We start from the raw sequence: 57,671 nt of genomic DNA, 5'->3' as shown, positions 1-57,671 counted from the left end.
GCGTAGGTGGGCAGCGGCACCCGGCGGGCGCCGGAGAGGACCGGCAGCCAGTCGACCGCGACGCCCCGCACGTGGACCTCGGCCAGTGAGGTGAGGAAGCGCTCCTGCCCGCCCTGGTCGCGGCGCAGCGTGCCGGCCACCACGACGGGCCGGTCGGTCAGCGTCTCCTGGATGCCCGCCGTCAGCACGGGATGCGGGCTGACCTCGATGAACACGCCGTGATCCTGGTCGGCGAGGCCGCGCACGGCCTCCTCGAACCGGACCCGTTCCCGCAGGTTCGCGTACCAGTAGTCGGCGTCCGGCGGGGTGTCGCCGAGCCAGTCACCGGTGACCGTCGAGAACAGCGGCACCCGGCCCCGCCGCGGCCTCGCCGGCGCGAGGGCGTCGCGGACGGCGGACTCGACGCGCTCGATGTGGTGCGAGTGCGAGGCGTAGTCCACGGGGATCCGCCGGGCCCGCCCGCCCTCGGCCTTGACGGCCTCGACCAGCGCCGCCACGGCCTCGGGGTCGCCCGACACGACGACCTGCGCGGGGCTGTTGACGGCCGCGATCGAGACCCCCGGGCCGAGCCGGGGTTCGACCTGGTCCGGCGGGAGCGCGATGGAGGCCATCGCCCCGGTGCCGGCCAGCGCGGCGATCGCCCGGCTGCGCAGCGCCACCACGCGGGCGGCGTCGTCGAGACTGAGCAGGCCCGCCACGGCCGCCGCCGCGATCTCCCCCTGGCTGTGCCCGGCCACGGCGTCCGGCCGCACGCCGTGGTGCTCCCACACGGCGGCCAGCGACACCATGACGGCCCAGAGCAGGGGCTGGACGACGTCCACCCGGTCGAGGTCGCGCTTGAGCGCCTCCTCGGGATTCCAGTCGATGTACGGGGCCAGCGCCCGCCCGCACTCCGCGAACCTGGCGGCGAATACAGGCGACCGTTCGAGCAGCTCGACCCCCATGCCGGCCCACTGCGACCCCTGCCCGGGGAAGACGAACACGACCTTGCCCTCGGCGTCGGCGGTGCCGCGGACGACCCGCCTGGACGAGGCCCCGGCGGCCAGCGCGCGAGCGCCTTCGGCGAACCCCGCCGGGTCGCCGGCCACGATGACGGCGCGCTGCTCGAACGCGGCCCGGGTGGTGACCAGCGAGAACCCTACGTCGGCCGGATCCGCGGCGACCTCGGCGAGCCGGGCGGCCTGGCCCGCCAGCGCCTCGGACGTCCGGGCGGAGATCGGCCAGACCGAAGGCAGGTCCGGTTGCGGTGCGGATTCCACCGCCGGGGTGGCGGGGGGCTGTTCGATGATGACGTGGGCGTTGGTGCCGCTGACGCCGAACGAGGAGATCCCCGCCCGGCGGGGCCGTCCCGGCGTCCACTCGCGGGGTTCGGTGAGCAGCCGGACCGTGCCCTGCGACCAGTCGACGTGCGGGGTCGGCTCGTCGACGTGCAGAGTCCTGGGCAGCACGCCGTGCCGGATCGCCTCGATCATCTTGATGACCCCGGCCGCGCCGGCGGCGGCCTGGGTGTGGCCGATGTTCGATTTCAGCGAGCCGAGCCAGAGCGGGTCGCCGGGCCGGTCCTGCCCGTAGACGGCCAGCAGGGCCTGGGCCTCGATCGGGTCGCCGAGCGTGGTCCCGGTGCCGTGGCCCTCCACCACGTCCACCTCGCCGGGGGTGAGCCCGGCGTTGGCCAGGGCCTGCCGGATCACCCGCTGCTGGGACGGCCCGTTGGGGGCGGTCAGCCCGTTGGACGCGCCGTCCTGGTTGACGGCGGTGCCGCGGACCACGGCGAGCACGGGATGTCCCAGCCGTCGGGCGTCGGACAGCCGCTCGACCAGCAGCAGGGACGCCCCTTCGGCCCAGCCGGTGCCGTCGGCCGCCGCCGCGTAGGCCTTGCAGCGGCCGTCGGCGGCCAGGCCGCGCTGCCGGGAGAACTCGACGAACACCGACGGCGTCGCCATCACCGCGACTCCCCCCGCCAGCGCAAGGTCGGACTCGCCGGTCCGCAGCGACTGCGCGGCCAGGTGCAGCGCCACCAGCGACGACGAGCAGGCCGTGTCGACGGTGACGGCGGGCCCTTCGAACCCGAAGGAGTAGGCGATCCGTCCGGACGCGACGCTGCCCGCGTTGCCGTTGGCCAGGTAGCCTTCCAGGCTGGCCGGGGCGGACCCGGCGGGTGGCGCGTAGTCGTGGTACATGACCCCGGCGAACACCCCGGTACGGCTGCCGCGCAGCGTCCCCGGGTCGATCCCGGCCTGCTCGAAGGCCTCCCACGCCGTCTCCAGCAGCAGGCGTTGCTGGGGGTCGGCGGCCAGCGCCTCCCGGGGCGAGATGCCGAAGAACGCCGCGTCGAAGTCGGCGGCGTCGTGCAGGAACCCGCCGTGCCGGGTGTAGGAGGTGCCGGGACGGTCGGGGTCGGGGTCGTACAGGGCCTCAAGGTCCCAGCCCCGGTTGTCCGGGAACCCGGAGATCGCGTCACCGCCCGACTCGACGAGCCGCCACAGGTCGCCGGGGCCGTTCACGCCGCCGGGCAGGCGGCAGGCCATGCCGACGATGACGATCGGGTCGTCGTCCGTCCGGACGCGCCGAGGCGTGGCGGCGGGGGCCGCGGGGGCGGCGGGATCGAGCTGGGTCCCGATGAAGGTCGCGACGGCGGTGGGCGTGGGGTGGTCGAAGGTCAGTGTGGCGGGCAGCCGCAGGCCGGTGGCGGCGGTGAGGCGGTTGCGCAGTTCGACCGACATCAGCGAGTCGAGCCCGAGGTCGCCGAAGGCCCGCCTGCCGCCGACCGTGTCCGTGCCGAGGACCGCTCCGGTCTCCGCGCGGACCAGCGCCAGCACGGCCTCGCTCCTGGCGTCCCCGGCCAGCCCGGCGAGCCTGCGGGCGAGCGGGACGTCCTCGGGGGCGGGCCTGCGTGCCTGCCGGGAGGCGCCGCGTAGCAGCGGCGCGGCGCCGGGGTCGAGCGCGGCCGGGATCACGACGGGTGCGTCCAGACCGAGCGCGGCGTCGAACAGTTCCAGTCCGGTGGCGGTCGCCAGCGGCCGGACCCCGCTCCTGGCGGCCCTGGCCAGGTCGGCCTCGCTCAGGTGGGCGCTGATCCCCGTGCTCTGCGCCCACAGGCCCCAGGCCAGCGACACGGCGGGCAGGCCGAGCGCGCGGCGGTGCGCGGCGAGGCCGTCGAGGTAGGCGTTGGCGGCGGCGTAGGAGGCCTGACCGGCGCTGCCGAGCGTGGCCGCGATCGACGAGTACAGCACGAACCAGGCCGGCGGCCGGTCTCTCGTCAGCTCGTGGAGGTGCCGCGCGGCGTCGGCCTTCGGCCGCAGCACCGCCGACACCCGCTCGGGGGTGAGCGAGCCGAGCACCCCGTCGTCGACGACGCCGGCCGCGTGCACCACAGCGGTCAACGGGTGCTTCTCCGGTACGGAGGCCAGCACCCCCTCCAGGAAGTCCCGGTCGGCCACGTCACCCGCGAGGATGTCGGCGCGTGCGCCGAGCGCGGCCAGTTCGTCCCGCAACCCGATCGCCCCGGGTGCCCGCGCGCCCCGGCGGCTGGTCAGGACGAGCCGCCGGACGCCGTGCCGGGTGACGAGATGCCGGGCCAGCATCGCGCCGAGGCCACCGGTGCCGCCGGTGACCAGCACGGTCCCCTCGGGGTCGAGCGGCGGGGCCTCGCCTCCCGTGGTCCTGGTGAGGCGGGGCACGAGGATCCGGCCGTCCCGCACCGCGAGCTGCGGCTCGCCGGCGGGGATCGCGGACGGAACGTTCCCGTCGATCAGGACGACGCGGCCGGGGTGCTCGGTCTGGGCCGACCGCACCAGCCCCCACACGGCGGCGGCCGCGGGGTCGACGGGCTCGCCCGGCAGGGCGGCCACCGCGCCGGACGTGCGGACCACGATGGTGCCGGGCCCGTCGAGCCGGTCGCGCAACTCGGCGAGCGTGCCGTTCACCAGGTCGTGGAGACCGGGGCCGTCCGGTGCCACGCGGCCGGCCGGGTCAGGCGTGGCCACGTCGATCGTGGTGGCGGGTTCCAGCAGTGGCCCGGCCGGGGCCTCGATCCATTCGACCACGTGGAGCGCGGCCGGCCGGAGGGCGCCGGGGTCGATCGGGCGGGAGCGAAGGCCCTCGACCGACAGGATCGGGGAGCCCTCGGCGTCGGCCAGGTCCACCGTCCATTCGTCGTCGCCCGCCGGGGTGAGCCGGACGCGGGCGCTCGTGGCTCCGGGGCCGTGGACGCGGACTCCCCGCCAGGCGAACGGGACCAGGAGACGGCCCGGGTCGGCGGCCAGGTGGAGGGCCGCGTCGAGGAGGGCCGGGTGCACGGCGAACCGGGCGGCGTCGCCGGCGTCCTGGAGGGACACCTCGCCGTAGATCGTCTCACCGTCGCGCCAGGCCGTGGTCACGCCCTGGAAGGCGGGGCCGTAGTCGAGCCCGGCCAGCGCGAGCAGTTCGTAGAGGCCGGCGATGGCGAGCGGCTCGGCGTGCTCGGGTGGCCACACGTCCGCGCCGGGGTCCCGGTCGCCGGTCGCGAGGCGGCCGGTGGCGTTCCTGACCCAGTCGCCCTCGCCCGATCGGGAGTGGACGACGAGGTCGCCGCCGTCCAGGGCGAGCTGGATGTCCGTGGCGCCGTCGTCGGGGATCACCACCGGGCTCTCGATGACCAGTTCGTCCAGGACGGGCAGCCCCGCCTCGGTGCCCGCGCGCAGCGCGAGGTCGACGAGGGCGGTGCCGGGGAGGACCGTGGTGCCGGCGACGGCGTGGTCGGCGAGCCACGGGTGGGTGCGCGCGGAGAGCCGGCCGGCGAGCAGCACGCCTCCGCCGGCTAGGTGGACGACGGCGTTCAGCAGTGGGTGGTCGTGTCCTCCTCCGGCGGCCTCGCCGGGCAGGTCGAGCCAGTAGCGGGAGCGCTGGAACGGGTACGTGGGCAGGTCGGCCCTGCCCGCGCCGGGAAGCAGGGTGTCCCAGTCGATCCGGCCGCCGTGGATGTGGGCGTGCCCGAGGGCGAGGAGCGCGGTGACGTCCTCGGGCCGGTTCCCGCGCAGCACCGAGGTGACCACACGATCGGCGGGCAGCGATTCGCGGGCCATCCCGGACAGGACCGCGTCCGGGCCCAGTTCGAGGAACGTCGTGACCCCTGCCGCGTCGAGGGCCGTGATCGCGTCGGCGAACCTGACGGGTTCCCGTACCTGCCGGACCCAGTAGTCCGGCGTGGTGACATCGCCCACCTGGCCGGTGAGCGTGGACACCAGCGGGATCCGCGGCTCGTGGAAGGTCACCGATTCGAGGACCTGCCGGAACCCGGCCAGCATCGGATCGAGCCGCGCGGAGTGGAAGGCGTGGCTGACCGTGAGCCGCCGCACGCGCCGGCCACGCGCGGCGAACTCCGCCACCACCGCCTCGACCGCGTCCCCGTCGCCGGTCACCACGACGGAGGACGGCCCGTTGATCGCGGCGATCTCCACGGTGCCCGGGATCTCCCGCTCGGCGGCTTCGACGGCCGCCATCGCGCCACCGGCGGGCAGCGCCTGCATCAGGCCGCCGCGCGCCGCGACCACCCGCGCCGCGTCCCGCAGCGACCACACCCCCGCGACATGCGCCGCCGCGAGTTCCCCGATCGAATGCCCGGCCACGTAGTCCGGCCGCACACCCCACGACTCCAGCAACCGGAACGCCCCGACCTGCAACGCGAACAGACCGGTCTGCGTGTAGACGGTCTGGTGCAACAGCCCCTCGGTGCCGAACACCGCGTCCCCGACCGGGACCCCGCCGAGGTGACGGTCCAGCTCGGTGACGGCGGCGTCGAACGCCTCCGCGAAGACGGGAAAACGTTCATGCAGCTCGCGCCCCATGCCCTCCCGCTGACTGCCCTGCCCGGTGAACAGGTAGGCGAGTTCGCCACCCTCGGCACCCTTCACGACCTGCGGTGACGGATCGTCCGCCGCCAGGGCGCGCAGCCCTGCCACCAGTTCGGCATGGCTCGACCCGACCACGACCGCGCGTTCGCCGAGCCGGGCCCTGCGGGCGAGAGACCGGGCGACGCCGGCCAGGTCGGATCGCTCCGCCAGGTGCGCGGCCAGCGCGGCGGCCTGGGCCCGGAGCGCCTCGGGCGTCCGCGCCGACAGCACCCACGGCACCGGCCCCTCGGTTCTCCCCGCCGTCACCGCCGGGGGCCGCGCGGGGGCCTGTTCGACGATGACATGGGCGTTGGTGCCGCTCACGCCGAACGCCGACACGCCCGCCCTGCGGAGACCGTCCGCGGGCCACTCCACGGCCTCGGTGAGGAGGCGTAGCGTCCCCGCCGTCCAGTCCACGTGCGGTGTGGGCTCGTCCACGTGCAGGGTCCTCGGCAGCACGCCGCGGCGGATCGACTCGACGACCTTGATCACTCCGGCCACGCCGGCCGCCGCCTGGGTGTGCCCGATGTTCGACTTCACCGAGCCCAGCCAGAGCGGCCGCCCGGGGTCGCGGTTCCTCCCGTACGTCGCCAGCAGCGCCCCCGCCTCGATGGGGTCGCCGAGGGTCGTCCCCGTCCCGTGGGCCTCCAGCAGGCCGACCTCGCCGGCGGACAGCCCGGCCGACTCCAGGGCGCTCTGGATGACCCGCTGCTGCGACGGGCCGTTGGGCGCGGTCAGGCCGTTGGAGGCGCCGTCCTGGTTGATCGCCGAACCGGTCAGCACGGCCAGCACGTCGTGGCCGAGGCGGTGCGCGTCGGAGAGGCGTTCGAGGAGCAGGAACGCCGCTCCCTCCGCCCAGCCGGTCCCGTCGGCGGAGGCCGCGAACGCCTTCACGCGGCCGTCGGGGGCCAGGCCACGCTGGCGGGAGAACTCCACGAACCCGACGGGTGACGTCATCACGGTCACGCCCCCGGCCAGCGCCACCTCGGACTCGCCGGACCGCAGCGACTGGGCCGCCAGGTGCAGCGCGACCAGTGACGACGAGCACGCGGTGTCCACGGTCACCGCCGGGCCCTCGAAGCCGAAGGTGTACGCCACCCGTCCCGACGCCACGCTCATGGCCGTGCCGATCGACAGGTAGCCGTCCACGGCCGCCGGGACGGAGGGCAGCCTCGCCGCGTAGTCCTGGCCGTTCATCCCCGCGAACACCCCCGTCCGGCCGCCGCGCCACGCGGTGACGTCGAGACCGGCACGTTCGAACGCCTCCCAGGCCAGCTCCAGCAGCAGCCGATGCTGCGGGTCGGTGGCCAGCGCCTCCCTCGGCGCGATGCCGAAGAACTCCGCGTCGAAGTCGGCCACACCGTCCAGGAAGCCGCCATGGCGGGTGTAGGTGGTGCCGGGACGGTCGGGGTCCTGGTCGTACAGGGAATCGAGATCCCAGCCCCGGTCGGCGGGGAACCCGGTGACGGCGTCGGTGCCGTCCTCGATCAGCCGCCACAGGTCCTCGGGTGACCGGACGCCGCCGGGGAACCTGCAGGCCATGCCGATGACGGCGATCGGTTCGGTGCGCTCCTCCTTGACCTGCCGGAGCTGCCGCCGGGTCTCGTGCAGTTCGGTGGAGACCCGCTTGAGCAGGTGCCTGATCTGGTCGTCGCTCATGTGTCGTCCGTCCGGAGGTCAGGAGATGCCGAGGGTTCGGGTGATGAAGTCGACCAGTTCGTCGTCGCCCGCCGCCTCCAGGTCGGGCCGGCCGTCCCAGGCGGCGGCGAGGGACCGCAGCCGGGCGGCGGCGGCGGCCCGCTCCCGCGGGGTCGCCTCGGCCGTGGCCAGCTCCTCGACGCGGTCCAGGAGACCGGGTGCGGCGGGTGCGGCGGGTGCGAGTCCGGTCAGCAGGTAGGCGGTGAGCGCCTCGGGGGTCGGGTGGTCGTACACGATGGACGGCGGCAGCGGCAGGCCCGTCGCGGCGCCGAGCCGGTTGCGCAGTTCGACCGAGGTGAGCGAGTCGAAGCCCTGGTCGCGGAAGTTGGCCCGGGGATCGACGGCGTCGGCCGAGGGACGCCCCTGCACGGCGGCGACCTCGGCGCGGACCAGCCGCAGCACCGTCCGGTGCCGGTCGGCGCCGCCGAGCCCGGCCAGCCGGGTGGCCAGGTCCTCCTCCGCGACGGCCTGCGGGGTGTTCGGGTGGGCACCCGGGAGTTCGCTGACGAGGGCACGGGGGCGGGTGGCGAAGAGGGTGGCCCAGTCGACGTCGGCGACGACCACGTTGACGTCGCCGCGGTCCAGCGCCCGGCCGACAGCGGTGATCGCGGTCTCCGGACTCATGCCGCGCAGGCCGTGCCGGGCGAGCGCACGGGTGGCGTCCGAGCCGGCGATGCCCGCGCCGGCCCAGTGGCCCCAGGCGATGGACGTGGCGGGCCGGCCCTCGGCGTGGCGGCGGGCGGCCAGCGCGTCCAGATAGGCGTTGCCGGGCGCGTAGTTGGCCTGCCCCGGCACGCCGCACACGCCGGCCAGCGAGGAGAACAGGACGAACGCGGTCAGGCCGAGGTCGCGGGTCAGCTCGTCCAGGTGGCGGGCGCCGCCCGCCTTGACCCGCAGCACCCGCTCGGCCCGGCCGGGGGTGAGTTCGGTGATCACGCCGTCGTCGAGGACGGCGGCGGCATGGAAGACGGCGGTCAGCGGCCGGTCCGCCGGGATCTCGGCCAGCACCCGCCGGAGCGCGGCCCGGTCGCCGACGTCGGCGGCGGCGAAGGTGACCTCGGTGCCCAGTGCCGCGAGACGGTCCCGCAGCTCCGCCGCGCCGGGAGCGTCCGCGCCGCGCCTGCCGACCAGCAGGAGGTGCCGCACGCCCCGTCCGGCCAGCGACCGCGCGAGGTGCTTGCCGAGCGCGCCGGTGCCGCCGGTGACCAGGACGGTCCCGGTCGTCGTCCACGGCGTGCCCCCCGGCGGCTCGGAAGGCGGGGTGGTCCGGGCCAGGCGGCGGGCGTACCGGCCGGAGGCGCGGACCGCGATCTCGCGCTCGGTGCCGCCGAGGGCGTCGGCGAGGCGGTCCCAGTGGGCCTCCCCGGCGTCGGCGGGCAGGTCGGCGAGGCCGCCCCAGTTCTCCGGGCTCTCGGGAGCGGCGATCGCGCCGAGACCCCACAGCAGCGCCTGCGCGGGCTCGGGCGGTGCGTCGCCGGGACCGGTCGAGACGGCGTTCCTGGTCACGTACCAGACGGGTGCGGCGAGGCCGGCGTCGTGCGCGGCCTGAAGAAGAGCCAGGTTCGTCTTGTACGCCCACGGCAGGTCCGCGCGCGAGTCCACGTCCGATTCGGCGAGCAGTGACAGGACCCCGGCGACCGGCCCGGCCGCGGCCAGGCCGGCGGCCAGCTCCTCCCGGCCTTCGGACGTGACGGTCAGCCGGGTGGTCTCGGCCCCCCGGCGCTTGAGCGCCCGTTCGGCCGCCTCGCCGGCTCCTTCCGGTGCGACCACCAGCCACCTGCCCGGTGCGGTGGCGGCGGGGGCGTCGGGCAGGGGCCGCCACACGACCTGGAAGCGCCAGGCGTCGGCGCCCTGGGGTTCGGCGCCGCCGGGTCTGCTGGCGTCGAGCCAGAAACGTTCGCGCTGGAAGGCGTACAAGGGGAGGTCGGCCCGTCCGGCGCCGGGGAAGACGGCCTCCCAGTCGATCCGCCGGCCGTGGGTGTGGGCGTGGCCGAGTGCCAGGAGCGCGGTGACGTCCTCGGGCCGGTCCTCGCGCAGGACGGGGACGACGACCCGCTCGGCGGGCAGCGATTCGCGGGCCATGCCGGACAGGACCGCGCCGGGTCCCAGTTCAAGGAAGGTCGTGACGTTCGCGGCGTCCAGAGTGATGACCGCGTCGGCGAACCTGACGGGTTCCCGGACCTGACGGACCCAGTACTCCGGCGTGGTGACGTCGCTGATCTGGCCGGTGAGCGTGGACACCAGCGGGATCCGCGGCTCGTGGAAGGCCACCGATTCGAGGACCTGCCGGAACTCGTCCAAAATCGGGTCCAGCCTCCTGGAGTGGAAGGCGTGGCTGACCGTCAGCCGCCGCGCGCGCCGGCCCCGCTCGGTGAACTCGGCGACGACCTCGCCGATCATCTCCTCGTCGCCGGTGATCACGACCGATGACGGGCCGTTGATCGCGGCGATCTCCACGTCGTACGGGATCTCGTCCTCGGCCGCCTCGACGGCGGCCATCGCGCCCCCCGCCGGGAGCGCCTGCATCAGCCCGCCCCGCGCGAAGACCACCCGGGCCGCGTCGGCCAGTGACCACACACCCGCGACGTGGGCCGCCGCGAGCTCGCCGATCGAGTGCCCGGCGACGTAGTCGGGCCGCACCCCCCACGACTCCAGCAGCCGGAACAGGCCGACCTGCAGCGCGAACAGGCCGGTCTGGGTGTAGAAGGTCTCGTGCAGCAGGCCCTCGGAGCCGAACACCACGTTCTTGATCGGCTCACCGAGTTCGGCGACGACGGCGTCGAAGGCCTCCGCGAAGACCGGGAACCGGTCGTACAGTTCCCGGCCCATGCCCTCCCGCTGGCTGCCCTGCCCGGTGAACAGGTACGCCAGGCCCCGGCCCGCCCGGCCGGTGATCACCGACGCCGACGGCTCGCCCGCCGCCAGCGCCCGCAGCCCCGCCACCAGTTCGTCGTGCCCTCCGACGACCACCGCGCGTTCGTCCAGCGACGCGCGGCGGCGGGCCAGGGAGTGGCCGGTGTCCACGAGGTCCAGATCGGGCGTCACGAACTCCGCCAGCCGACCGGCCTGCGCCCTCAGCCCGTCGATGGTCCGGCCTGAGATCACCCACGGGACGGCCCCGGCAAGCCTTCGCGCCGGCGGGCCGGGTACCGGTTCCGGGGCGGGTCCGGTGATCACGTGGGCATCGGTGCCGCCCACACCCGCGCTCGGCACGGCCGGATCCGGCGGGGGTGTGACGGTCCCGGCGGGCGGGGCCTGTTCGATGATCACGTGCGCGTTGGTGCCGCTCACGCCGAAGCTCGACACGGCCGCCCGGCGGATCACGTCCTCCGGCCAGGCGCGGGCCTCGGTCAGCAGTTCCACGTCGCCCGCCGACCAGTCGACGTGCGGAGACGGCTCGTCCACATGCAGGGTGCGCGGGAGCAGCCCGTACCGGATCGACTGCACGGACTTGATCACGCCCCCCACGCCGGCTGCGGCCTGGGAGTGGCCGATGTTGGACTTCAGCGAGCCGAGCCACAGCGGACGGCCCGGTTCACGGCCCTGGCCGTAGGTGGCGAGCAGGGCGCCGGCCTCGATCGGGTCGCCGAGGGTGGTGCCGGTGCCGTGCGCCTCCATCAGGTCGACCTCGTGCGGGGCCAGCTCCGCCGAGTCCAGGGCGCGGCGGATGACCCGCTGCTGCGCGGGGCCGTTGGGGGCGGTGAGCTGGCTGCTGCGGCCGTCCTGGTTGACGGCGCTGCCGCGCAGCAGGGCCAGCACACGGTGGCCGTGCCGCCGGGCGTCGGAGAGGCGTTCGAGCGCCAGCAGCCCGGCGCCCTCGGCCCAGGCGGTGCCGTCGGCGGCCCCGGCGAAGGCCTTGACCCGGCCGTCGGCGGCCAGGCCGCGCTGGCGGGAGAACTCGATGAACATCCCGGGTGCCGCCAGCACGGTCGCGCCGCCGGCCAGGGCGAAGGAGCACTCCCCCAGCCGCAGCGACTGCGCGGCCAGGTGCAGCGCGACCAGCGACGACGAGCACGCCGTGTCGACGGTCACCGCCGGGCCCTCGAAACCGAAGGTGTACGCCAGCCGCCCCGACGCCACGCTCGTGGTGTTGCCGGTCAGCACGTAGCCGTCGGTGCCCCGGGCGGGCGGATGGTGCAGGCTGGGGCCGTACTCCTGGGAGATGACCCCGGCGAACACGCCGACGTCGCCGCCGCGCAACCCCGCCGGGTCGATCCCCGCGTCCTCCAGTGCCTCCCACGCCGTCTCGAGCAGCAGCCGCTGCTGCGGGTCGATCGCCAGCGCCTCCCGGGGCGGGATGCCGAAGAACTCCGCGTCGAAGTCACCGGCGTCGTACAGGAAACCGCCGTCCCGCACGTAGGAGGTGCCTCGATGCGCGGGGTCGGGGTGATAGAGGCCGTCGAGGTCCCAGCCCCGGTCGGTGGGGAAAGGCCCGATCGCGTCCCGCTCCTCGGCCACCACCCGCCACAGGTCGCCGGGCGAGGCGACCCCGCCGGGGAACCGGCACGCCATGCCGACGATGGCGATCGGCTCCCTGGCGGCCGACTCGACGGCCTCCAGCTTCTGCCGGGTCTGGCGCAGCTGGTGCGTCACCCGGTTGAGGTAGGTACGGAGTTTCTCTTCTTCGGACATGTGCGGGGTGCCCTTCACGAAAGACGCAGTTCTTTCTCGATGAGCTCGAAGAGCTCGTCGTTCGTCGCCCCGTCGATCTCACCGTCGGACTCGGGGCCGATCTCCGGCTCGATGTCCGGACCGGAGTCCGCCGGTTCCGCGGGGACGAGCCGTTCCCGGAGGTAGGCCGCCACCGCGAGGGGGGTCGGGTGGTCGAACACGAGCGTCGACGGCAGCCGCAGCCCGGTCGCACGGTCCAGCCGGTTGCGCAGCTCGACGCTGCTGAGCGAGTCGAACTCGCCGTCCAGGAATCCCTTGTCCGGCGGCACGGCCTGGATGTCGGTGTGCCCGAGCACGGCCGCTCCCGTCGTCCTGACCAGGTCGAGCAGCCGGTCGAGCTGGTCGGGTTCCTGGCGGCCGAGCAGCTCGGCCGTCAGCGCGTGGCGCGCCGTGTCCGCCGTGTCCGCTGTGTCCGCCGTCTCCGGCTCGGGGGCGAAGGTCCCGCTCGCGTGCCGGACCCACGGTTCGGTGGCGGACCCGCGGGCGTGCACGGTGACCGCGCGGTGCCCGTCGCCGTCGACGGCGCCCACCAGGACCTGAACCTGCACGTCCGCCCCGAGGGGCGTCTCCACGGTGAGCTCCTCGATCCGGAGCCCGCCCGCACGCCGCGCGGCGTGCGCGGCCAGGTCGGCGGCGGCGTCGTCACCGTGCCACGATCCGGGCAGCCGGCCCGCGTGGACGGTGGACCCGTCCGCCAGGTCGATCTCGGCGGTCAGCAGGGGGTGGCCGGTGGTGCTCGTCCCGGCGGCCGGGGCGGGGGTCAGCCAGAAGCGGCTGCGCTGGAAGGCGTACGTGGGCAGGCCGGGCGGCGGCGGGCCCGGCGTCGCCACATCGGCGCGCCAGTCGACGGTCACGCCGGCGGTGTGCAGCTCGGCGAGGGCCGTGCGGAAGGCCAGCGGTTCCGGCCGGCCGCCCCGGGACGCGGCGGTGACCACGAGGTTCCCGCCGGAGCTGAGGGTGTCGAGGGCGAGCGAGGTGAGCGCGCCGCCGGGACCCGCCTCCAGGTAGTCGGTGACGCCGAGCGACCGGAGCGCGGCCACGCCGTCGCGGAACCGGACCGCCCGCCGGATGTGCTCGGCCCAGTAGCCGGGGTCGCGGATCTCGTCCCCGGCCAGGCCGCCGGACACGTTGGAGACCAGCGGCAGGCGCGGCGCCGAGAAGGTGATCCGCTCGGCGACCTCCCGGAACCTGGCCAGGATCGGGTCCATGTGGGACGAGTGGAAGGCGTGGCCGACCTGGAGCATCGTGGCCTGGCGGCCCCGGTCGCGCCAGCGGGCCACGAGTCCGGTGACGGCGTCGCGGTCGCCGGACACCACGACGGAGTCCGGGCCGTTGACGGCGGCGAGGTCCACGGTGCCGCCGATCTCGTCCTCGGTGCCGCGCAGGGCGGCCATCGCGCCGCCGGCAGGTACCGACTGCATGAGCCGGCCCCGGGCGGTGACCAGCGCCGCGGCGTCGGCCAGCGAGAACACCCCGGCGAGGTGCGCGGCGGTCAGCTCGCCGATCGAGTGCCCGATCAGGTGGGTCGGCCGCAGCCCGAACGACTCGGCCAGCCGGAACAGCCCGACCTCGAAGGCGAACAGCGCGGGCTGCGTGTACTCGGTCGTGTCCAGCGCCCCCTGCCCGCCGGTGAACATGACCTCGCGGATCGGCAGGCCGAGGTGCGGGTCCAGGTGCCCGGCGACCTCGGCGAGCGCGTCGGCGAAGACGGGGAACGCGGCGGCCAGCTCACGGCCCATCCCGGCTCGCTGGCTGCCCTGACCGGTGAACATGACGGCCAGCCCGCCCCGGCGCGTGGCGGTCCCGCGCACCAGCCCAGGAAGGTCGGCGCCGTCGGCCAGCGCGGCCAGCCCGTCGTCACGCGAGCCGGTGACCAGCACCGCCCGGTGCTCGAAGAGGGCACGGCCGGTGACGAGAGCCCCGGCGAGCCCGGTGCCGTCCGGATTGTCCGCCAGCCACGCACGTAGCCGGGACGCCTGGCCGCGCAGTGCCTGCTCCGACTTCGCCGAGAGCACCAGCGGCGCGCCGGGGTCGGGAACGTCGCGATGTTCCGGTTCCGGTTCCGGGGCCTGTTCCAGGATCAGATGGGCGTTGGTGCCGCTGATGCCGAACGAGGAGACGGCGGCCCGGCGGGGGCGTCCGGTGCGCGGCCAGGGGGTCGGCTCGGTGACCAGGGCCACGTCCCCCGAGGTCCAGTCGACGTGTGGTGACGGCTGGTCGACGTGCAGGGTCGCCGGGAGGGTGGCGTGCCGGATGGCCTGGACCATCGCCACCAGGCCGGTGACTCCGGCCGCCGCCTGTGTGTGGCCGAGATGGGACTTGGTCGAGCCGAGCAGCAGGGTCCTGTCCCGGTCCTTCCCGTATGTCGCCAGGATCGCCCCCGCCTCGATCGGGTCACCCAGGGTGGTCCCCGTGCCGTGAGCCTCGACCGCGTCGACGTCGCCAGGGCCCAGCCCGGCCGAGGCGAGCGCGGCCCTGATCACCCGCTCCTGCGACGGGCCGCTCGGCGCGGTCAGGCCGTTGGAGGCGCCGTCCTGGTTGACCGCGCTGCCCCGGACCACCGCCAGCACGGGACGGCCCGCACGCCGCGCCACCGACAGGGGCTCCAGCAGGACCAGCCCGGCCGCCTCGGCCCACGCCGTGCCGTCGGCGGCGGCGGCGAACGGCTTGCACCGGCCGTCCGGGGCGAGCCCGCCCTGGCGGCTGAACTCGGTGAACATGCCCGGCGTGGACATGACCGCGGCGCCGCCGGCCACCGCCCGGTCGCACTCGCCGCGCCGCAGCGCCTGCACCGCCAGGTGGATGGCCACCAGCGACGACGAGCACGCGGTGTCGATCGTGATCGCCGGGCCCTCCAGCCCGAGGGTGTACGCGATGCGGCCCGACGCCACGCTGGTCAGGGTGCCGGTGAGGGCGTGGCCCTGGTAGTCGTCGGGGATCTCGTGCAGACGGGGGCCGTACTCCTGCGGGGTGACGCCGGCGAACACCCCGGTACGGCTGCCGCGCTGCGCCGACGGGTCGAGCCCGGCCCGCTCGTACAGCTCCCAGGCCGCCTCCAGCAGCAGCCGCTGCTGCGGGTCCATGACGGCGGCCTCCCGGGGGCTCAGCCCGAAGAAGGCGGCGTCGAACCGGTCGGCGTCGTGCAGGAACCCGCCCGAACCGGTGACCGAGCCGCCCTCACCGCCGAGCCGGGCCAGGTCCCACCCCCGGTTGACGGGGAACCCGCTGATGACGTCCTGGCCGGCGGACAGGACCCGCCACAGGTCCTCGGGCGTTCGCGCGCCACCGGGCCAGCGCCCGCTCATGGCGACGACGGCGATCGGCTCCTCGGTGGCCGTGGAGGCGGCCTCCTCGTGCCGCGTGCCGCCGGCGAGGTGGCCGGCGACGGCCCGGACCGTCGGGTGGTCGTAGACGAGCGAGGGGGACAGCCTCCGGCCGGTGGCCTCGGCGAGCCGCTGCCCGAACTCGACGGCCGCCGCCGAGTCGAACCCGAGGTCCTTGAAGGTCAGGTCGGGGTCGACCTCGTCGCCCGACGAGTAACCGAGGACGAGCGCCGCGCTGGCCGCCACCACCTCACGGAGGTCCACCGGCACGTCTCCGGCGGCGAGTTCGGCGGCTTCTTCGGCGGGGGTCTCGGCGGCTTCTTCGACAGGGACCGGGGCCGTTTCCCTCGCCACAGGAGCATGGGGGGTGAGCCACAGGCCGCGGCGCTGGAAGGGGTAGGTGGGCAGGTCGACGAGGCGGGCGTCCGGGCCTATCAGCCCCGCCCAGCCGACGGCCCCGCCCCCGGAGTGGAGGCGGCCCGCGGAGAGCAGGAACCGGCGCAGCCCGCCGTGGTCGCGGCGGAGGGTCCCGACGGCGAGCACGTTCCCGGCGGTCTCCCGTACCCCGTCCACGAGGAGGGGATGCGGGCTGCTCTCCACGAAGACGTCGTGTCCGCCGGCGACGGCGCTCCGCACGGCCCGGTCGAGCTCGACCGGCTCACGGAGGTTGCGGTACCAGTACTCGGCGGTGAGCCCCGCCGTGTCGAGGGGCTCACCCGTGACGGTGGAGTAGAACGCCACCTCGGCGGTACGCGGCGCGATCCCGGATAGCTCCTCCAGGAGCCGGTCCCGCAGGGGCTCGACGTGCGCCGAGTGCGACGCGTAGTCGACCGGCACGACCCGCGCCCGCACCCCCTCCGCCTGGTAGACGGCGACCAGCTCGGCGACCGCGTCGGCGTCTCCCGAGACGACGGTCGAGGCGGCGCCGTTGACGGCCGCCACGGCCAGCCGGCCCTCGTGACGCGCCAGCCGCTCCCGCACGGCGCTCACCGGGAGCAGCACCGACGCCATCCCGCCGCGCCCGGCGATCGCGGTGATGGCCCGGCCGCGCAGCGCCACCACGGTGGCGGCGTCCTCCAGCGACAGGGCCCCCGCGACGTGCGCCGCCGCGATCTCCCCCTGCGAGTGCCCGATGACCGCGTCGGGCCGCACCCCGGCGGCCTCCCAGAGCCGGGCCAGCGCCACCATGACCGCGAACAGCGCCGGCTGCACCACGTCCACCCGGTCGGCGGGAGGCGTGTCCGGACGGCCGGTCAGCAGGTCGGGGAGCCACCAGCCGGTGTGCGGGGCCAGCGCCTGCGCGGTCTGCTCGATCGACCGCGCGAAGACCGGCGACTCGCGCAGCAGCGCGACGGCCATCCCCGGCCACTGCGACCCCTGCCCGGGGAACACGAACACGGTCCGCCCGCGCGGCACGGCCACGTCCCGCACCAGAGCGGCCGCCTGCGCACCCCTCGCCAGTGCCCGCAGGCCGTCCCTGACCTCGTTTTCGTCCCCGGCCAGCACCGCCCGGTACCGGAACGCCGTCCGCGTCGCCGCGAGCGACAAGGCGACATCCGCGTCGGCCGGAGGGCCGGGCCGCTCCAGCAGCTTCACGACCCCGGCCGCCTGATCCCGCAGCGCCCCTTCACTCGCACCGGACAGCACCCACGGCAGCACCTCCGGCAGCACCCGGGAGGCCTCGGCACCGCGCTCCGGGGCGATCCCCCCGGGCGCCTCGGTGAGCACCACGTGGCAGTTGGTGCCGCCCATGCCGAACGAGCTCACCCCCGCCACGAGCGGGCGGTCCGGGCGGGGCCAGGCCCCACCCGACGTGCGGACCCGGAGGCGGAGCTCGTCGAAAGGGATGGCGGGGTTCGGAGTCTCGTGGTTGAGGCTCGGGGGCAGGTGCCGGTGGCTGACGCACAGGACGGCCTTGAGCAGGCCGACGACGCCCGCCGCGCCCTCCAGGTGGCCGACGTTGGTCTTGGCCGAGCCGACGTGCAGCGGCTCGGCCCTTCCGGTCCCGAGGGCGGCGCCGAGGGCGGCGGCCTCCACCGGGTCGCCGACCTTGGTGCCGGTGCCGTGCAGTTCGACGTACTGGACGTCGGAAGGATCGACACCCGCGCGCGTGACGGCCCGCCGGACGACCTCCGCCTGCGCCTGCGTGCCGGGCACCGTCAGGCCGGAGGTGTGGCCGTCGTGGTTGACCGCGGAGCCGGCGATCAGGGCGTACACGCGGTCGCCGTCCTCCCGGGCCAGGTCGAGCGTCTTGAGGACCAGCGCGACGCCGCCCTCGCCCCGCACGTACCCGTTCGCCCGGGCGTCGAAGGTGTGGCATCGCCCGTCCGGCGACAGCGCGCCGAACCGGCCGGCGGCCACGGCGCCGTCGGTGCCGATGTTGAGGTGGACGCCCGCCGCGATGGCCACCGCCGACTCTCCCGACCTCAGGGTCTCCGCGGCCAGGTGCACCGCCACCAGGGACGACGACTGCGCCGAGTCGACCGTCAGGCTCGGCCCGCGCAGCCCCAGCACGTGCGAGACCCGGTTGGCGATCAGCCCCCGGTTGAGCCCGGTCAGGGTGTGCCGGGTCACGGCGGCCGGGCCGCCGCGGGCGACGAGGGCGGCGTAGTCGGCCGCGATGGCCCCGACGTAGACACCGGCGGAGGTGGCGGCGAGGCGGGCCGGCGGGATCCTGGCGTCTTCCAGCGCCTCCCAGGCCAGTTCCAGGACGAGCCGCTGCTGCGGATCCATCTCCGCCGCCTCACGCGGGGAGATTCCGAAGAACTCGGGGTCGAACCCGTCGAGGTCGCCGAGGAAACCGCCGAACCGGGGCGCGTCCGGCGCCTCCTCCCACCGGCCGGGCGGGGGCGCCGTGATCGCGGAGCGCCCGTCCCGCAGCAGTTCCCAGAACGCCGCCGGATCGGGCGCCTGCGGTAACCGGCAGGCGACGCCGATGACGGCGACCGGCCCGAAATGGCCCACACTCATTTTCGCTCCACATTAGGAACCGGTGGCAAGCTGTTAATAGATTCGCCAACCGGCCCCTAATGCAGTACCCCTAAAAACCCCTAAGCGAAGTCAGTCCAAAAACACCGGAAGATCGGCCCGGCGGGACACACCGAGCTTTCGGTAAATGCGGGTGAGATGCTGTTCGACGGTGCTCACCGTAACGAAGAGTTCCCCGGAGATCTGCCGGTTGGTCTGCCCCCGCGCGGCCAGCGTGGCCACCCGCCGCTCGGCCTCGCTCAGGCCGGCCCCCGGCGCCGGGCCGGGACGCTCCTGCGGCGAGCCCCCGCAGGACCGCAGCAGTTGCCGCGACCGCCGCTCCGCCGCACGGGCCCTCGGCCCGTCCCCCAGCTCGGAGTACGCCGAGCCCGCGTCGGCCAGGGCGTGCGCCAGTTCGAGCGTGTCCTGGACGGACTGGAGCGTCTCCACCGCCTGCTCCAGCGCCTCGGGCCGTTCCGTCAGGGGCAGCGTGGCGGCCCGCAGCCGGAGGGCGATCCCCCGCGTACGGGTGTGCTCCGCCCTGGCCAGTTGCTCCTCGGCCAGTCGCCGCGCCTCACCCGTGCGGCCGAGCTGGAGCAGCGCGCGCACGGCGCCGAGCCGCCACGCGGCGACGCCCGGCAGGTCGATCCCCCAGCCGCGCATGAACTCGCCGCAGGCCAGGAAGTCGGCCAGGGCGGCGTCGGCGGCCCCCGCGGCCAGCCGGTAGGTGCCGCGCGCGTTCAGGTAGTGCAGCCCGACCGGAGTCTGGAACATGGCGTCCAGGACGGGCACGGCCAGGTAGCGCGCGGCGTCCTCGAGTTTGCCGAGGGCGGTCTTGGCGATCGTCATGGCCGCCAGCGGCGTGCCGAGCGCCACCCCCCAGGACCCCATCGGCAGGTGGGAGAAGGCGTTGCGCGCGCACCGCTCGGCGTCCTTGACCCGGCCCTGCCGGATCGCGGTCTCGGCCCTGATGGCGGCGAACGCCCCCTGCCAGTAGGGATCGCAGTGGCTGGTCGTCTGCTCCAGCAGCGGTTCGCACCAGCGGGCGGCGAGGTCGGCGCGGTCGGCGTACACGAGCGTGGCCAGCGCGGACACCAGCGACTCCAGCCCGGACTCCCCCATCGGGCACGCGCGCAGCACCTGATCGGCCCGCGCGACCGCCGCGGCCGAGTCGTGCCCGGCGAAGTAGGCCGCCAGCACGCTCAGCCCCTCCAGCCCGGTGCTGACCTCGAACGACGGAACCGCGGGCGGCGACGGCACGAGGCCGGACAGGCCCGGATACCAGCAGCGCACCCAGTCGGCCAGTTCCAGGAACGATCCGGCGTCGCGGGACTCCCGCAGATGGCGCGCGGCCTCGCGGGTGCGCCCGCGCAGCAGCATCAGCCGCACCGACGAGGGGGTGACGATTTCCGGACGCGACCGGCCGAGCCATTCGTCGACGATTGTCGCGACTTTCGCCGAGAACTGCTCGTCCGCGGACGCGTCCGCGAATAACTCGCGAATCAATTCGAGCGGTTCCGCCCGCCGATCTATTGCGAATCGATGGTCCACAAATTCCATTCAAGGCTCCGCTGGAAGATATAGCAGCGGTCAGCCGGCCACAAGGTCAACGCCCTTCTCCAGCCGCCGTCACCGTCGTCCGCGAGCCGAGATCGGCGCCGGCCGTCAACCCGCGCCAATAACCTATATTTCCTACTAAGTAACCATAAAATAAGCCCACCGTCAACCGCGTCTCGCCCGCCGAGGGCCGGTCCGCGCGTCGCCCGCTTGACCTTGACACTGTGACAAGGTCTTCACTGGTGTCAGGGAGGTGGTCCCGATGACCATGCCGAAAGAGGACACGAACACGGCGCGAGCCCTTCAAGGGCTGGAGGGCAGCTCGTCGGCGCGGCTGCGGGCGGCGCTGACGCTCGGCACGAGCCCGGACCCGCGGTTCGTCGACAAGCTCATCGAGCGATGCGCGATCGAGCCCGACTTCTACGTGCGCGACATGCTCACGTGGGCGCTCACCCGCCACCCGGCGTCGCTGACGGTCCCGAAGCTCGTCGACGAGCTCCGGTCGGAGCGCGCGCAGGCACGGAGCCAGGCGCTGCACACGCTGTCCAAGATCGGGGATCGGCGGGCGTGGCCGGCGATCACACATGCGCTTCTGACCGACGCCGACGACGAGGTGGCGCGGAGCGCCTGGCGGGCGGCGGTCGTCCTCGTGCCCGAGGGGGAAGAGTCCGAGCTGGCAGGAGTGCTGGCGACGCAGCTCGGGCGCGGCGGGCGTGAGACGCATCTGAGCCTCAGCCGGGCGCTGATCGCGCTCGGCGAGGTGATCACGCCGACACTGCGCGCCGCGACGGCGGATCCCGACCCTCGCGTGCGCCGGCACGCGATCGCCACGGAGCGGCTGTCGCGCGACCCGGACGCCGGATTCGAGTTCGCGGTCGAGGAGGCGAAGCGCGTCGTCGCCCTCGGCACGACCGGCCAGGAGGAGTGACAGGCGATGTTGATCGGTGACGTGGCACGACGGTCCGGGGTCAGCGCCCGCATGCTCAGGCACTACGACTCGCTCGGCCTGCTGCGGCCGACGGGCCGTACCGAGGCGGGCTACCGGGAGTACTCCGGCGAGGACATCCGGCGGATCTTCCACATCGAGAGCCTGCGGTCGCTGGGGCTGTCGCTGCGTGAGGTCGGGCGCGCGCTCGACGATCCCGGCTTCACGCCGTCGGAACTCGTCGACGACCTCGTCCGCCGGACGCGGGAACGCATCGCCGGCGAGACGGAGCTGCTCACCCGGCTGCTCCGGATCGGTGCCGCGGAACCCGCCGGCTGGGAGGACGTCCTCCAGATCGTCGCGCTCCTCCAGGGCCTGGGGTCGGAGAGCGCCGGGAAGCGCCAGCGCGCGGCCCTGTCCTCGGCCGAAGAGGTTCCGGTGCCGGTGGAGGCCCTGGTCGAGGCGGTGCTGAGCGAGACGGACCCGAACGTCGCCGGAGCCCTCCGCTGGGCTCTGGCGCGATCGGGCGAGGGCGGCCTGGCCCTGCTGGCGGAGGGCCTGGGCTCACCGGCGGCCGACGTGCGGCAACGTGCCGTCCAGTCCATCGCCGAGATCCCCGACGGCGAGGCGACCGCCCTTCTGCGAGGCGCCCTCACCAACCCCGACATCGTGGTCCGCAGAGGCGCGGCCCTGGCACTCGGCGCACGTGGAGTGCCCGACGCGATCCCGGCACTCATCGACATGATCGTCGAGGGTTCGAACGACGTCGACGCGGCCGACACCCTGAGCGCCCTGGCGAGCGATCCCGCACTGGAGGATCAGATCGCCACCGGCCTCGTCGACCGCCTCACCCACGGCCCCACCGAATCATCCACCCGCCGACGACTGGCACAGGCCCTAGCGGACATCCCAGGCTCCACGACATCACGCGCCCTCACGGCCCTGTCACACGACGAGGACCGCGCCGTCGCACTCACCGCGACATACGTCCTCGGACTGCGCGGCGAACACCCCTAGACCTGGTCGCTCCACGAGGACTCCCGGCCCTCCGGGTACCGGCGGCGGCGCCGGGTGACGGCCCGGTAGGAGAACAAGAAGTGATCAACCCCTTCCCGCACCGAGGCGATCACAGCGGAGCGCTATGAGCCCGGCAGGCCCGGGGGTGCGGGGGTGTCCCCCGCGCAGGAACAGCCCTTGCGGCCTCCGCGCGAAGCGCGCGCCCTCTGCAAGGACCATTTCCACCGGCGCCAACACACAAGTGAGCCGCCATACGACGAGCCGAATCCACCACCCGTCAGCGCCATCCATCCCGTTCGCCGGCCCTTGGACGGCGCCACCACGACGGATCACCGTACGGCGAGACCGGCGCCGCCGTGCGTCCGGCGTACGGCGAAGACGGCGAGTGCCGGGCGGGTAGGCGGCACCTCGCGTCCCGCCGGGCCGGTGTGAGTGGGGCGGCGGGACGGAGGTGGGAGGTTAGCCTTCGGTCCAGCCGTGGCTGTGGGCCAGGTCTGCCACTACCGTGCGGATGCGGAGGATCTGGTCGGCGGTGAGGGTGGGGACCGCGGTCAGGACGGCCTCGGTGACCTCCTGGGTGAGTTCCCTCACGGAGAGGACGTCGCAGAAGCCGGCGTCGCCGGCGGGGCGGTCCACGTCGCGCGGGACCATCGGGACGGACGGGACGCCCGAGACCGGCGGGACGTGCGGGAGAGGGGCGGGGCCGCCGGCGGGGCGGTCCAGGAGGCGGACTCTGGAGGCCTTGGGGCCCTTGCCGCCGTTCTCCAGCATGAATTCGACCCTCGAATCGACTGTGATGAGACGCTTGTCGCCGTTCAGATCATTGACGTGCATGAAGACGTCCTCGCCACCGGTATCGGGGGCGATGAAACCGTAACCGCGGAATTCGTCGAAGCTTATTACTCTACCAGTTACCATGACCACACCTAACGGAACCACGTTCCCTCTGTCGGGAACCCCAACCAGGAAGGACGCTCCGGCACCAGGCCGGTCGCGCCGCCTATTCCGGCGATTCTCTCGCCATTCGCACCACCGGGAACCACCACCGTCGGCAGCGCCTCCCTCGCCATCCGGCCATGACCGGCCGGAAACGATTTCACCCGGCTCATGGCGCGTTCTCACCGAATTTTTGAGATCAAATGTCCTACCGCGCTATTTCCGGCCTCCGTTCCCAGCACCTTGACTGCGGCGGCCCGCGACATCGCACCCCGCGGACCGCACGGGAGCGTGATCACGTGTCCCTCGACGCCGCCCCCTGCCCCGGCATCGCCCCGTCACACCCCCGGCACGAACACAAGGATACGCGCGTCGCCGCCGCGATGACCGCCCTCACCCCACATCGTCGCAGCCAGGCCGCCCGGGGTGGTGGACCGCCCGTGGCGGCGTGCCGGTGATCCTCAGGGCGTGTCGCGGAACAGGCGCAGGCGGGGCTCGCCGACGCGGTCGCGCATGGCCGGGTCGTCCACGCCGAGGCCCTCGCGGGGGGCCAGGCACAGGACGCCGACCTTGCCGACGTGTTCGTTGAGCTGGACGGCGCGGGCGGCCTTCGCGACGTCGGGGAGGGGGTGGACGGCGGAGAGCGTGGGGACGATCATGCCGAGGGAGAGCAGGCGGGTGGCCTCCCAGGTCTCCTGGTAGTTGGCGGCGTGGCTGCCGATGACCCGCTTCAGCGACATCCACAGGTAGCGGTTGTCGTACTCGTGCAGGTAGCCGCCGCTGGAGCCGCAGGTGACGACCACGCCGCCGCGGCGGGCCACGTAGACCGAGGCGGCGAAGGTGGGGCGGCCGATGTGCTCGAACACGATGTGCGGGTCCTCGCCGGCCAGGCGGCGGATCTCGCGGCCGAGGGCGCGCCAGCCCGCGACGGTGCCGGGGCCGTCGCCGTCCCCGAGGCCGAGCGCGGCCCGGTCGATCACGTGGTCGCAGCCCAGGCGGGAGACCAGCTCGGCCTTGCGCGCGGAGCCGACCACGGCGACGGGCACGCCGCCGCCGTTGCGCACCAGCTGCACTGCGTACCCGCCGAGGCCTCCGGCGGCACCCCAGATCAGGACCACGTCGCCCTGCTTCATGACGGCGCCGCGCGGGCCGGCCAGCATGCGGTACGCGGTGCCGAGGCACAGGGTGTTGCAGGCGGCCTCCTCCCAGGTCAGGTGGCGGGGCTTGGGCAGCAGCTGGGTGGCGCGGACGACCGCGAAGTGGGCCAGCCCGCCGAAGTTGGTCTCGAAGCCCCAGGCCCGCTGGTCGGCCGCCATCATGCCGTCGGCGTGCACGGCCGGGTCGTGCTCGTCGACGTGCACCGGGGAGACCACGACCCGGTCCCCCGGCGCCCAACGGCGCACCCCGGCGCCGGCGCGCACCACCACCCCGGAGGCGTCGGAGCCGATGACGTGGTACGGCAGGTCGTGCCGCGCCCCGGCGGGCCCGGTGCGGGCGAATGCCTCCAGGAAGCGGAACGTCGGCACCGGCTCGAACATGGCCGACCAGACGGTGTTGTAGTTGATCGCACCGGCCATGACCGCGATCAGCACCTCGCCGGGCAGCGGCTCGGGCAGCGCCACCTCGCCGACCCGGATGGAGCGGGTGACGTCCTTGTCGCGCGCGGCGGCGAACATCCCGGTGTCGGACCTGCGAAGGTACGCCGCGAGGGTGCGCTCCGGCGGCTCACACGCGAGCAGCTCCGCCCCGGACGCCCCGGCGAGCACTGCCTCCGCGAGCGCGCTCATCCGGCACGCCCCGTACCCGCGAACGCGCCGGTCCCCTGCGCCCCGTCCCTGGCGGGGCCGGTCACGCCGTGCCTCCCGCCGCCGCCTGCCCGGACGCGGCCGGTTCCGCCCAGTCGGCGCGGGTGACGGCGTACATGGCGAGGTCGCGGTACTCGCCGTCCCGGTACAGCGCGCCGCGCAGGATGCCCTCGTGGCGCATGCCGGCCTTCGCGACCGAGCGGCGGGAGGCCTCGTTGCCGCAGTCGGTGTAGCCGTCGACGCGGTTGGCGTCGGTGGTGGCGAACAGCCAGCCGATCAGCAGGCGCATCGCCTCGGTGCCGTAGCCCTGGCCGCGGGCGGCGGGCAGCAGTTCGCGGCCGACGCGCCAGGCCCGGGAGCGGGTGTCGTCCTTCTGGCCGTAGTAGACGGGTTTCCAGACGATGTCGCCGACGGGCCGCTCGTCGGCCAGCCGGACGATCAGCAGGATGCCGCCGTCGCCGGAGACCAGCGGGCCGCTCTCCAGCCGCTGGGCGACGGTGCGGGGCCGCCGCACGCCCGCGTTCCACCGGCTGCGCGCCTGCGGCATCGACCACTCGTCGATCACGGGCTGGTCGTCCACCCGGGGCAGCCGCAGCCGTACGAGATCACCGGCAGGCCAGTCCTCCATGCCTTGTCCTCCTCCTCAAGGGGTGTGCGTGTCAGCCGAGCGCCGCGAGGCTGCGCCAGGCCTCGTCCCACAGGGGGTCGCCGTGTTCGGCGCGCAGCCGGGCCGCCGCGGCGAGCCGGTCCAGCGCCGCCCCGGCGATCTCCAGGCGCAGCACGTCGTCGGCGCTGGACATCATCAGCGCCAGGTCCGACGACCGCACCGGGATGTCCAGGTGAGCGCGTTCCAGCACGGCCAGGCCGGGCGCGATCTTCTTGACGGAACCGGCGACCCGGCCGTACATGCTGAGCGTCGCGATGCCGACGCCCGAGGTCACGGCGTTCATCAGGGACAGGAACCCGAGGCGGTCCCCCGCCCCGGCCAGCATGCGGGCCCGCTTCAGGTGCCCGGCCGCCGAGATGTGGTAGAGCGCGAACACGGCGGTGGGCAGCCGGTCCAGCCGCAGCCCGGCGCGCAGCTCGGCGACGTAGTCGTGCCCGTCCACCGGGGTGCCGGTGTGGATGCGGTGCAGCAGGACGACCTCCAGGGGTTGCAGGGCGGGCGCTCGGGTGGCCGACAGCGGCGCCGCCAGCGGGGCGGCGGTGCGGCGCACGGCCTCGGCGGACACGGTGACGACGTTCACCTCCTCCTCGCCCGCCCAGCCGATCCAGCTCTCGCCGAAGGTGTTGGTCATGCTGACCGCGCCGGCGTGGCCGATGGCGCGCGGGACGTCGGCGTCGCGGTCGAACAGGCCGAGGAAGTCGGTGTCGGAGCCGGGGTAGTCGTCCTCGGTGCGCGAGCCGACGAGCAGCACGGCCCGCGCCCCGGCGAGCCCGAACTGCGCCCTCAGCTCGGCCAGCGGGATCACGTCGAAGTGCGTGGGGGACGCCACGGCGATCACGCGGCCTTCGGGGGGAAGTAGGCGGAGGTCAGCAGGACCAGCTCCTCCCAGTGGTCGCGGGGCAGGCCGAGCCCGGCGAGGGCGGTGAGGTAGCGCCGTTCCGGCAGGGTCGGCAGCCCCGGCCGCCAGTCGGCGTGCAGCAGGCCGTGCGCGGGGTGCGCCTCGCCGCCGCGGAGGCCGTCCGCGATCAGGGCGCCGAGGCCGGGCTCGGCCAGGGTGCCCCGGGCGGTCGCCTCGCGGGCGGTGGCGCGGCCCCGCTCGGACAGGTCGTGCCAGGCGGCGCCCGCCACCCGGGAGCGGTGGCCGGCGAGCACCTCGGGGAAGCCGCGGGTCTCGGCGGGGCCGGACGCCAGCAGGTCGCACACGGCGTGCGCGGCGGTCTCGTCGGTGCCGGCGGCGGCGTCGCCGCGCGGCGGGGCGTCCGCCGAGACGGGGGCGGTGAACAGCAGGCCGGCCTCCCGCACGGAGACCTCGGGCTGGTCGGCGGCGTGCATGAAAGCCAGCATCGAGTTGATGCCGCCGAGGTCGCGGCGGATGGTGCCGGGCGCCGCCTTGTTGGGGTCGGTGGCGCCCTTGAGGAGCTTGAGCCGCCGGTGGGCGTCCTCCTCGCCGCCGGTCACGTCCTCCATGACGAGGCCGATGACGGGGCCGGACAGGAACAGCTTGTCCAGCAGCCGGTAGAAGTAGGCGTCCCACACCGACTTGATCTGCTCGGCGTACACCTCGTCGAGCTGCTCGGGGGCCACGGTGAGCAGCTCGAAGTACGCGATCCGGTAGCCGGCGCCCTCGATGCGGCGCAGCACCTCGGTGTGCCGGTGGGTGGCGATCGCGTCCGGCATGACGAGCGTGAAGACGGACCTGTCCCAGGGGTGTGCCATCGTTGTTCCCTTCACGCCTGGTCCCGGCCGGGGGCAGGCTCCGGATCGCGGCGCCGGTCCGCCTCGGGGGCGGGTTCCGGTTCGTGCTGGAGGACGAGGGTGCGCACGCTGCGGGCCCGCATGACGACCAGGCAGAGCACGGCGACGGCGGCGCCGGTCCACAGCGCGGCGCCGCGCGGCCCGAGGGCGGCGGCCAGCGGGCCGAACACCAGCGTGCCGAGCGGCATCAGGCCGTGGAACGACAGGAAGACGACGCTGCCGACCCGGCCGAGCAGGTTGCCCGGCACCTGCTGCTGGAGCAGGCTCGGGTAGGTCGAGTTGAAGAAGTGCAGGCCGAGGCCGTACGCGACGGCCATGAGGTACGCCGCCGGGCTCTGGCCGATCACGCCGACCAGCGCCAGCGCCAGGGCCATCAGCACGAGCATGCTCATCATCGTCGGGCCCGCCCGGGTGATGGTGAGCCGGGTGAGGATCACCGCGCCGATCAGCGCGCCGGCGCCCTGGAGGCTGTAGTACAGGCCGAGGTACTGCGCCTGGCCGGTGCCCTCCGGCGCGAGGATCAGCGGCACGGCGACGTCCAGGTTGCCGGTGAACACCGCGTTGGCGACCGCGCCGGTCAGGCTGACGACCAGCAGCCAGCGCAGGCCGCTGACGTACTTGAACCCCTCGGCGGCTTCGGCGAGGACGTTCTTGCGGGGGGCGCCCTCGGTGTCCCGGGCGGGGCGGGCGTGCCTGATCATGGCGATGAGCACGGCGGACAGCAGGAACGTGGCGGCGTCGAACGCGAACGTGGGCTCGGGGCCGTACCAGCCGAGCAGGAAGCCGCCGAGGGTGGGGCCGAGGATGACGCCGACCTGGCGGCTGATCGAGGTGGCCGAGTTGGCCTGGACCAGCTTCTCCTTCTTCACGATCTCGGTGAGGAAGGCGAACGAGGTGGGGTTGAAGAAGCCGTCGCCGATGCCGATGAGCAGCGCCAGCAGGATGATCACTGTCACGCTCTGGGAGGTGGCGACGGCCACGGTGATGGTGGCCAGCGCGGCGAATCTGAACAGGTCGGCGGCGATGAGGACGTGCTTGCGTGAGCGCACCCGGTCGCCGGTGACCCCGCCGACCAGGTAGAAGACCAGAGGCGGCACCAGCAGCGCGGTGGTGGCGAGGGCCAGCGTGGCGGCCGAGCGGCTGACCGTGATGATGTAGGTGACGAACGCCACGCGGAAGGTGTAGTCGCCGACCAGCGACAGGGTGGTGGCGAACCAGTACAGCCGGAACTCCCGCTCGGCCAGCGGCCCGAACCGCGCGGCGAGCCCGGGGCCGCGGCGCGGCGGGGGCGCCTCGGCGGCGCTCACGCGGCCCCCCGTCCGGGCGCCTCGGCCAGGCGGGGTACGAACCTGCGGGTGTTGTCCCGCAGCGCGTCGCGCGGGCACAGCTCGCCGAACGCCTCCAGCCACTCGCCGGCGCGCACGGTGTCCCAGTGCGGGTAGTCCGAGCCGAACACCACGTTGCCGGTGCCGAGTTCCCGCACCGCCCAGGCCGCGTACCGCTCCCCCGGGTCCGGCGCCACCGCGACGTGCCCGGCGAACACGGCGCTCGGCACGGCGCGGCCGTGGTCGAGGCGGCGGACGTGGCCGTCCAGGCGCTCCAGGAACGGCGGGATCCAGCCGACGCCGGACTCCAGCATGACCACGCGCAGCCCCTCCGGCAGGCCGTCGGGGCGGGTCAGCAGGTCGGCGAGCGCGATCATCTGCTCGCCCATGTGGCCGAGGGCGTGGGTGAGGGTGTAGTCGGCGTAGGCGTCGGCGAGGGGGGACCACTGGTGGCAGCCGGTGCCGCCGTGCACGAACAGCGCGAGGCCGTGCGCGGCGAGGGCTTCGAGGACGGGGGTGAAGGCGGGGTCGCCGAGGCGGGCCTCGCGGGTGCGGGCGGTGGGGCGGATCGTCGCGCCGACCAGGTAGGGGTCGTCGCGGTGGCGGTGCACCTCGGCCAGGCTCCACGCCGGGTCCTCGGCGGACAGCAGGATCGTCCAGCGCAGGTCGAGCTCGGACTTGGCGCAGGCCTGGGCGGCGAGCTCGTCGTAGCGGGCGGCGAGGCCCACCCTGTCGTCCGGGCCGGGAACGGCCTGGAAGGACAGGCCGACGAAGCCGGGCTGGAGCACGGCGGTGGCGATGCCGTTGGCGGCCATGAACGGCGCCCGGTCGGCGTCGTGTCCCGGCCCGATGAGGTGGCCGAGGCCGCTGGGGTTGCCCTGGCCGGTGCCGGTGGGCTTGGGGAACAGCAGGTCGCCGATGCGCAGCAGCCGCCGGTCCTCGTGGGTGACGACCCGGGGGGCGCCGGGGGCGTCCCCGGCCCACAGGCCGGGCTCGTGGTCGCTGAAGTGCGTGTCGCAGTCGAGCAGATCCGGCGTCGTCATGGCGTGTCTCCCGTGGTGTCGGCGAGATGACCCGGGAACGGGCACCCGTCCTCGGGCAGGATCGTCTGGTCGTCGGGCAGGACGTACTGGCGCCACTTGTGGGTGGAGGAGCCGCCCGCGTCCCCGAGGTGCGGATGCGGCGGCACCGGGTCGTAGCCGCTAAGCCGGGCCCGGATGCGCCGCTTGGCGGCCCGGCCCGCCGGGGTGGCGCCGCTCAGGCCGGTGAACACGCGGCGGGTCTGGAACACCAGCGTCAGGCACGGGGCCCGGCGGCTGCCGCGGCGGGCGTAACCGGGGCTCAGCGCGAACACGAACCACGGCTCGCCGCCGTAGCACCACTGCCAGCGGGGGTCCGCCGGGTCGTCCGGGACCTCCTCCGGCCATTCGCGGTCGTCCAGCCGGGACAGGTCTCCCAGCAGGTGCCAGAAGCGGCGGCGGTCCTCGGCCAGGCGACGGTCGGGGGCGGCCAGGTGGGCCGGGGCGGGCGGGCCGTCGAAGACGATCAGGGACTGGCGGGGCGGGCCGGTGCGGGCGCGGACCTTGAAGTCGTCCAGGGCGGCGGCGAGGGCCCGCACGCCGTGCCGGGCGGGGTCGCGGCGGTCCAGGGCCGCGTAGGTGTTGTCGCCGGCCCGGTGGGCGCGCACGCCGAAGTCGCACGGGTAGGCGTCGTCGCCGAGCGTGCGCTCGAACGCCGCCCGCACCGCCGGGAGCCAGTCCGTCGCGGGTGTGTCACGTGTCATCGGCGCTCGCCTCGAACAGCAGGTGCCAGTGGTAGGAGCCGGGGGCGGCGTGTTCGCGGTCGGCCAGTTCGAGCAGGCGCATTCCGCGGTGGGTGCGCAGGATGTCGTGCTCGTCGCTGAACAGGTGGGGGTGGCGCTTGTCCTCGGGGCCGTCCTCCTGGACGTAGGTGTTGGGGCTGATCTCCACGCCCCTGCCGTACTGCGCGTTGCGCTTGGAGATCATGGTGGCCTGGTAGAGGCCCCCGGGGCGCAGCACGCGCCTGACCTCGGCCAGCACGCGGGCCAGTACGTCCTCGTCGCCGTGGTAGACGACGTTCCAGGCCAGGACGTGGTCGAACGACGCGGCGGCGAACGGCAGCCGGGTGAAGTCGCCGGTGTGGTAGGTGATCGGGAGTCCCTCGGCGGCGGCGCGGCGGCGCGCCTCGGCGACGGCGTGCTCGCTGCGGTCCAGCCCGGCGGTGGTCAGGCCCGCGCGGGCGAACGCCTCGGCGTGCCGTCCGGGGCCGCAGCCGAGGTCCAGCGCGGTGCGCGCGCCGCGCGTCCGCAGCCTTTCCGCCGTCTCGACCACCCAGGGTTCGGGCACCAGCCAGCCGGCCCGGCCCTGTTCGGTCCGCCACTGGGCGTCCCAGTGCCGGTACGCGGTCGCGGTCCCGTCCGCGTCGCCGTCCCGTGTCACGTCCCACCTCCTCGTCGATGCCGTCCGTTCGTGTGCGCCGTCAGGCTCATGGGCCACCGCCGGGGGCGGTGACCGGGATGCCGCGCAGCGCGGCCACCGAGGGGACGCCGAGGATGGCGAGCAGGTGGGCGAGGTCGGCGGTGAGCCCGGCGAGTACGCGCCGGACCTCCTCCTGGCCGCCGGTGGCCAGCGCCCACAGCACCGGGCGGCCGACCAGGACGGCGCGGGCGCCGAGTGCCAGGGCGGTGGCGATGTGCGAGGCCCGCCGGACGCCGGAGTCGAAGAACACCGGCGCCCCGGCCCGGTCGCACACGTCCACGACCGGGCCGAGCGCCTCGATCGCCGCCACCGACCGGTCGAACTGCCGTCCGCCGTGGTTGGACACCACCACCCCGGCCGCCCCGGCGTCCAGCGCCAGCTTCGCGTCCCCGGCGCACAGCACTCCCTTGACCAGCACCGGCAGCGAACTCCCCGCGACGAGCCGTGCGACGTCGTCCCAGGTGCTGCCGGGGTCGGGGAACAGCTCGTCGATGAGCCTCTCCGCCGACGCCCCCTCGCCTCGCGCGCCCAGCAGCTCCACGAACCGCGGGTCCTCGCACAGCGCCGGCGGCGCCACCCGGAACCGGTCGAACCGGTTGCCCATGTCCCGCGTCCGCCGCCCCACCACCGGCACGTCCACCGTCACCACGAGCGCCCGGTACCCCGCCTCGGTGGCACGCCGGACAACGCTCTCGGTGACCTCCCGGTCCCGCAGCAGATAGATCTGCTGCCACCGCACCCCCGTCCCCGCCCCCGCCGCCACCCGCTCCGGCGTCTCCGACGAGAACATCGACAGGCAGTGCCCCAGCCCCACCTCCGCCGCCGCGGCGGCCGTGGCCCGCTCGGCCTCCGGGTGACACAACCGCTGCAACCCCATGGGCGCCACCAGGATCGGCGCCACAAGCCTCCCCCCAGGCACCTCCACCCCGAGCGCGCCCTCCCCCGGCGTCCCCCCGAGCATCCGCGGCGTCAGCACCCGGGCATCCAACGCCGCCACGTTCCGCACCATGGCCGCCTCGTCCCCCGCCCCGCCCGCACAGTAGTCATACGCCCCGGGCCCCATCACCTCCCGCGCCTCCGCCGTCACAACCCCTCCCTCCCACCGACCCCGCCCGCAATCCCCACGGACCCGCCCGCTCTCCCCCCGGTCCCGCTCGCGCTCCCCACCGTCTCGCCCGCGCTCACGACCTCGCCCGCGCTCACCGTGGCCTCTCCACGGGCGGGTAAGTCAGGGCCGTTGAGTCCTTCGGAGGTCGTGGTGCGCCAGGCCGCCGCTATGGCGGAGGTCGCGTGGGTGGCGGCGGGGGTCAGGCCGAGCAGGAGGCATTCGAGAGGGATGAGGTGGCAGCCGCGGAGGAGTTTGCCCTCCTCGGCGCCGATGCCGTAGGAGACGCGGCGGACGCCCCGGGTGGGGGCGGTCTCGATGGGGGTGTAGAAGACGGACTCGAAGTACGCGGTGGAGCTGCGGGGGTCGTCGTAGTCGGTGCCGCTGCACACCTCGTGCCAGGTGTCGCCGTCCTGGACCTGGAGGGTGAAGGAGAGCGGGGGGTCGCCCACGGTGACGACGCTCACGCGGTCGCCCAGCGCGGTGAGGAGGAGGGAGAGACGGGCGTGCTCGGCGGCGAGGTCGGCGGGGAGGCCGTAGCGGGCGCGCTGGCGGACGCGCAACTCGACTATGCGGTCCAGGAGCGCGGCGTCGACGTGCTCCACCAGGCGGCCGTGGAGGCCCAAGGCGTGCAGGCGGCGCCGTTCGGCGGCCACGCGCCGGCGGCGGTGAGCGGGCAGGGCGGCCAGGTAGGCGGGGTAGCCGCCGGAGGGGACGTCCACGTAGGAGTCGCTGGTGAGGGGGACCGGCTCGAAACCGGCCACCGAGGCGCAGGTCGCGAGCACGCCGCCCGTCTCGGTGTACGGGAGCGCGACGGCCCGCATACCGGCGTCCGACGCCCACGCCACGATCGCGCCGAGCAGCTCGCCGACCGCGGCGGGGTCGTCACGGCGCGAGCCGACGGGGAACGTCGCGTACCCGGGACAGCTCAGGAACAGGTTGGGGAACAGCTCCCCCGCCACCGGTGCCAGGCCGCCGAGGTCGGCCCCCGAGGGGGCGAACGGCGCCGAGGTGTCGGCCAGCAGCAGGCGCAGGTTCCCGAACGTGTAGGCGTCCGGGTCGGCGGCCACGATGCCCGCCAGCCCGGCCGTCACCTCGTCGCCGCCGAGCCACAACCACACCGGCCGCCCCTCCAGGCGCCCCGCCATGGCCCGGTGCCAGGACTCCTCCGCGAGCAGCGACATCCCGGCCGCGGCCCGCCAGGCGTCGGGGTACTCCCACCCGGCCCGCAGCCCGGACGACGTCACGAGGACTCCTCGGGGTCGGGCGACCGCTGCAACGCGAAGATCTCCGACACCGGGACGATCTCGCCGTCGACGGCGTCGGCGCGGCCGTGCCGCCGCAGGTCGCGCAGGGTGCGGGACACCCCGCCGACCAGTGCCCGCAGGCCCTGGTTGGCGTAGATCACCATCCGGACCCCGGCTTCCTGCAGGGTGTCCTCCGACACGTGCCCGTAGGTGGTGGGCACCACGACCAGCGGAACGGGCTCGTCCCACATGGCCGCGACCTTCAGGACACGCTCGGGCCCGGCGTCCTTGCTGTGCACGAGGACGGCGTCGGCGCCCGCGCGGGCGTAGGCGCGGCCCCGGTGCAGGGCCTCGTCGATGTCGAAACCGGCGATGAGGGCCTCGGTGCGGGCGATGAGCACCAGGTCGCCGTCCTCCCTGGCCCGCACGGCGGCGCGGATCTTCTCGACGAAGCGCTCCACCGAGATCAGCTCGTGCTCGGCGTCGGACAGGCTGTTGGCCTTGGGAAAGGTCTTGTCCTCGAAACAGACGGCGGCGATGCCGCGCCGCCGGTAGCTGCGCACCATGTGGGCCACGTTGAGCGGCCCGCCGAACCCGGTGTCGCAGTCGGCGACGACCGGGAGGTCCACCACCGCCTCCATCGACTCCGCCGCGGCCAGGTACTGCGTCATCGTGACCAGGCTGGCGTCCGGCAGCCCGTAGCTGGCGGACACCTCGAAGCTGGACGCCCACACCGCGTCGAAACCGGCCGTCTCGACCAGTCTCGCGGTCAGGCCGTTGTGCGCCCCCGCGGCGCGTACCAGCCCGGGGCCCTCCAGCATTCGGCGTAACTCGGCGGCCTTCGATCCCCGCATGATCCTCCGCTCATCGTGTACTCGTGGACTCGTCGGTGCCCGCCGCCGCCATGAAGCGGCGGGCGATGTCCCTCGGATGGCCGGGCACGCGCGGATACCGCGCCCCGCCGGCCCGCAGCGTGCGCACCAGCACGAACGCCGGCCCGGGTACGCGCAGCCCCTCGGCCACGGCGTCCCGTAGTTCGTCAACGGTGTGCGGGCGGGCCGCGGCGGCGTACCCCGCGGCGAGCGCCGCCGCGGGAAGGTCCACCCCGCCCGCGAGGCTCGGCTGCCCGCCGGTGGTCTCGTACACCCCGTTGTCCAGCACCACGTGCGCGAACGGCGTGCGCACCGCGGCCGCCGTCACGGGCAGGCCGCTGAGGCCCATCAGCAGGTTGCCGTCCCCCTCGACGGCGACGGCCGGGCGTCCGGTGGCGGCGGCGAAACCGGCGGCCAGCGGGGGCGCGAGGCCCATGCTGCCGAACATGGAGAAGTTCAGGGGGTGGCCGCCCACGGCCGCCGCGGCCCGCGCCACGTCCCCGTTGCCGACGAACACCGCCGCCCCGGCCGCGCGGGCGGCCGAGAGGATCGCGGCCAGCGCCTCGTCACGCCGCATCGTGCGCCTCCCCGGCGAGATGCGCGGGCACCCCCAGCAGGGCGGCGGGCGCGCCGCGGTCCCGGGCCAGGGCCACCGTCTCGGCCAGCGCGGTCTTGAAGGTCCCCTCGCCCATGACGTGCCGCACCACCGGGATCCGCAGGGCGGCCAGCACGTCGGCCAGCACCTCGCCGAGGACGTTGTGGTGCGGGACGTCCCGGCCGAGGTAGCCGTGCCAGGAGACGTACAGCGGCAGGGGGACCCCGTACACCTGGGCGAGGCTGGTGAGGGCGTCGGTGGCGTTGCCGAGCCCCATGCTCTTCATGAAGACCAGCGGCGACGCGCCCCCGAGCCACGCCCCGACGGCCAGCGCGACCGCGTTGTCCTCCCGCGTGGCGGGCAGGTACGCGATGCCCTGGTGTCCCTCGGCGAGCTCGCCCGTGAGCGGCGCGAGCGCGGAGTCCGGCACGCCGCTGACGAAGGTGACACCACACGCCAGCATGGCGCGCACGTGCTCGCCGCTCATCGGCCCACCTCCCGGCCGCCGGTGGCCTCACCCGCGGGACGGCCCGGGGCTCCGCTCGTGGAATGACCCGGCGCCTCGCCCGGGGGACGGCCCGGGGCCTCCTCGCTGTACCGGAAGGACAGCCCGGACACCGTGCGCAGCACCGCGTGGACGTCGTCGTCGAAGGCCAGCACCCAGGCGTCCAGGGGGCACGGGTCGCAGCCGCGCCACGCCTTGGCGTCCAGGTGGCTGATGCCGTAGTCCACCACGTCGCCGGGCCGGTACAGGCCGAGGCGGATCGGGGCGTAGTAGGCGTTCTCGAAGTGCGCCAGCCCGAGCCCGGGGCCGGGGTCGGTGGCGGAGAGGGCCGCGTACACGGTGTCCCGGTGCCGGACGAGCAGCAGGCAGGCCACGTCCCGTCCCTCGTGGGCGGTCAGCACCAGGCGCAGCGACTCGGGCGGGAACCCCGCCAGCACGCCCGCCATCCGCGCCCGCTCGGCCGCCTCGTCCGGTACCCGGCCGAACTTGGTCAGGTGCGCGCAGCGCAGCCGGGTGATCGCCTCCAGGCCCTCCAGGGGATCGGCCCGCCGGGACGTGAGCCCCATGGCGTCCACCTTGCGCAGTTCGACGCGCACCTTGCGCCCGCGCCCGGGGCGCAGCGCGGCGGCGTACCCGGCGAGGTCCGTCCAGCGCACCCGCAGCAGGCCGCGCGAGGTCAGCGCGACCGGCGTGAACCCGTGCCCGGCGAGCACGCGCCGCACCGCCGCCGCGTCCCGCGGCACGTACAGGAACGCGCAGGTGGCCGCGCCCTGGTCCCGCGCCAGCCCGATCAGGCGGGACACGGCCGCGTCCAGGAGCCCGGGGTCGTGCGGGCCCGCCACGGCGAGCTCGTAGCCGGGAAGCACGGCCCGCAGGCTGGGCAGCAGCGCGGCCTCCGTCCCCGGCCGCCGGTCCAGGGCGGCCCGCAGCGGCCCCTCACCCTCCGGCGTCCACGGGAAGACGAGCGGCCAGCGGACCGTCGTGCGGACCAGGTCGTACGCCTCGGACGACTCGTCGCCCTTGTCCAGGAACGCCAGCACGGAGACCCCGTCCCCGCCGCCCGCCCGGACGGTGAACGGCCGGCCGCCGGGACGGGTGACGTTGGCGCGCAGCCACCCCGGCGTCGCGTACAGCCGGTCGGCGTCGCCCGGCCACAGGTGCTCGGCGAATCCGCCCTCCACGACGGCGCGCACGCTCACACCTCCCACACGAAGGCCAGCAGTTCCCGCCGGGACAGCCGGTGCCGGGCCTTGAACTCGTCGTTGCGCCGCCCGCACTCCAGCCGCCGCACCCCGAGGTCGAACGCCAGCCGCAGCTCGTGGTGGAACAGCACGTGGTTGGGGCTCCAGTTGAGCTCCGGCGGGTACACCGCTCCCCCGGCCCAGGTGTGCAGGACGCCGCCGTCCCGGAAGCACACCGACGCCGCGAGGGTTCGGCCGCCGAGGCGCACCCGCAGCACGGTGAGGTGCCCGCCGAGCGCGGCGAGGAACCCCCGGACCGCCGCCTCGGGGTAGTAGTTGTTGCCGTGCTTGGCGGCGCTGGCGGCGCACAGCGCGGCGACGTCGGCGGCGTCCTCGCCGGAGCCGTCGCTCAGCTCGATCCGCGCCCCGGCGGCCTCGGCCCGGCGGGCCGCGGCGCGCAGGGTGCGGCGGGTGGCGCGGGCCATGGTGGCGAGCAGGCCGTCCAGCCCGCCGTACGACGGCACGTCCAGGTACCAGCGGGCCGCCGACGGCACCGGCCGCGCCCCCGGCAGCTCGGCGAGCAACGCGGCCAGCGGCCCGTCGGCGGGCACGTTGAGCAGGCAGCACACCCGCGCCCCGAGCCGCGACGCCTCGGCCAGCGCCGCGTCCCGCAGCCCGCGCAGCACCTCGGGGGACGGCGCGGCCAGCATCGCCGTGGTGTCGTAGCAGTGCGGGAAGTGGCTGATCAGCGCGTCGGTGGCCGCGCCGCCCGCCGGGGGCCGCACGCCGAGGATGGCGAAGATCTCCCGGCCGTCCAGCAGGTACAGCGGCAGCGCCCCCACCGGCGTCCCGCCCGGGTCCCGGGCCAGCAGGTACGCGGTGGCGCGCTGGCCGCCCAGCCCGGACCGCTCGTACGCGCTCAGCACGCGGTGCCGGTAGAAGACCGGCGAACCCGACCGGTCCACCAGCGCGTCCCATTCGACGGCGTTCATCTCGCGCGCCGCGCGCAGCACGTCCAGGGTTCCCGTGGACAAAGACGGCTCCTTTCCGCGTGCGACGTCGCCATTCGCATCGCCATTCGCATCGCCATTACGGGAGCTAGTGACTCCAACAAGATCCAGCAGCCATCATCTGTTTACAAGGGATGGCGGCCGCGCAGAAAAAAGTGTGGTGATCAGGACATATGGCCGACTCGACCGGCGGCATCGAGGAAATCCTGACGAAAAAGCTGGGCGAGCTGAGACCACATTTGAACGAACGGCAGTGGCGGCTGCTGCTGGCCGCCGAGGCGCGTGCCCTCGGCCACGGCGGGATCGCGCTGATCGCGCGGGTGACGGGGGCGTCGCCGGACATGGTGCGGCGCGGCATCCGCCAGCTCGCCGGCCGCGCGGTGGCCGTGCCGGCCGAGCGGGTGCGCCGCCGCGGCGGGGGCCGCAAGCGGGCCGAGGAGGTGGACCCGGCCGTCGCCGCGGCGCTGGACGCGCTGGTCGACCCGCCGCGCGCGGAGATTTCTGCGCGGCGCCCGCTGCGCTGGACCACCCAGTCGACGGCGAGGCTCGCCGTGGCGCTCGGCGCCCGGGGTCACGTGGTGAGCCCGCGCACCGTCGCGCGGATGCTGAAGGACACCGGGTACCGCCTGCAGTACGACGCCAGCGCGGGTCTGCGGGCCAAGGACAGGGACGCGCAGTTCGGGTACGTCGCGGAGGAGGCCGGACAGTGGACCGCCGGGCAGCCGGTGGTGGGCCTGGACATCGAGCGCAGGCAGCTGCGCCCGCCCGCCACCGGGACGGACGCCCCCGCGGCGGACTGGAGCAGGACCGAGTGGGACGACGACACCGCGGTGTTCGCGGTGGCCACGCTGCGCCTGTGGTGGGAACGGGCCGGGCGGCACGCCAACCCCGCGGCCAGCCGCATGCTGCTCGGCATCGGCGCGACCGCCTCGGCCGGGGCGGAGGGCAGGCTGCGCGTGTGGGAACGTCAGCTCGCCGCGTTCGCCGCGCAGGCGTCCCTGACGGTCACCGTGTGCCATCTGCCGGACGGCACCCGCAAGTGGACCGGGGTGCGGCAGCGGACCATCGCCACGCTCCACGTGAACTGGCACGGCGGGCCGCTGATCGCGCACCACGTCACCGTGGTCCCCGTCGCGGGCACCGCCGTGGAATTCGACCCACGGGCCATCTCCGACCCGCCGGATGACGCCGATTCCCTCCCGCTCGCCCGCCATGTGTTTCACGGGGACTGGAACTACACGATTGACCACCGACATTACTGGCGGTCATAGATAAACGCGCATCCCATATTCATCGCTCCCCGGAACTGCATTGTCTCGATGCGTCACAGTGCGCCGTTCAGTTGTGTTCACGGCGCGCCATCGGGAATTCACGCCCGGTCAGACGGGAAGCCCCGCCTCCAGCAGGGAGAGCGCCCGGTCCACGAGGTCCGCCACCGGGGTCTCGCCGCCGGACTCGACCCAGGCGAGCAGCACGGGGAGCAGGGCGCCGATCACGGCGCCCGCGAAGACCCGCACCGCCGGGCCGGACGGGTCGGCGCCGGTGCGCTCGGCCACCGCGTCCGCCAGAAGGTCCATCATCGACAGCATGTTCTCCAGCGACCGGGCGCGGGCCGCGGGGACGGTCATGGCGAGCCGGGTGCGGAACAGCGCCGACTCCAGGTCACGGTCGCCGGCCTCGGTGGCGACGGCGCGGAACGCGGCCCGCAGCGCGGGGAGCGGCGCGAGGCCCGACGGCTGGCGGCGGAACGCCTCGGCCAGCATGGGGTCGTACTCGTCCCGCAGGAGCAGGTCCTCCTTGGTGGGGAAGTACCGGAAGAACGTGCTCGGCGAGATCTCGGCGGCCTCGGCGATGCTCTCTACGGTGGTGGCGTCGTAGCCGCGCTCGGCGAACAGGCGCAGCGCGTGGTCCTGGATCGCCCGGCGGGTCTTGGCCTTCTTTCGCTCGCGCAGGCTCATGGCGGCCTGGCCGGCGCCGCCGGCGGGCGAGGGTGAGCTCATCACGTCTGACTATAGTTGGCACGGTGATCGCCTTGGACCCCTCGATCAAGCGGCATCGCACCACCGACGTCACCCTCACCGTCACCTCTCCCGACGGAACGCCCCTCGCCGGCCAGGAGGTTGTCGTCGCGCAGCGGAACCACAGGTTCCTGTTCGGCTGCATCGGGTTCGACCTGGTCCCGTACATCAACGGCGAGCTGACCGGCGAGGCCGAGGCCGCCGAGGCCGAGCGCATGGCCGGCCTGTGGCTGGATCTGTTCAACTTCTCCACGCTGCCGTTCTACTGGGGCCGCTTCGAGCCCGAGCGCGGCCGTCCCGACACGCGGCGGGTGCTCGCCGCGGCGCGCTGGTTCGCCGACCGGGGCCTCGCCGTCAAGGGCCACCCCCTGGCGTGGCACACCTCGACGGCGGACTGGCTGATGGAGCTGTCCAACGCCGACGTCGCCGCCGCGCAGGTGGCGCGCATCCAGCGGGAGCTGAAGGACTTCGCCGGTGTCATCGGCATGTGGGACGTCATCAACGAGGTCGTGATCATGCCGGTCTTCGACAAGTACGACAACGGCATCACCCGCCTCTGCCGGGAGATCGGCCGCATCCCGATGATCCGCATGGTCTTCGACGCCGCCCGCGACGCCGACCACCGGGCCACGCTGCTGCTCAACGACTTCGACATGTCCTCGGCCTACGAGTGCCTCATCGAGGGCGTCCTGGAGGCCGGGATCCAGATCGACGCCCTGGGCCTGCAGAGCCACATGCACCAGGGGTACTGGGGTGAGGAGAAGACCCTCGCGACCATCGACCGCTTCGCCCGCTACGGCCTGCCCATCCACTTCACCGAGAGCACCCTGCTCTCCGGCCACCTCATGCCCCCCGAGATCGTCGACCTGAACGACTACAAGATCGACGAATGGCCCTCCACCCCCGAGGGCGAGGCCCGCCAGGCCGACGAGATGACCCGCCACTACACCACCCTCCTCTCCCACCCCGCCGTGGAGGCCATCACCTACTGGGGCTTCACCGACAAACGCAGCTGGCTGGGCGCCCCCGCGGGCTTCTTCCGCGCCGACGCCACCCCCAAGCCGTCCTACGAGGCCCTCCACTCCCTGATCAAGGGCTCCTGGTGGCTCCCCCCCACCCCCCTGACCACCGACGAGAACGGCCGCACGACCTTCACCGGCTTCCTCGGCGACTACGACCTCACCACCGCCGCCACCACGACCGCCTTCCAGGTCGACATCCCCGGCGAGACGGCGCTCCGCCTCACCTGCTGACCCCGGCGGTGCCGCTACTCGAGGAGGCCCGCGCGGAAGGCCGCGATGGCCAGCTGGACGCGGTTGGTCGCCGAGAGCTTGTCGAACAGGCGGGTGATGTGGCTCTTCACGGTGGCCTCGCTCATGTGGAGATGCGTGGCGATGTCGGCGTTGGCGTGGCCCAGGCCGATCTCGATCAGTACCTCCCGCTCCCGTCCGGTAAGGGGGCGCAGGCGGTCCAGGGCGGCGCGGCGGTGGCGGGTGCGGTCCTCGGTGGTGACGCGGGTGATGAGCCGGCGGGTCACCGCCGGGGAGAGCATCGCGTCGCCCGCCGCCGCCAGGCGCACGGCGCGCAGGAGGTCCAGTGGCGGGGTGTCCTTGAGCAGGAAGCCCGTGGCGCCCGCTTCCAGAGCGCGGAAGACGGCGTCGTCGGCGTCGAAGGTGGTGAGGACGACCACCGCCGGTGGGTGCGGGCGGGCGCGGATCGCGGCGGTCGCGGCGAGGCCGTCCAGGCCGGGCATCCGGACGTCCATCAGGACGACGTCCGGCCGGTCGCGGCCGACGGCCTCGATGGCGGCGCGGCCGTCCGTGGCGTCGCCGACCACGGCCATGTCCTCCGCCGTTTCGAGGATCATGCGCAGGCCGGCGCGGACGAGCGCCTCGTCGTCGACGAGCAGCACCGAGATCACGACCGCGACCCACCGTCCCCGTCCTGTACCCCAGCCTCCCCGGCCTCCCCGGCATTTTCTCCGGCCCGCTCGCCCGGCGCGTGGACCAGCCAGGGCAGGTCGGCGCGCAGGCGCCAGCCGCCGTCCTCGTCGCCGAGTGGGCCGCTGCTCAGGGTGCCGCCGACCAGGCGGAGCCGCTCCGCCAGGCCCACCAGGCCGGAGCCCGAGCCCGGCAGGTCGGCGGGCGCGGCGGTCGCGAGCGTGTTGTGCACGGTGACGCGCACCGTGCGGTCGCCGCGGTCCGTCGTGCGGTCGCCGTGGTTCATCGTGCCGTCGCCGTGGTCCGTCGTGCCGTCGGCGTGGTCGACCGTGACGGTGACCGGGGCGCCGGGGGCGTGTTTGCGGGCGTTGGTCAGGCCTTCCTGGACCACGCGGTGGACGACTCTGGCCATGGCGGGGGGTAGGGGGCCGGCGTGGTCGTGGAGTTCGACGTGCTGGCCGGCGTCGGTGGACGCGCGTACCAGGGAGGTCAGGTCGGTGAACGGCTCGCCCTGGCCGGGGGGCGCGTCGCGCGTGGGGGGCAGGTCGGCCCGTAGCACGCCGAGGACGTCGCGCAGCTCGTGCAGGGCCTCCCGGGCGGTGACCCTGATCAGGGCCGCGCCCTGCCGGACGCGGTCGGAGCTGCCGCTCGCGGTGAGCTCAAGGCCGCCGGCGTGCAGGGCGATGAGGGACATCTTGTGGGCGAGCACGTCGTGCATCTCCCGGGCGATCCGGGTGCGCTCGGCCGCGCGGGCCTGCTCCTCGCGGAGCACGCGCTCGGCCTCGGCGCTCTCGGCCCTCTCGCGCCAGGACGCGGCCAGTGCCCGCCGGGTGTCGGTGTGGACGCCCGCGGCCGTCAGCGCCACGGCGACGCAGGCGGCCCAGACCGCGTCGCTCGCCGTCAACCGGCCCTCGCCGAGCCACGACCATCCGGCGAACCCCGCCCACCCGGCGACGAGCGGGACCAAGAGGTGCCGGCGCGGCGCGTAGGAGGCACCCGAGTACACGCCGGCGAGCAGGGGGCCGGGGTTGCCCGACAGCGTGTACGCCGCCGCGCCGGCCACGGCCGCGAGCAGGGGCAGCCGCCGGCGCCACCACTGCGCCAGGCCGCCCGCCGCGCCCGCGACCGCGATCACCGGCCCCGGCGGCGCCGCCCAGTGCCCTTTGACGGCGAAGGCGGTGAGCACGAGGCACGCCGCCACCACCGCCGCGTCCACGACACGCCGGCCCGCGAGGCGGGCCCGCAGGCGGCGCGTCACGTCCATGCCCGCAGACTAGGCGCTGACCGGCGCCGTCCTCATCCGCCTTTCGTCGCCGGTCCGGGCCGCCGGGCTCCGACTTTCGTCGCAGGACGGCGTCGCCACCGGGGCGATGCGGCCGCGGCCCGCGCGCCGCGATGCTGAACGGCGTCCCTCTCAGCGGAAACCGCCGGAGCCGTCCATGCGTACCTGCCTGTCCCGCCTGACCACGCGAGCGGCCTTCGCCCTCCTGCTCGGCGCCACCGCCCTGCCCGTCCTCGCCGCGCCCGCTGCCTCGGCCACCACGGCCACCACGCCCGCGGCCACCACGCCCGTGGCCTCGGCCACCTCGGCCGCGTGTCCCGCGCCCGCCTCCGCCGCGCTGGCGGGCTTCTTCGACGGTGTGGTTCCGGGCAGCCTGAAAAAGGATCACGTGCCGGGGGCGGTGGTGTCGGTGGTGTCCGGTGATCGCACCGTGTTCGCCAAGGGGTACGGTCTGGCCGACGTGGCGCGCGGAGTCGCGTTCGACCCCTCACGCTCGCTGGTCAGGATCGCCTCGATCACCAAGCTGTTCACGTGGACGGCGGTGATGCAGCAGGTCGAGGCCGGGCGGCTCGACCTGGACGCCGACGTGAACCGGTACCTGAAAGGGTTCGAGATCCCCGCGACCTACGCGGAGCCGGTGACCCTGCGGACCCTGATGAACCACACCGCCGGGTTCGAGGACCAGGTCGTCGGCACCGGGGCACGCGCCTCCGCCGACGTGCCGCCGCTCGGCGAGTACCTCGCGCGGCACGTCCCGGCCCGGATCCGGCCGCCCGGCGAGGTCTCCGCCTACTCCAACTACGGCGCGGCGCTCGCCGGCCACATCGTCGCCGAGGTCACCGGCGAGCCCTACGACCGCTACGTCCGGCGGCATCTGCTGGACCCGCTGGGCATGACGCACAGCACCGCGACCGAACCGGTGCCCGCGCCCCTGGCGCCCGGCCTCGCCCGCAGTTACGACAGCGACGCCGCTCCCCCGCGCCCGGTCCCCTTCGTCTTCGACCTCATGCCGCCGGACGGGTCGATCAGCGCCACGGCCGCCGACATGGCCAACTTCATGATCGCCCACCTGAACGGCGGGCGTTCCGGGGACCGCGCCGTCCTCTCCCCCGCGACCGTCGCCCTCATGCACCAGCGCTCGTTCACCGCCGATCCCCGCCTGGGCGGGTACGCGCACGGGTTCATGGACCGCACCTTCAACGGCCACCGCGTACTGATGCACGACGGCGGCTGGGAGGGATTCTCCAGCGTCCTGATGCTGGTGCCGGACTGCCGTCTCGGGCTGTTCCTGTCGGCCAACGCCACCGGCGGCGCCGGCACGCTGGGCCTGATCAGCGCGTTCTTCGACCGGTTCACCCCGCCCCCCGCGACCCCGGAATCCCTCCAGGCGCCGCGTTCGTCCTTCCCGCTGACCAGCACCCCGCCGCGGCCCGGCTTCTACGCGCGGACCCGGCACAACGAGTCGACGATCGAGAAGATCCTCGTCCTGCTCGGCTCGCTGCGGCTGACCGTGGCCGGCGACGGCACCGTCCACTTCGAAGGCAAGGACTGGGTCCCCCGGAACGGCGGCCTGTACGACCGGAAAGGCGGCGTCGAACACCTCGCGTCCCTCGCCGGTCCGAGCGGCCATCGCTACGTGGCCGTCGACCGGGGATCCACCTACCAGCTGATCCCCTTCTGGCAGACCCCGCTCTTCAACCTGCCGGTCCTGCTGGTGTTCGCCGTCACGGCCCTCGGCGCCCTCGCCGTCCCCGCGGCGGCACTGCGCCGCCGCCTGTCGCGGCGTCCCGTCACCGTCTCGGCCACGTGGCGGACGGCCCGCGCGCTGGCCGCCGGAGCCGCCGCCCTGGGTCTGGCCTTCCTGGTGCTCCTGGCGATCCAGCTGTTCGGCGACACCGGCGAATTCGTCTACGGCGCGCCGGCGGGCTTCCGCGCCCTGCTCCTGATGCCGCTCGTGGTCCTCCCGATGGCCGGCGCGGCGGCGGTGTGCACGGTCGTGGCCTGGCGAAGTGGAGGCGTCGCCGCCCGGGTCCACCAGGTGACCGTGCTCGCGGGACTGTCGGCGCTGGCGTGGTTCCTGTGGCAGTGGAACCTGGTCGGCTGGCAGTTCCCCTGACGTGCGGGCCGGTCCCTCACACCAGGGCCGGCGCGGTGCCGGGCGCCGAGCCGCGCAGGCGGGCGGCGTCCTGGCTGGGCGGGGCGCCGAACTGGCGGCGGTACTCGCGGCTGAACTGCGACGGGCTGTCGTAGCCGACGCGGTGGCCGACGCCGGTGACGTCGCCCGGGTGGGTGGCGAGCAGCAGGCGGGCCTCCTGGAGGCGGATCTGCTTCTGGAACTGGATGGGGCTCATCGCGGTGACGGCCTGGAAGTTGCGGTAGAAGGCGGACACGCTCATGCCGGACAGCTGGGCCACGTCCTCCACGCGGAAGGGCTGCGCGTAGTGGTCGCGGATCCACCGGACGGCCCGCGCGATGTGGGTGAGGCTGCTGTCGGCGAGGCCCAGCTGGCGGACGACGGCGCCCTGTTCGCCGGTGATGAGCCGCCACAGGATCTCCCGCTTGATCAGCGGCGCCAGCACCGCCATGTCGCGCGGCTGGTCGAGCAGGCGCAGCAGCCTGACCACCGCGTCGACGAGCGCGCCGGGGGCGTCGCTGACCGCCATGCCGGACGGCGCGCCGCTCCCGGCGGGCGGGAGGTCGCCGGGGGCCGCCTGGAGCAGCAGCTCGGCGACGGTGGCCGGGTGCAGGATCAGGCCGAAGCCGATCGCCGGGCGCTCCGGGGCGGCCTCGGTGAAGTGGCCGGTGATCGGCATGTCGACCGAGGCGACGAGGTACTGCCCGGCGCGGTACTCGTACACGCGGTCGCCCAGCGCGATGCGTTTGGCACCCTGCGCGATGAGCGCCATCACCGTGCCCGACATCGCCGGCGACGGCGGAGCGGCCCGCTCGACCCTGGAGACCAGGACGCCGTCGATGGCGGTGGTCGCGTCGGGCCGGGCATGGCGCATCAGCAGGTCGCGCAGTTCACCGAGGTCCATGCCCCGATTGAAGCACGAACCCGATACTCCAGGCAATGATAGGATCAGGCAAGTACCCAGGAGCATCGTTCTAACGTTTTAGCAGGTCAGAGCGCTTTAATGGACTCATCGAGATCTCCGGAGCCACACGAAGGCCCCAAGAACGAAGGAGTCCCCCATGAGCGTCGGCCACGGTTTCCACGCCACCATGACCGCGCGGCCCGGAACGGGCGACGAGCTGGTCGAGCTCCTGCTCGGCGCCCCGTCCCTGCCGCACCCGGACTGCGTCGTCTTCCTGGTCGGCCGCTCGGCCGCCGACCGCGACGTCGTCCACGTCACCGAGGGCTGGACCAGCGAAGAGGCCCACGGCGCGTTCTTCGCCACCGAGGAGGCGCAGGCGCTGGTCGCGAAGGTCCAGGCGCTGCTCACCGGTGAGTCCCGGTACCTCGACGAGGTGCCGGTCGGCGGCAAGGCCGCCTTCTGAGAACAGCCGCCCACCACACCGAACCCCCGCGGAAAGGAAACCCCGATGACTCTCGCACGCCCCGATCTCGACCCCGAGCTGAGCGCGCTCCTCGCGGAGATGCCGCTCATGTCGGAGCTCGGCCCCGAGGTTCTCGCCCAGATGCGGCAGCTCCCGACGACGCCGGTCGAGCCCCTCCTCGAAGGCCGCGCGGCCGACCGGCGCGAGGTCACCGTCCCCGCCCCGGACGGCACGCCGATCCCCCTGTCGATCTTCAGCCCGGCCGGCCGGGCCGCGGCGGCCCCGTGCGTCTTCTGGATCCACGGCGGCGGGATGGTCATGGGTGACCGCTTCTCCAACATCGACATCCCGCTGGAGTGGCTCGACCTGCTCGGTGCCGTCGTGGTCTCGGTGGACTACCGGCTGGCCCCGGAGGTCACCGGCACCACCCTCGCCGAGGACTGCTACCAGGGCCTGCTCTGGACCGTCGAGCACGCCGCCGAGCTGGGCATCGACCCCGCCCGCGTCGTCGTCGCGGGCGCCAGCGCCGGGGGCGGTCTCGCCGCCGGGGTGACCCTGATGGCACGCGACCGCGGCACCCCCGCGATCGCCGCCCAGGTGCTGATCTGCCCCATGCTCGACCACCGCAACGTCACCACCTCCAGCCGCCAGTACTCCGGCGGCCCGGGGGTCTGGACCCGCGAGATGAACGAGTTCGGCTGGCGGTCGGTCATCGGCGATCCGGGCGCCGAGGACGTCTCCGCGTACGTCTCCCCCGCACTGGCGGACGACCTGTCGGGCCTGCCGACCACCTACATCGACGCGGGCACGGCCGAGGTCTTCCGCGACGAGGACGTCGACTACGCCACCCGGATCTGGGCGGCCGGCGGCCAGGCGGAGCTCCATGTCTGGGCGGGAGGCTTCCACGCCTTCGACGCCCTGTACCCCGAGGCGCGGATCTCCGCGGCGGCCCGCCGGACCCGTGGCGACTGGCTCACCCGGATCCTGGGCCCGGCTTCCCACGTGTAGACGCCGTCCCCGTTCCCGCGAGACCGGTCCCGGCCCCGGGACGCGCACCCCGGGTGATACGGATGCGACCGCGTCCGCCTTTTTCCTAGCCTGCCCGCATGACACACCCTGACGCGACGACAAGGAGCAGGACATGACCGTCACCACGACGGCCGCGGGCCGACCCACCATCGTGCTGGTGCACGGGGCGTTCGCCGAGTCGTCGAGCTGGAACGGCGTCATCGCCGGGCTGCTCGCCGACGGCTACCCGGTGCTCGCGGTCGCCAACCCGCTGCGCGGCGTCGAGTACGACGCCGACTACCTCCGCGGTGTCCTGGCCGGGATCGAAGGGGACATCGTCCTCGTCGGCCACTCGTACGGCGGCTTCGTCATCACCAACGGCGCGACCGGCAACCCCGCCGTCAAGGCCCTCGTCTTCGTCGGCGGCTTCGCGCCGGAGGCGGGCGAGAGCGCCGCGTGGCTCGCCGGCCGCTACGAGGGCGGCACGCTCGGCGAGACGCTCGCCGCCGTCAAGCTGCCCGACGGCGGCACCGACCTCTACATCCGGCAGGACCGGTACCACGAGCAGTTCGCGGCCGACTCCCCGGCCGCGGAGGCCGCGGTCATGGCCGCGACGCAGCGCCCGATCGTGGAGTCGGCGCTCAACGAGCCGTCGGGCGAGCCCGCCTGGAAGGCGATCCCCTCGTGGTTCCTGTTCGGCTCCGAGGACAGGAACATCCCCGCCGCCGCGCACCGCTTCATGGCCGGCCGCGCCGGCTCCCGGCGGACCGTGGAACTGGCGGGCGGGTCGCACACGGTCGCCGTCCTGCTGCCGGACACCCTCGTGGACCTCATCCGCGAGGCGGCACTCGGATAGCGGCGGCACACAAGGAGATCACCGCCTCCCGGCGAGGGAGGCGGTGATCTCCTTTTCGGCCGTCCGGCGGGCGGCGCGGGTCAGTAGGAGGAGTACATCGTGATCTCGTCGATGGACCACCAGTAGCCGGTGGAACCGGTCTGGGTGATCCTGACGTACCGGGCGGTCTGCGGGGTGACGGTGATCGGCCGCTTCCAGCCGAAGCCGATCCCGGTGGCGACCGTCGTCCAGGTGGTGTCGTTCATGGAGAACTCCAGCCGGTAGCCGCGCGGGTAGTCGCCGAGGGCGTTGCCCGGCGTCTGCACGGTCACCTGGGCGATCGTCCGCGGCGCACCGAGGTCGACGCGGTACCACTGGCCCGGGGTCTGGGCCGCGCCGGTGTCCCAGCGCGTGGAACCGTTGCCGTCGTAGGCGCCCTGCACGGTCCCGGTGTGCGGACCGGTCGACGACGCGCTGGCGTTCCAGCCCGTCGTGCTGATGGGGACGGGGGCGAACGTGGACAGGCCGCCGGCGTACTTGGCGACGGTCGCCGCCAGGCGGTCGTTCCGGGTGAAGGTGCCGGTGCCGAAGCGCTGGAGCTTGCGCACGAAGGTGGCGGCGTCGTCGGAGTTGATCACCGGGACGGGGGCGGGGCGGTTGTAGTGGAAGCCCCAGTAGCCCTGGGAGTCGGCGTCGGTCCCCTTGGTCTTGTAGGTCCAGTTCGACCAGGACTGCTGCCGGGCGTTGAGGCCGGCCATCCATCGCGCCCACACGTCGTCGAAGTAGTACAGGGAGTACTCGCCGTACAGGACCGGGACGCCCGGGGAGGCCAGCAGGCCGGTCAGGTCGTTCAGCTTGTCGGACACCAGCTGGTTCTGGAACTCCCACTGCGTGGGGTGGTCCATGTCGTACGGGTGGAGCTCGTAGACCACGTTGGTCCAGCCGTGGAGCGACGGCGGGGTGATGTGGGCGTGGTCGAAGAACGCGCCGAGGAAGATGACGTGGTCGGCGTCGACGGCGCGGACGGCGTCGTAGAGCCTGTCGTAGTAGGCGCTCTTCTTCGCGACGTCGTCGGCGTCCTCGTTCTCGTCGACGAGCGGCTCGTTGATCAGGCCGTACCCGGCGACGGCGGGGTCGCCGGCGTAGCGGGTGGCGACGGCCTCCCAGATGTCCTCGACCCAGGTCTGGTACTCCGCGTTGGCCCAGAACTCGTTGGGGCTCACCCCGGCGCGCCCGCAACTGCCCCACGGACAGCCGCCGCCGGGCACGGTGTGCAGGTCGAGCAGGGTGTACAGGCCGCGGTCCGCGAGCTCCTCCACCAGCCAGTCGATCTTGCCCCACGGGTCGGCCTTCCAGGTGCCGTCGAGGTTGAGGAACGTGGTCCAGCCCATCGGCAGGCGGACGAAGTTCAGGCCCATCGCCGCGATGTCGTCCAGGTCGGCCGCGGTGATCCAGGTGTCCTCGTGCGCGTCGCGGATCGTCCGCGCGACGGCGCGGCCGAAGCGGTCGTCCATGGTGAGCTGGAGGTCGTAGTCGTCGCCGTTGAGCCCGACCGACATCGTGCCGATCGACCACCACCGGAAGCTGGTACCGGTCTGCACCACCCGCACGAACCGAGCGCTCGCGGGCGGGAAGTTGATGTTCGTGGCCTTGAACCTCCCGGCGCCGGAGGCGACCTGCGTCCAGTTCGACTGGTCGCCGGACAGCAGGACGGTGTAGCCGCGGGGGTAGTCGTCCTCGGAGGTCGTGTTCTTCTCCGAGTCGAGCGTGACGTTGTTGATCGTCATGCGCGCGCCCAGGTCGAGCTGGACCCACTGGCCTGGCGCCTGGCCGGTCTCGGTGGTCCACCGGCTCGCGACGTGCTCGTCGATCATGCCGGCGGGGGTGGAGCCGTGCGACGCCGACGCGGTCCACTGCGTGGGATCGAACGACTCCTTGTCGTTGAACACGTTGAACTCGCCGACCGACCACCAGTACGCGGCGGCGCCGGTCTGCCGGACACGGACGTGCCGGGCGATCACCGGGGTGAAGCGGGCGGTCGTGACCGTGGCGGCGTCGCTCCCCGGGCCGTCGTACGCGTGCCTCCACGCCGTGCCGTCGCCGGACACCTCGACCACGAAGTAGCGGGGGAAGTCCCCGCCCGTGAACTCGGTGTGGTCGAAGGCGACCCTGTTGAAGCGTGACAGCGCGCCGAGGTCCACGCTCAGCCACTCGCCGCCGTTCATGGCGGACCCGGTGGTCCACCGGGTGGTGCCGTCACCGTCGATCGCCCGAGCGGCGTCCTCCCCGTAGGTGGGGTGCCCCGGCGAGGCGGTGACCGCCCAGCCGGTCCTGTCGGCCGCGAACTCCCCGAGGGGTGACATCCAGTCCTCCTGGGTGAGCCAGCCGCCGAGGTTGGTCCCGCGCAGGCCGGTCGTCGCCCCGAGGCCGGAGTCCTTCTTCAGCACCGAGCCGCTGACCTTGAGAAAGTCGGCCGGGCCGAGGGCGGCGGCCGCGGGCTGAGCCATGGCCACCAGGGTCGCGGCGGCGAGCAGGGTCGTGAGGGCGGCGGCCGTCCATCGGCGATTCATCTGGACCTCCTCGAAGTTCGACAGTTGCGATGGTCGCCCGCACGGCCTACTTTGTCTATAGCTTGGGCTAAGCCGATTATCAACGGGTCACGAACTCTCCACAGCCTGAGAGGGACCACCTCGATGCGAAGACCTCGACTGGCGCTCGCCGCGCCCCTCGTGGCCGTGAGCCTGCTTTCGCTCGTCGCCTGCTCCGGCACGGCGCCCGCCGGGAACGCCGGCGGCGCCAGGGAGCTGACCGTCTGGATCATGGGCGACGGCTCCGCCCACTTCCAGCGCCTCGTCAAGCCGTTCACCGACCAGACCGGCATCGGGGTCGACACCGTCGCCATCCCGTGGGACTCGGTCGACCAGAAGTTCACCACCGCCGTGGCGTCCGGCGACGGGCCCGACGTCCTGCAGATCGGCCTGTCGAAGCTGCGCGCCTTCGCCGACTCCGGGGCCCTGCTCACGCTCGACGACCAGACGCTGAAGGACCGCCCGGCCCTGGCCGCGGCAGGTTTCCTGGACGGCGTCGCCGCCGCCGGCGGCGCCCGGGTGAGCGTCCCGTGGGTCAGCGACACCCGCGTGCTGTTCTACCGGACCGACATCCTCGCCGAGGCGGGCATCACCGGGCCCCCGGTGACCTGGGACGAGGTCCGCGCGTACGCCAAGACCCTCGCCGGCCGGGGCGAGGGCCGGTACGGCTACCACATCCCGCAGTGGGACAGCGCTCTTCCCGTCATCATGACCTGGACCGAGGGCGGCGCGATCGTCGGCGACGGCGGGGAGCTCGACTTCGACACCCCCGCGTTCCACCGGGCCGTCGACATCTACACCGGCCTGTACGCCGACGGGAGCGTGCCGGCCGACGCCGACTTCGACCAGCTCCAGGGCTTCGTCTCCGGCGCGACCCCCATGCTGGTCTCCGGCCCCTACCTGGCCGCCGCGATCACCTCGGCCGCGCCGCAGCTGGACGGCGCCTGGTCGGTCGCCCCGATCCCCGGCGGCGCCGCGCACACCTCACTGCTGGCCGGCTCGAACCTCGGCGTGTGGGGGTCCACCGACGACGAGGACGGCGCCCTGCGGCTCCTCGACTACCTCTCCCGGCCGCGGACGCAGCTGACCTGGTACGAGCTCGACGGCCAGCTGCCGGCGACGAAGGCCGCGCTGAGCGACCCGCGGCTCACCTCCGACCCGCTCGTCTCGGTGTACGCCGAGCAGCTGCGCGACGCACGGCCGCTGCCGCCGGTGCCCAACTGGGACGGCGACACCGGGAAGGTGCTCCTGGACACCCTGAACTCCATCGTCCTGACCGGCGCGGACCGCGACACCGCTCTCCGAGGCCTGTACTCGGCGACCGGCGGAACGTCCGTCCATTGACCGGCGAACCACGCGGAGCCACCGTGAAACAGACGTTCGCCCCCTACGGCTTCATCGCCCCGGCGATGGTCCTGCTGCTGGCCTTCGGAGTGCTCCCGATCCTGGTCGCCCTGCCGGCCAGCGTCACCGACATGAACCTGGCGGGCCTGGCCGACTGGTCCAGGATCGAATTCGTGGGCCTCGCCAACTACCGCGGGCTGTTCGCCGACCCCGGCTTCTGGCAGGCCCTCACCAACACCGCGATCTTCGCGCTGCTCGGCGTGCCCACCGTCGTCGCCGTCTCGTTCGGGGCCGCGCTCCTGCTCCACCGGAGCGAGAACCGCCTGTTCCGCGCGCTGCGGGCGTTCTACTTCGCCCCGGCCGTCACCGCGATCGTCGCGGTCTCGCTGGTGTGGGGCTACCTGCTCAACACGCAGTTCGGCCTGCTCAACCACCTGCTGTCCCTCGCGGGGCTGCCGCCGGCGCGGTGGCTGAGCGACCCCGTCCTGGTGAAGTTCTCCGTCGCGCTCGTCGCCGTCTGGCGCGGCACGGGACTGAACATCATCATCTTCCTCGCCGCGCTGAAGGGGATCCCCCGGGAGTACCTGGAGGCCGCGGAGCTCGACGGCGCCTCCGGGCCGCGCAAGATCATCTCGATCGTCGTCCCGCTGCTGCGGTTCGCGTTCCTGTTCGTCGTGGTCACCACGGTCATCGCCTGGTTGCAGTTCTTCGACGAGCCCTTCGTGCTCACCAAGGGCGGGCCGCTCGGCGAGTCGACGAGCATCTCCCTGTTCCTGTACCAGAAGGGGTTCTCCGCGAGCCAGTTCGGCTACGCCGCCGCCGGGACCCTGGTGCTCTTCCTGATCATCGCCGGCGTGACCCTCGTCCAGCTGCGCGCGCGGAGGTCCGATGCGGATCGCTAGCCCCCGCAGCCTGACCGTGGTCACCGCCGCCGTCCTGTGCGCCGGGGCCCTGGTGACGGCGTTCCCGTTCCTCTGGATGGTCTCCGGCTCGGTGAAGCCGCGCTCCGAGTCGGTCGCCCACCCGCCCCGGCTGCTCCCGCGGGCACCCACGTTCGAGAACTTCGCGCGGTTGTTCGGGGAGATGGACTTCGGCCGCTACCTGGTCAACACGGTCGTGGTCGTGCTGATCAGCATGGTGGGGGTGCTTCTCATGGCGATGGCCGGGTACGGGTTCGCCAAGTTCCGCTTCCGGGGGCGCGGCCCCATGTTCTTCCTGGTACTCGCGACGATGATGATCCCGGTGCAGGTGACCATGATCCCCACCTATCTCATCCTCAACGGCGTGGGGCTGACCGGCACCCTGGCCGGCGTCGCGCTCCCGGGGCTGGTGTCGGGGTTCGGCGTCTTCCTGTTCCGGCAGTTCATGTCCGCCGTCCCCACCGAGATGATCGAGGCCGCCCGCATCGACGGCGCCGGCGAGCCGCGCATCTTCTGGCGGATCGTCCTGCCGCTGTCCAGGCCGGTGCTGGCCGTCCAGATCGTCCTGACCTTCATCGGCGCCTGGAACAGCTTCCTCTGGCCGCTGATCATCGCCGACGACGAGCGGCTCTACACCCTGTCGGTCGGGGTGTCGCTGCTGAACCGGCAGATCGCGACCAGCCCGTCGCTCCAGATGGCCGGGGCGACCCTCATGGTGGTCCCCGTCCTGATCGTCTTCGTCGTCTTCCAGCGTCACATCGTGCAGGGATTCACCCTGTCCGGCCTCAGGTAAGCGCATCGAGAAAGCAAGGAAGTTTCATGTCCAATCGCTTCACCGGCTTCGTCCGTGCCAACGGCCCCCGGCTCGTCGACGGCTCGGGTTCCCCACTGCTGCTGCGCGGCGTCGGCCTCGGGAACTGGCTGCTCGCCGAGGGCTACATGTGGAAGTTCGGTGACGAGATGAGCTCGGCCCGCCAGATCGAGCGGCGCGTGGAGTCCCTCGTCGGCCCCCGCCGGGCCGCCGAGTTCTGGGCCCGGTTCCGCGCCGGCTACATCGCCGAGGACGACGTCGCCGCCATCGCGCGCCTCGGCTTCGACCACGTCAGGCTCCCGCTCAACTCCCGGGACCTCGTCGGTGAGGACGGCGCCTTCCTCGGCGGCTTCGCGCACATCGACGACCTGCTGCGCTGGTGCGAGGCCCACGGCCTGTGGGTGCTGCTGGACATGCACGGCGCGCCGGGCGGGCAGACGGGCACCAACATCGACGACTCCCCCAACGGCAGGCCCGAGCTGTTCATGGACGACCGCAACCGGCGGCTGACGATCCACCTGTGGGAGGAGATCGCCCGGCGGTACAAGGACAGCACCGTGGTGCTCGGCTACGACCTGCTGAACGAGCCGTTGCCGAACGAGTGGCAGCACGTCTACTCCGCCGAGCTGGTCTCCCTCTACCGCGACCTGACCGCCGCGATCCGGGCGATCGACCCGTCCCACCTGATCATCTACGAGGGCTCGCACTGGGCGACGAACTGGTCCATCTTCACCGACGTCTTCGACCCCAACTCCGCGTTGCAGTTCCACCGCTACTGGTGCCCGCCCGACCGGTCCAGCGTGCAGGAGTACCTCGACGTCCGGGACCGCCTCGGCCTGCCCATCTACATGGGGGAAGGCGGGGAGAACACCCCCGAATGGATCTACGCGGCGCACCGGCTGTACGAGCAGTACGAGATCGGCTGGAACTTCTGGCCGTGGAAGAAGCTCGACACCCTCACCTCCCCCGTCTCCGCCGTCCGTCCCGGCGGCTGGGAGCTGATCGCCGACCCGCACGCGAAGGTGGACCCCGATCTGGCCTGGAGCATCCTCCAGGACTTCCTCGACTCCGTCGCGCTGCGGGCCTGCCGGGAGCGCCCGGAGATCGTCAACGCCATGTTCGGCCGCGCCCCGCTGCGCATCCCCGGGTGGGGGTTCATCGACGAGGCCCCGGCGTTCCGCGACCGTTTCGCCAGGTACGACCATGCAGACGTGTGGGACCGCTCCTCGGGCCGGCCGTACGCGGAGACGGAACTGATGCCGGTGACCGTGCGCGCCGGGGAGGAACTGCACTTTCCCCTCGAAGGCCACCCCGCCGCCTGGCACGCGGACTCCGACGAGCCGGACGCGTTCCAGATCTCCTGGCAGGAAGGCCGGCTGGTCGCCCACGCGACCAGGACCGCGCGGCTGCGGGCCCTCAACGTGACCGTCACCGACTGAGACGAGGAACCATGAGCGCCGAAAACGGAGGCGGCCGGCCCGTGCTCTCGCTACCCGAGGTGTCCACGGTCACCACCCTGCGCCAGCGCAACCGCGCGCTGGTCCTCAAGCAGGTGATCCTCGCGCAGGAGACCACGCGGGCCGCCATCGCGCGGCAGAGCGGGCTGTCCACGGCCTCGGCGGGCAACCTCGTCGCCGAGCTGATCGCCGCGGGCCTCGTCGAGGAGCGCGGGTCGGTGTCCTCGCGCGGAGGCCGCCCCATCACGCTGATCGGCCCCCGCGCCGAGAGCGCGATCACGATAGGCGCCGACATCGGCGAGCGCGGCGTCGCGGTGATGATGTTCGACCTGGCGATGAACCGCGTCGACCGCGAGTTCCGCGGCGGCGCCAAGGAGGAGGATCCCGAGCGGATCGGCGCCGACCTCCACGGGGCGCTGGTGGCCCTTCACGACCGCAACGCCGGCCGCTGGCCGACGCTGCTCGGCATCGGCCTCGGCCTGCCGGGCCTGGTCGAGACCGGCCCGGCGGGACGTCAGATGCTGTACGCCCAGAGCCTCGGCTGGCCGCCCGTCCCCGTCTCGTCCCTGTGCGACGCGGGCGACATCCCCGTCCTCGCGGAAAACGGCGCCAAGATGCAGGCCAGGGCCGAGCTGTGGTTCGGCGGCGCCCGCGGCGCGGACCACGCCCTGGTCGCGCTCCTCGGCCGCGGCGTCGGGCTCGGCGTCGTCACCGGAGGCCAGGTGGCGTACGGCGCCCACTCCAGCGCCGGGGAGTGGGGGCACACGGTGATCGAGCGCGGCGGCCGGGTGTGCCGGTGCGGCAACCGGGGATGCGTCGAGGCCTACCTCGGCTCCGACGCGATCCTGTCGGCGTGGCGGGACACCGGGGCGGTCTTCGAGGGCACCGGCTGGCGGGCCGTCGGCGAGCTCATCGCCGCCGCGCATCGGGGGGACCCGGCCGCGGTCGCGATCGTCGAGGACGTCATCGACTGCCTGGGGGCCGCGCTGGGCGGCATGGTCAACCTGACCGGCCCCGAAAAGATCGTCATCGGCGGCTGGGTCGGCCTGCGGCTCATGGAGTCCCTCGGCGACCGCATCACCGCCGCGATCAGGAGACACAGCCTGTCCAGGCCGGGCGGCCAGTTCGAACTGCTGGTCGCCGGGTTCGGGGGCGACGCCGTGGCCACCGGTTCGGCGCTGCTGCCCCTCGAAGCGCTCATCGCCGCCGATCCGATGTCCGAAAGGGGCCTTCGATGACCGGCTTACTCGAGGCTGGCTTCCTCCACGGACGGGGGTACCGAGATCCGCGTCCCGTGCGGCACAGGGCCGTCCCCGTGCTCGATCCACGGCGCGCCGAGTGCGACAGGCTCGACCGGCTGGTGGCGGCGGTCCGCGCCGGGGAGAGCCAGTCCCTGGTGCTGCGCGGGGAGCCCGGCGTGGGCAAGACGGCCCTGCTGGAGTACCTGGTCGAGCAGGCCGCGGGGTGCCGGGTGGCGCGGGCCGCGGGCGTGCAGTCCGAGATGGAGCTGCCGTACGCGGCGGTGCACCAGCTCTGCGCCCCGATGCTGGACCGGCTCGGCCGGTTGCCGGAGCCGCGGCGCGACGCGCTGGGCACCGCGTTCGGCCTCAGGGCGGGGCCGCCGGCCGACCGGTTCCTGGTGGGCCTGGGCGTGCTGACCCTGCTCGCGGACGTGGCCGGCGACCGGCCGCTGGTGTGCGTGATCGAGGACGCGCAGTGGCTCGACGGCGACTCGGCGCAGGTGCTCGCGTTCGTCGCGCGGCGGCTGTCCGCCGAGTCGGTGGCGTGCGTGTTCGCGGCCCGCGGCGACACGCACCACCTGTCCGGACTGCCGGAGCTGGTGATCGGCGGCCTGCGGGACGAGGACGCGCGTGCGCTGCTGCGGTCGGTGATCCCGAGCCCGCTGGACCGGCACGTGCGGGACCGGATCGTCGCCGAGGCGCACGGCAACCCCCTGGCGCTGCTGGAGCTGTCGGACGGCATGACCCCCGCCGAGCTCGCGGGCGGCTTCGGCCTGCCGACCGCCCAGGCGCCGCCCCGGTGGAGCGAGGACGGCTTCCTGCGGCGCCTGGAACCGCTGCCCCCGGACACCCGATGGCTGCTGCTGGTCGCGGCGGCCGAGCCGGTCGGGGACCCGGTCCTGGTCTGGCGGGCGGCGGCGCGGCTCGGCGCCGGGACCGCCGCGGCGGCCCCCGCCGTGGCGGCCGGGCTGTGCGAGTTCGGCGCGCGGGTGCGGTTCTGCCACCCGCTGGTGCGCTCGGCGGTGTACCGGGCCGCCACCCCGGACGAGCGCGGGCGCGCGCACCACGCGCTGGCGGAGGCGACCGACGCCGTCGCCGACCCGGACCGCCGGGCCTGGCACCGTGCGCACGCGGCGGGCGGGGCCGACGAGGACGTGGCCGCCGGCCTGGAACGCTCGGCCGTCCGCGCGCAGGCAC

At 74.0% G+C, this 57,671-nt stretch carries 39 protein-coding genes (1 of these 39 running past the window's edge); 14 read left to right on the top strand and 25 right to left on the bottom strand.

Annotated features, from left to right (window positions below; translation table 11 throughout):
• The 4 genes from ACFP1K_RS23625 to ACFP1K_RS23610 all read right to left on the bottom strand — a co-directional run.
• Positions 1-7,529, bottom strand: the 5' portion of a protein-coding gene (locus ACFP1K_RS23625; RefSeq protein WP_380756945.1) for an SDR family NAD(P)-dependent oxidoreductase. The gene continues 553 nt to the left of window position 1, outside the view; 7,529 of the gene's 8,082 nt are visible here — the first part of the coding sequence; it begins with the start codon at positions 7,527-7,529; its stop codon lies beyond the left edge, outside the window.
• Positions 7,530-7,547: 18 nt separating this feature from the next.
• Positions 7,548-12,200, bottom strand: a complete 4,653-nt coding sequence (locus ACFP1K_RS23620; protein WP_380756943.1) for a type I polyketide synthase — start codon at positions 12,198-12,200, stop codon at positions 7,548-7,550.
• Positions 12,201-12,214: 14 nt separating this feature from the next.
• Positions 12,215-18,532 (bottom strand): type I polyketide synthase, encoded by a 6,318-nt coding sequence (locus ACFP1K_RS23615; protein WP_380756941.1) that lies wholly within the window; start codon positions 18,530-18,532, stop codon positions 12,215-12,217.
• A gap of 90 nt (positions 18,533-18,622) precedes the next feature.
• On the bottom strand, positions 18,623-20,035 hold the full coding sequence (locus ACFP1K_RS23610; RefSeq protein WP_380756939.1) for a helix-turn-helix transcriptional regulator: 1,413 nt from the start codon (positions 20,033-20,035) through the stop codon (positions 18,623-18,625).
• Between the two features lie 313 nt (positions 20,036-20,348).
• Here ACFP1K_RS23610 and ACFP1K_RS23605 point away from each other — a divergent pair, with 313 nt between their 5' ends.
• Positions 20,349-21,014 carry a HEAT repeat domain-containing protein gene (locus ACFP1K_RS23605; protein WP_380756936.1) on the top strand — a complete coding sequence of 222 codons (666 nt, stop codon included), beginning with the start codon at positions 20,349-20,351 and terminating at the stop codon, positions 21,012-21,014.
• A gap of 6 nt (positions 21,015-21,020) precedes the next feature.
• A complete protein-coding gene (locus tag ACFP1K_RS23600) occupies positions 21,021-22,028 on the top strand; it encodes a HEAT repeat domain-containing protein (protein WP_380756933.1) in 1,008 nt (335 codons plus the stop codon).
• Positions 22,029-22,487: 459 nt separating this feature from the next.
• Here the strand turns inward: ACFP1K_RS23600 and ACFP1K_RS23595 are convergent, their stop codons facing one another.
• The 16 genes from ACFP1K_RS23595 to ACFP1K_RS23520 form a co-directional block, all read right to left on the bottom strand.
• Positions 22,488-22,946: a cold-shock protein gene (locus ACFP1K_RS23595; protein WP_380756931.1), complete on the bottom strand. Its 459-nt coding sequence runs from the start codon at positions 22,944-22,946 to the stop codon at positions 22,488-22,490.
• 479 nt (positions 22,947-23,425) lie between these two features.
• Positions 23,426-24,751 (bottom strand): crotonyl-CoA carboxylase/reductase, encoded by a 1,326-nt coding sequence (gene ccrA / locus ACFP1K_RS23590; RefSeq protein WP_380756928.1) that lies wholly within the window; start codon positions 24,749-24,751, stop codon positions 23,426-23,428.
• A gap of 61 nt (positions 24,752-24,812) precedes the next feature.
• Entirely contained in the window at positions 24,813-25,397 is a 585-nt protein-coding gene (locus ACFP1K_RS23585; protein ID WP_380756926.1) for a GNAT family N-acetyltransferase, read from the bottom strand.
• A gap of 31 nt (positions 25,398-25,428) precedes the next feature.
• The gene (locus tag ACFP1K_RS23580) at positions 25,429-26,274 is read right to left on the bottom strand and encodes a hypothetical protein (RefSeq protein WP_380756924.1); all 846 of its coding nucleotides are present in this window, start codon (positions 26,272-26,274) and stop codon (positions 25,429-25,431) included.
• On the bottom strand, positions 26,271-27,152 hold the full coding sequence (locus ACFP1K_RS23575; RefSeq protein ID WP_380756922.1) for a nucleoside-diphosphate kinase: 882 nt from the start codon (positions 27,150-27,152) through the stop codon (positions 26,271-26,273). The genes ACFP1K_RS23580 and ACFP1K_RS23575 overlap by 4 nt, the downstream gene beginning before the upstream one ends.
• An 11-nt stretch (positions 27,153-27,163) precedes the next feature.
• On the bottom strand, positions 27,164-28,498 hold the full coding sequence (locus tag ACFP1K_RS23570) for an MFS transporter (protein ID WP_380756919.1): 1,335 nt from the start codon (positions 28,496-28,498) through the stop codon (positions 27,164-27,166).
• On the bottom strand, positions 28,495-29,559 hold the full coding sequence (locus ACFP1K_RS23565) for an amidohydrolase family protein (RefSeq protein ID WP_380756917.1): 1,065 nt from the start codon (positions 29,557-29,559) through the stop codon (positions 28,495-28,497). The genes ACFP1K_RS23570 and ACFP1K_RS23565 overlap by 4 nt, the downstream gene beginning before the upstream one ends.
• On the bottom strand, positions 29,556-30,299 hold the full coding sequence (locus tag ACFP1K_RS23560; RefSeq protein ID WP_380756914.1) for a YqcI/YcgG family protein: 744 nt from the start codon (positions 30,297-30,299) through the stop codon (positions 29,556-29,558). The genes ACFP1K_RS23565 and ACFP1K_RS23560 overlap by 4 nt, the downstream gene beginning before the upstream one ends.
• Positions 30,289-30,975: a class I SAM-dependent methyltransferase gene (locus ACFP1K_RS23555; RefSeq protein ID WP_380756912.1), complete on the bottom strand. Its 687-nt coding sequence runs from the start codon at positions 30,973-30,975 to the stop codon at positions 30,289-30,291. Before ACFP1K_RS23555 ends, ACFP1K_RS23560 begins: the two co-directional genes overlap by 11 nt.
• 46 nt (positions 30,976-31,021) lie before the next feature.
• A complete protein-coding gene (locus ACFP1K_RS23550; protein ID WP_380756909.1) occupies positions 31,022-32,101 on the bottom strand; it encodes an alpha-hydroxy acid oxidase in 1,080 nt (359 codons plus the stop codon).
• Entirely contained in the window at positions 32,098-33,366 is a 1,269-nt protein-coding gene (locus tag ACFP1K_RS23545) for a GNAT family N-acetyltransferase (protein ID WP_380756906.1), read from the bottom strand. The genes ACFP1K_RS23550 and ACFP1K_RS23545 overlap by 4 nt, the downstream gene beginning before the upstream one ends.
• Complete coding sequence (locus ACFP1K_RS23540; RefSeq protein ID WP_380756904.1) at positions 33,363-34,220, bottom strand: isocitrate lyase/phosphoenolpyruvate mutase family protein; 858 nt, start codon at positions 34,218-34,220, stop codon at positions 33,363-33,365. Before ACFP1K_RS23540 ends, ACFP1K_RS23545 begins: the two co-directional genes overlap by 4 nt.
• A 10-nt stretch (positions 34,221-34,230) precedes the next feature.
• Positions 34,231-34,815, bottom strand: coding sequence for a thiamine pyrophosphate-dependent enzyme (locus ACFP1K_RS23535; protein WP_380756902.1), 585 nt, complete (start codon positions 34,813-34,815; stop codon positions 34,231-34,233).
• Positions 34,805-35,320 carry a thiamine pyrophosphate-binding protein gene (locus ACFP1K_RS23530; protein ID WP_380756900.1) on the bottom strand — a complete coding sequence of 172 codons (516 nt, stop codon included), beginning with the start codon at positions 35,318-35,320 and terminating at the stop codon, positions 34,805-34,807. Before ACFP1K_RS23530 ends, ACFP1K_RS23535 begins: the two co-directional genes overlap by 11 nt.
• Positions 35,317-36,531, bottom strand: coding sequence for a hypothetical protein (locus ACFP1K_RS23525; protein ID WP_380756898.1), 1,215 nt, complete (start codon positions 36,529-36,531; stop codon positions 35,317-35,319). The genes ACFP1K_RS23530 and ACFP1K_RS23525 overlap by 4 nt, the downstream gene beginning before the upstream one ends.
• 2 nt (positions 36,532-36,533) lie before the next feature.
• Complete coding sequence (locus ACFP1K_RS23520) at positions 36,534-37,553, bottom strand: GNAT family N-acetyltransferase (RefSeq protein ID WP_380756896.1); 1,020 nt, start codon at positions 37,551-37,553, stop codon at positions 36,534-36,536.
• Positions 37,554-37,702: 149 nt separating this feature from the next.
• Here ACFP1K_RS23520 and ACFP1K_RS23515 point away from each other — a divergent pair, with 149 nt between their 5' ends.
• A complete protein-coding gene (locus tag ACFP1K_RS23515) occupies positions 37,703-38,800 on the top strand; it encodes an ISAzo13-like element transposase-related protein (protein ID WP_380756894.1) in 1,098 nt (365 codons plus the stop codon).
• A gap of 108 nt (positions 38,801-38,908) precedes the next feature.
• Here ACFP1K_RS23515 and ACFP1K_RS23510 read toward each other — a convergent pair whose 3' ends face one another.
• On the bottom strand, positions 38,909-39,529 hold the full coding sequence (locus ACFP1K_RS23510) for an acyl-CoA-like ligand-binding transcription factor (protein WP_380756892.1): 621 nt from the start codon (positions 39,527-39,529) through the stop codon (positions 38,909-38,911).
• 23 nt (positions 39,530-39,552) lie between these two features.
• Here ACFP1K_RS23510 and ACFP1K_RS23505 point away from each other — a divergent pair, with 23 nt between their 5' ends.
• Positions 39,553-40,800: an endo-1,4-beta-xylanase gene (locus ACFP1K_RS23505; protein ID WP_380756890.1), complete on the top strand. Its 1,248-nt coding sequence runs from the start codon at positions 39,553-39,555 to the stop codon at positions 40,798-40,800.
• Positions 40,801-40,814: 14 nt separating this feature from the next.
• Here ACFP1K_RS23505 and ACFP1K_RS23500 read toward each other — a convergent pair whose 3' ends face one another.
• Together ACFP1K_RS23500 and ACFP1K_RS23495 are read right to left on the bottom strand one after the other, a co-directional pair.
• Positions 40,815-41,468, bottom strand: coding sequence for a response regulator (locus tag ACFP1K_RS23500; RefSeq protein WP_380756888.1), 654 nt, complete (start codon positions 41,466-41,468; stop codon positions 40,815-40,817).
• The gene (locus ACFP1K_RS23495; RefSeq protein WP_380756886.1) at positions 41,465-42,751 is read right to left on the bottom strand and encodes a sensor histidine kinase; all 1,287 of its coding nucleotides are present in this window, start codon (positions 42,749-42,751) and stop codon (positions 41,465-41,467) included. Before ACFP1K_RS23495 ends, ACFP1K_RS23500 begins: the two co-directional genes overlap by 4 nt.
• A 175-nt stretch (positions 42,752-42,926) precedes the next feature.
• On the opposite strand from ACFP1K_RS23495, the gene ACFP1K_RS23490 reads away from it, so the two are divergent.
• Positions 42,927-44,885 (top strand): serine hydrolase domain-containing protein, encoded by a 1,959-nt coding sequence (locus tag ACFP1K_RS23490; RefSeq protein WP_380756884.1) that lies wholly within the window; start codon positions 42,927-42,929, stop codon positions 44,883-44,885.
• Between the two features lie 16 nt (positions 44,886-44,901).
• On the opposite strand, the gene ACFP1K_RS23485 is transcribed toward ACFP1K_RS23490, so the two are convergent.
• Positions 44,902-45,807: an AraC family transcriptional regulator gene (locus ACFP1K_RS23485; RefSeq protein ID WP_380756882.1), complete on the bottom strand. Its 906-nt coding sequence runs from the start codon at positions 45,805-45,807 to the stop codon at positions 44,902-44,904.
• A 157-nt stretch (positions 45,808-45,964) separates the two neighbouring features.
• On the opposite strand from ACFP1K_RS23485, the gene ACFP1K_RS23480 reads away from it, so the two are divergent.
• From ACFP1K_RS23480 to ACFP1K_RS23470, 3 genes are all read left to right on the top strand, one after another.
• Entirely contained in the window at positions 45,965-46,270 is a 306-nt protein-coding gene (locus ACFP1K_RS23480; RefSeq protein WP_380756881.1) for a putative quinol monooxygenase, read from the top strand.
• A gap of 45 nt (positions 46,271-46,315) precedes the next feature.
• Entirely contained in the window at positions 46,316-47,278 is a 963-nt protein-coding gene (locus ACFP1K_RS23475) for an alpha/beta hydrolase (RefSeq protein WP_380756879.1), read from the top strand.
• Positions 47,279-47,411: 133 nt separating this feature from the next.
• The gene (locus tag ACFP1K_RS23470) at positions 47,412-48,134 is read left to right on the top strand and encodes an alpha/beta fold hydrolase (protein ID WP_380756877.1); all 723 of its coding nucleotides are present in this window, start codon (positions 47,412-47,414) and stop codon (positions 48,132-48,134) included.
• 80 nt (positions 48,135-48,214) lie between these two features.
• Here the strand turns inward: ACFP1K_RS23470 and ACFP1K_RS23465 are convergent, their stop codons facing one another.
• A complete protein-coding gene (locus tag ACFP1K_RS23465) occupies positions 48,215-50,683 on the bottom strand; it encodes a discoidin domain-containing protein (protein ID WP_380756875.1) in 2,469 nt (822 codons plus the stop codon).
• A gap of 123 nt (positions 50,684-50,806) precedes the next feature.
• Here ACFP1K_RS23465 and ACFP1K_RS23460 point away from each other — a divergent pair, with 123 nt between their 5' ends.
• From ACFP1K_RS23460 to ACFP1K_RS23435, 6 genes are all read left to right on the top strand, one after another.
• Positions 50,807-52,045, top strand: a complete 1,239-nt coding sequence (locus ACFP1K_RS23460) for an extracellular solute-binding protein (RefSeq protein ID WP_380756873.1) — start codon at positions 50,807-50,809, stop codon at positions 52,043-52,045.
• A gap of 23 nt (positions 52,046-52,068) precedes the next feature.
• A complete protein-coding gene (locus ACFP1K_RS23455) occupies positions 52,069-52,947 on the top strand; it encodes a carbohydrate ABC transporter permease (protein WP_380756871.1) in 879 nt (292 codons plus the stop codon).
• Positions 52,934-53,758 (top strand): carbohydrate ABC transporter permease, encoded by an 825-nt coding sequence (locus ACFP1K_RS23450; protein WP_380756868.1) that lies wholly within the window; start codon positions 52,934-52,936, stop codon positions 53,756-53,758. Before ACFP1K_RS23455 ends, ACFP1K_RS23450 begins: the two co-directional genes overlap by 14 nt.
• A 26-nt stretch (positions 53,759-53,784) precedes the next feature.
• Complete coding sequence (locus ACFP1K_RS23445; protein ID WP_380756866.1) at positions 53,785-55,215, top strand: glycoside hydrolase family 5 protein; 1,431 nt, start codon at positions 53,785-53,787, stop codon at positions 55,213-55,215.
• Between the two features lie 11 nt (positions 55,216-55,226).
• A complete protein-coding gene (locus ACFP1K_RS23440; protein WP_380756864.1) occupies positions 55,227-56,471 on the top strand; it encodes an ROK family protein in 1,245 nt (414 codons plus the stop codon).
• A partial coding sequence (locus tag ACFP1K_RS23435; protein ID WP_380756862.1) for an AAA family ATPase occupies positions 56,468-57,671 on the top strand: 1,204 nt, incomplete at its 3' end. The genes ACFP1K_RS23440 and ACFP1K_RS23435, both read left to right, overlap by 4 nt.

Source organism: Sphaerisporangium aureirubrum, assembly GCF_042658925.1.
Lineage (GTDB): Bacteria > Actinomycetota > Actinomycetes > Streptosporangiales > Streptosporangiaceae > Sphaerisporangium > Sphaerisporangium aureirubrum.
This window is presented reverse-complemented; position numbering and strand designations above follow the sequence as displayed.

Excerpts from the sequence above, each read along its gene's own strand:
- ACFP1K_RS23480 (WP_380756881.1), top strand. The coding sequence starts at position 45,965 with ATGAGCGTCGGCCACGGTTTCCACGCCACCATGACCGCGCGGCCCGGA.
- ACFP1K_RS23615 (WP_380756941.1), bottom strand. The coding sequence starts at position 18,532 with ATGAGTGTGGGCCATTTCGGGCCGGTCGCCGTCATCGGCGTCGCCTGC.
- ACFP1K_RS23485 (WP_380756882.1), bottom strand. The coding sequence starts at position 45,807 with ATGGACCTCGGTGAACTGCGCGACCTGCTGATGCGCCATGCCCGGCCC.
- ACFP1K_RS23560 (WP_380756914.1), bottom strand. The coding sequence starts at position 30,299 with ATGACACGTGACACACCCGCGACGGACTGGCTCCCGGCGGTGCGGGCG.
- ACFP1K_RS23530 (WP_380756900.1), bottom strand. The coding sequence starts at position 35,320 with ATGAGCGGCGAGCACGTGCGCGCCATGCTGGCGTGTGGTGTCACCTTC.
- ACFP1K_RS23465 (WP_380756875.1), bottom strand. The coding sequence starts at position 50,683 with ATGAATCGCCGATGGACGGCCGCCGCCCTCACGACCCTGCTCGCCGCC.
- ACFP1K_RS23535 (WP_380756902.1), bottom strand. The coding sequence starts at position 34,815 with ATGCGGCGTGACGAGGCGCTGGCCGCGATCCTCTCGGCCGCCCGCGCG.
- ACFP1K_RS23600 (WP_380756933.1), top strand. The coding sequence starts at position 21,021 with ATGTTGATCGGTGACGTGGCACGACGGTCCGGGGTCAGCGCCCGCATG.
- ccrA (WP_380756928.1), bottom strand. The coding sequence starts at position 24,751 with ATGAGCGCGCTCGCGGAGGCAGTGCTCGCCGGGGCGTCCGGGGCGGAG.
- ACFP1K_RS23540 (WP_380756904.1), bottom strand. The coding sequence starts at position 34,220 with ATGCGGGGATCGAAGGCCGCCGAGTTACGCCGAATGCTGGAGGGCCCC.
- ACFP1K_RS23620 (WP_380756943.1), bottom strand. The coding sequence starts at position 12,200 with ATGTCCGAAGAAGAGAAACTCCGTACCTACCTCAACCGGGTGACGCAC.
- ACFP1K_RS23460 (WP_380756873.1), top strand. The coding sequence starts at position 50,807 with ATGCGAAGACCTCGACTGGCGCTCGCCGCGCCCCTCGTGGCCGTGAGC.
- ACFP1K_RS23495 (WP_380756886.1), bottom strand. The coding sequence starts at position 42,751 with ATGGACGTGACGCGCCGCCTGCGGGCCCGCCTCGCGGGCCGGCGTGTC.
- ACFP1K_RS23440 (WP_380756864.1), top strand. The coding sequence starts at position 55,227 with ATGAGCGCCGAAAACGGAGGCGGCCGGCCCGTGCTCTCGCTACCCGAG.
- ACFP1K_RS23595 (WP_380756931.1), bottom strand. The coding sequence starts at position 22,946 with ATGGTAACTGGTAGAGTAATAAGCTTCGACGAATTCCGCGGTTACGGT.
- ACFP1K_RS23515 (WP_380756894.1), top strand. The coding sequence starts at position 37,703 with ATGGCCGACTCGACCGGCGGCATCGAGGAAATCCTGACGAAAAAGCTG.
- ACFP1K_RS23450 (WP_380756868.1), top strand. The coding sequence starts at position 52,934 with ATGCGGATCGCTAGCCCCCGCAGCCTGACCGTGGTCACCGCCGCCGTC.
- ACFP1K_RS23565 (WP_380756917.1), bottom strand. The coding sequence starts at position 29,559 with ATGACGACGCCGGATCTGCTCGACTGCGACACGCACTTCAGCGACCAC.
- ACFP1K_RS23605 (WP_380756936.1), top strand. The coding sequence starts at position 20,349 with ATGACCATGCCGAAAGAGGACACGAACACGGCGCGAGCCCTTCAAGGG.
- ACFP1K_RS23470 (WP_380756877.1), top strand. The coding sequence starts at position 47,412 with ATGACCGTCACCACGACGGCCGCGGGCCGACCCACCATCGTGCTGGTG.
- ACFP1K_RS23490 (WP_380756884.1), top strand. The coding sequence starts at position 42,927 with ATGCGTACCTGCCTGTCCCGCCTGACCACGCGAGCGGCCTTCGCCCTC.
- ACFP1K_RS23510 (WP_380756892.1), bottom strand. The coding sequence starts at position 39,529 with ATGAGCTCACCCTCGCCCGCCGGCGGCGCCGGCCAGGCCGCCATGAGC.
- ACFP1K_RS23445 (WP_380756866.1), top strand. The coding sequence starts at position 53,785 with ATGTCCAATCGCTTCACCGGCTTCGTCCGTGCCAACGGCCCCCGGCTC.
- ACFP1K_RS23475 (WP_380756879.1), top strand. The coding sequence starts at position 46,316 with ATGACTCTCGCACGCCCCGATCTCGACCCCGAGCTGAGCGCGCTCCTC.
- ACFP1K_RS23575 (WP_380756922.1), bottom strand. The coding sequence starts at position 27,152 with ATGGCACACCCCTGGGACAGGTCCGTCTTCACGCTCGTCATGCCGGAC.
- ACFP1K_RS23585 (WP_380756926.1), bottom strand. The coding sequence starts at position 25,397 with ATGGAGGACTGGCCTGCCGGTGATCTCGTACGGCTGCGGCTGCCCCGG.